The organism is Streptomyces sp. NPDC050560 (genome assembly GCF_044457285.1).
Lineage (GTDB): Bacteria > Actinomycetota > Actinomycetes > Streptomycetales > Streptomycetaceae > Streptomyces.
The window spans coordinates 1-55,583 of record NZ_JBITGT010000020.1 but is presented as its reverse complement, the minus strand read 5'-3'; the positions used below and the strand labels follow the sequence as shown (position 1 = coordinate 55,583).

The 55,583-nt window shown below is 74.3% G+C and carries 51 protein-coding genes (1 of these 51 running past the window's edge); 26 read left to right on the top strand and 25 right to left on the bottom strand.

Annotated features, from left to right (window positions below; genetic code table 11):
• Positions 1–654, bottom strand: the 5' portion of a protein-coding gene (locus ACIBIW_RS33270; protein WP_399341697.1) for a FecCD family ABC transporter permease. Its footprint begins 396 nt before the window's first position; 654 of the gene's 1,050 nt are visible here — the first part of the coding sequence; it begins with the start codon at positions 652–654; the stop codon falls past the left edge of the window.
• 238 nt (positions 655–892) lie between these two features.
• Here ACIBIW_RS33270 and ACIBIW_RS33265 point away from each other — a divergent pair, with 238 nt between their 5' ends.
• The gene (locus ACIBIW_RS33265) at positions 893–1,870 is read left to right on the top strand and encodes an ABC transporter substrate-binding protein (RefSeq protein ID WP_399341696.1); all 978 of its coding nucleotides are present in this window, start codon (positions 893–895) and stop codon (positions 1,868–1,870) included.
• A gap of 62 nt (positions 1,871–1,932) precedes the next feature.
• The gene (locus ACIBIW_RS33260; protein ID WP_399341694.1) at positions 1,933–3,693 is read left to right on the top strand and encodes an alpha/beta fold hydrolase; all 1,761 of its coding nucleotides are present in this window, start codon (positions 1,933–1,935) and stop codon (positions 3,691–3,693) included.
• A 12-nt stretch (positions 3,694–3,705) separates the two neighbouring features.
• Here ACIBIW_RS33260 and ACIBIW_RS33255 read toward each other — a convergent pair whose 3' ends face one another.
• Positions 3,706–4,176 (bottom strand): hemerythrin domain-containing protein, encoded by a 471-nt coding sequence (locus tag ACIBIW_RS33255; RefSeq protein ID WP_399341692.1) that lies wholly within the window; start codon positions 4,174–4,176, stop codon positions 3,706–3,708.
• Between the two features lie 174 nt (positions 4,177–4,350).
• A complete protein-coding gene (locus ACIBIW_RS33250) occupies positions 4,351–5,058 on the bottom strand; it encodes a phosphotransferase (RefSeq protein ID WP_399341690.1) in 708 nt (235 codons plus the stop codon).
• 112 nt (positions 5,059–5,170) lie between these two features.
• Between ACIBIW_RS33250 and cpt the strand changes: the two genes are divergently transcribed.
• The 5 genes from cpt to ACIBIW_RS33225 all read left to right on the top strand — a co-directional run bounded on the left by cpt (position 5,171) and on the right by ACIBIW_RS33225 (position 11,979).
• Positions 5,171–5,704: a chloramphenicol phosphotransferase CPT gene (gene cpt, locus ACIBIW_RS33245; RefSeq protein WP_399341689.1), complete on the top strand. Its 534-nt coding sequence runs from the start codon at positions 5,171–5,173 to the stop codon at positions 5,702–5,704.
• Positions 5,705–6,111: 407 nt separating this feature from the next.
• A complete protein-coding gene (locus ACIBIW_RS33240; protein ID WP_399341687.1) occupies positions 6,112–7,128 on the top strand; it encodes a LacI family DNA-binding transcriptional regulator in 1,017 nt (338 codons plus the stop codon).
• A gap of 158 nt (positions 7,129–7,286) precedes the next feature.
• Positions 7,287–9,152: a glycoside hydrolase family 2 protein gene (locus ACIBIW_RS33235; protein WP_399341685.1), complete on the top strand. Its 1,866-nt coding sequence runs from the start codon at positions 7,287–7,289 to the stop codon at positions 9,150–9,152.
• Positions 9,153–9,379: 227 nt separating this feature from the next.
• A complete protein-coding gene (locus ACIBIW_RS33230) occupies positions 9,380–10,411 on the top strand; it encodes a LacI family DNA-binding transcriptional regulator (protein WP_399341683.1) in 1,032 nt (343 codons plus the stop codon).
• Positions 10,412–10,482: 71 nt separating this feature from the next.
• On the top strand, positions 10,483–11,979 hold the full coding sequence (locus ACIBIW_RS33225) for an MFS transporter (protein ID WP_399341682.1): 1,497 nt from the start codon (positions 10,483–10,485) through the stop codon (positions 11,977–11,979).
• A 7-nt stretch (positions 11,980–11,986) separates the two neighbouring features.
• On the opposite strand, the gene ACIBIW_RS33220 is transcribed toward ACIBIW_RS33225, so the two are convergent.
• A complete protein-coding gene (locus ACIBIW_RS33220) occupies positions 11,987–12,532 on the bottom strand; it encodes a hypothetical protein (protein WP_399341680.1) in 546 nt (181 codons plus the stop codon).
• 148 nt (positions 12,533–12,680) lie between these two features.
• Between ACIBIW_RS33220 and ACIBIW_RS33215 the strand changes: the two genes are divergently transcribed.
• On the top strand, positions 12,681–13,796 hold the full coding sequence (locus ACIBIW_RS33215) for an NADAR family protein (protein WP_399341679.1): 1,116 nt from the start codon (positions 12,681–12,683) through the stop codon (positions 13,794–13,796).
• Between the two features lie 174 nt (positions 13,797–13,970).
• On the opposite strand, the gene pntB is transcribed toward ACIBIW_RS33215, so the two are convergent.
• Positions 13,971–15,428 (bottom strand): Re/Si-specific NAD(P)(+) transhydrogenase subunit beta, encoded by a 1,458-nt coding sequence (gene pntB / locus ACIBIW_RS33210; RefSeq protein WP_399341677.1) that lies wholly within the window; start codon positions 15,426–15,428, stop codon positions 13,971–13,973.
• On the bottom strand, positions 15,425–16,981 hold the full coding sequence (locus ACIBIW_RS33205) for a Re/Si-specific NAD(P)(+) transhydrogenase subunit alpha (RefSeq protein WP_399341676.1): 1,557 nt from the start codon (positions 16,979–16,981) through the stop codon (positions 15,425–15,427). The genes pntB and ACIBIW_RS33205 overlap by 4 nt, the downstream gene beginning before the upstream one ends.
• A gap of 368 nt (positions 16,982–17,349) precedes the next feature.
• On the opposite strand from ACIBIW_RS33205, the gene ACIBIW_RS33200 reads away from it, so the two are divergent.
• Positions 17,350–17,739, top strand: coding sequence for a DUF2267 domain-containing protein (locus ACIBIW_RS33200; protein WP_399341675.1), 390 nt, complete (start codon positions 17,350–17,352; stop codon positions 17,737–17,739).
• Between the two features lie 43 nt (positions 17,740–17,782).
• On the opposite strand, the gene ACIBIW_RS33195 is transcribed toward ACIBIW_RS33200, so the two are convergent.
• From ACIBIW_RS33195 to ACIBIW_RS33175, 5 genes are all read right to left on the bottom strand, one after another.
• Complete coding sequence (locus tag ACIBIW_RS33195; protein WP_399341673.1) at positions 17,783–18,223, bottom strand: response regulator; 441 nt, start codon at positions 18,221–18,223, stop codon at positions 17,783–17,785.
• Entirely contained in the window at positions 18,220–19,902 is a 1,683-nt protein-coding gene (locus ACIBIW_RS33190; protein ID WP_399341671.1) for an ATP-binding protein, read from the bottom strand. The genes ACIBIW_RS33195 and ACIBIW_RS33190 overlap by 4 nt, the downstream gene beginning before the upstream one ends.
• Entirely contained in the window at positions 19,899–21,146 is a 1,248-nt protein-coding gene (locus ACIBIW_RS33185; RefSeq protein ID WP_399341670.1) for a PP2C family protein-serine/threonine phosphatase, read from the bottom strand. The genes ACIBIW_RS33190 and ACIBIW_RS33185 overlap by 4 nt, the downstream gene beginning before the upstream one ends.
• Positions 21,147–21,292: 146 nt before the next feature.
• On the bottom strand, positions 21,293–21,745 hold the full coding sequence (locus ACIBIW_RS33180; RefSeq protein ID WP_399341668.1) for an ATP-binding protein: 453 nt from the start codon (positions 21,743–21,745) through the stop codon (positions 21,293–21,295).
• 233 nt (positions 21,746–21,978) lie between these two features.
• Entirely contained in the window at positions 21,979–23,226 is a 1,248-nt protein-coding gene (locus ACIBIW_RS33175) for a nucleotide disphospho-sugar-binding domain-containing protein (protein ID WP_399341666.1), read from the bottom strand.
• Between the two features lie 267 nt (positions 23,227–23,493).
• On the opposite strand from ACIBIW_RS33175, the gene ACIBIW_RS33170 reads away from it, so the two are divergent.
• The 6 genes from ACIBIW_RS33170 (at position 23,494) to ACIBIW_RS33145 (ending at position 29,115) form a co-directional block, all read left to right on the top strand.
• Positions 23,494–24,486 carry a GlxA family transcriptional regulator gene (locus ACIBIW_RS33170; RefSeq protein ID WP_399341664.1) on the top strand — a complete coding sequence of 331 codons (993 nt, stop codon included), beginning with the start codon at positions 23,494–23,496 and terminating at the stop codon, positions 24,484–24,486.
• A 134-nt stretch (positions 24,487–24,620) separates the two neighbouring features.
• Positions 24,621–25,247, top strand: a complete 627-nt coding sequence (locus ACIBIW_RS33165; RefSeq protein WP_399341663.1) for a DJ-1/PfpI family protein — start codon at positions 24,621–24,623, stop codon at positions 25,245–25,247.
• A gap of 145 nt (positions 25,248–25,392) precedes the next feature.
• On the top strand, positions 25,393–26,622 hold the full coding sequence (locus ACIBIW_RS33160; RefSeq protein WP_399341662.1) for a DUF4032 domain-containing protein: 1,230 nt from the start codon (positions 25,393–25,395) through the stop codon (positions 26,620–26,622).
• Positions 26,623–26,719: 97 nt separating this feature from the next.
• Positions 26,720–27,760 (top strand): Ku protein, encoded by a 1,041-nt coding sequence (locus ACIBIW_RS33155; RefSeq protein WP_399341660.1) that lies wholly within the window; start codon positions 26,720–26,722, stop codon positions 27,758–27,760.
• A 93-nt stretch (positions 27,761–27,853) separates the two neighbouring features.
• Positions 27,854–28,330: a VOC family protein gene (locus ACIBIW_RS33150; protein WP_399341659.1), complete on the top strand. Its 477-nt coding sequence runs from the start codon at positions 27,854–27,856 to the stop codon at positions 28,328–28,330.
• 140 nt (positions 28,331–28,470) lie between these two features.
• A complete protein-coding gene (locus ACIBIW_RS33145; protein ID WP_399341656.1) occupies positions 28,471–29,115 on the top strand; it encodes a phosphoribosyltransferase in 645 nt (214 codons plus the stop codon).
• A gap of 140 nt (positions 29,116–29,255) precedes the next feature.
• Here the strand turns inward: ACIBIW_RS33145 and ACIBIW_RS33140 are convergent, their stop codons facing one another.
• From ACIBIW_RS33140 to ACIBIW_RS33120, 5 genes are all read right to left on the bottom strand, one after another.
• On the bottom strand, positions 29,256–29,732 hold the full coding sequence (locus tag ACIBIW_RS33140; RefSeq protein WP_399341654.1) for a Dps family protein: 477 nt from the start codon (positions 29,730–29,732) through the stop codon (positions 29,256–29,258).
• A 65-nt stretch (positions 29,733–29,797) separates the two neighbouring features.
• Positions 29,798–29,989, bottom strand: a complete 192-nt coding sequence (locus tag ACIBIW_RS33135; RefSeq protein WP_399341653.1) for a hypothetical protein — start codon at positions 29,987–29,989, stop codon at positions 29,798–29,800.
• A gap of 107 nt (positions 29,990–30,096) precedes the next feature.
• The gene (locus ACIBIW_RS33130) at positions 30,097–32,346 is read right to left on the bottom strand and encodes a catalase (RefSeq protein WP_399341651.1); all 2,250 of its coding nucleotides are present in this window, start codon (positions 32,344–32,346) and stop codon (positions 30,097–30,099) included.
• 41 nt (positions 32,347–32,387) lie between these two features.
• Positions 32,388–33,389: an SDR family NAD(P)-dependent oxidoreductase gene (locus ACIBIW_RS33125; protein ID WP_399341649.1), complete on the bottom strand. Its 1,002-nt coding sequence runs from the start codon at positions 33,387–33,389 to the stop codon at positions 32,388–32,390.
• 30 nt (positions 33,390–33,419) lie between these two features.
• Positions 33,420–34,913, bottom strand: a complete 1,494-nt coding sequence (locus tag ACIBIW_RS33120) for an aminotransferase class I/II-fold pyridoxal phosphate-dependent enzyme (RefSeq protein WP_399341647.1) — start codon at positions 34,911–34,913, stop codon at positions 33,420–33,422.
• Positions 34,914–35,126: 213 nt separating this feature from the next.
• On the opposite strand from ACIBIW_RS33120, the gene ACIBIW_RS33115 reads away from it, so the two are divergent.
• The 8 genes from ACIBIW_RS33115 to ACIBIW_RS33080 all read left to right on the top strand — a co-directional run bounded on the left by ACIBIW_RS33115 (position 35,127) and on the right by ACIBIW_RS33080 (position 41,615).
• A complete protein-coding gene (locus ACIBIW_RS33115) occupies positions 35,127–35,933 on the top strand; it encodes a VOC family protein (protein ID WP_399341646.1) in 807 nt (268 codons plus the stop codon).
• 92 nt (positions 35,934–36,025) lie between these two features.
• Complete coding sequence (locus ACIBIW_RS33110) at positions 36,026–36,691, top strand: DNA polymerase ligase N-terminal domain-containing protein (protein ID WP_399341645.1); 666 nt, start codon at positions 36,026–36,028, stop codon at positions 36,689–36,691.
• Positions 36,688–37,704 carry a non-homologous end-joining DNA ligase gene (gene ligD / locus ACIBIW_RS33105; RefSeq protein ID WP_399341643.1) on the top strand — a complete coding sequence of 339 codons (1,017 nt, stop codon included), beginning with the start codon at positions 36,688–36,690 and terminating at the stop codon, positions 37,702–37,704. Before ACIBIW_RS33110 ends, ligD begins: the two co-directional genes overlap by 4 nt.
• Positions 37,705–37,925: 221 nt before the next feature.
• The gene (locus ACIBIW_RS33100; protein WP_399341641.1) at positions 37,926–38,384 is read left to right on the top strand and encodes an RICIN domain-containing protein; all 459 of its coding nucleotides are present in this window, start codon (positions 37,926–37,928) and stop codon (positions 38,382–38,384) included.
• Between the two features lie 184 nt (positions 38,385–38,568).
• The gene (locus ACIBIW_RS33095) at positions 38,569–39,528 is read left to right on the top strand and encodes an LLM class F420-dependent oxidoreductase (RefSeq protein WP_399341639.1); all 960 of its coding nucleotides are present in this window, start codon (positions 38,569–38,571) and stop codon (positions 39,526–39,528) included.
• A gap of 134 nt (positions 39,529–39,662) precedes the next feature.
• Positions 39,663–40,364 (top strand): HemK2/MTQ2 family protein methyltransferase, encoded by a 702-nt coding sequence (locus ACIBIW_RS33090; protein WP_399341637.1) that lies wholly within the window; start codon positions 39,663–39,665, stop codon positions 40,362–40,364.
• Positions 40,348–40,590, top strand: a complete 243-nt coding sequence (locus tag ACIBIW_RS33085) for a CDGSH iron-sulfur domain-containing protein (RefSeq protein WP_399341635.1) — start codon at positions 40,348–40,350, stop codon at positions 40,588–40,590. The genes ACIBIW_RS33090 and ACIBIW_RS33085 overlap by 17 nt, the downstream gene beginning before the upstream one ends.
• On the top strand, positions 40,587–41,615 hold the full coding sequence (locus tag ACIBIW_RS33080) for an iron-containing redox enzyme family protein (protein WP_399341633.1): 1,029 nt from the start codon (positions 40,587–40,589) through the stop codon (positions 41,613–41,615). The genes ACIBIW_RS33085 and ACIBIW_RS33080 overlap by 4 nt, the downstream gene beginning before the upstream one ends.
• Before the next feature lie 39 nt (positions 41,616–41,654).
• Here ACIBIW_RS33080 and ACIBIW_RS33075 read toward each other — a convergent pair whose 3' ends face one another.
• From ACIBIW_RS33075 to fdh, 5 genes are all read right to left on the bottom strand, one after another.
• Positions 41,655–42,455 carry an SDR family NAD(P)-dependent oxidoreductase gene (locus tag ACIBIW_RS33075; RefSeq protein ID WP_399341632.1) on the bottom strand — a complete coding sequence of 267 codons (801 nt, stop codon included), beginning with the start codon at positions 42,453–42,455 and terminating at the stop codon, positions 41,655–41,657.
• A gap of 65 nt (positions 42,456–42,520) precedes the next feature.
• Complete coding sequence (locus tag ACIBIW_RS33070; RefSeq protein WP_399341827.1) at positions 42,521–42,934, bottom strand: hypothetical protein; 414 nt, start codon at positions 42,932–42,934, stop codon at positions 42,521–42,523.
• A gap of 2 nt (positions 42,935–42,936) precedes the next feature.
• Entirely contained in the window at positions 42,937–44,004 is a 1,068-nt protein-coding gene (gene nrfD, locus ACIBIW_RS33065) for an NrfD/PsrC family molybdoenzyme membrane anchor subunit (protein WP_399341629.1), read from the bottom strand.
• Positions 44,001–44,996 carry a 4Fe-4S dicluster domain-containing protein gene (locus tag ACIBIW_RS33060; RefSeq protein WP_399341627.1) on the bottom strand — a complete coding sequence of 332 codons (996 nt, stop codon included), beginning with the start codon at positions 44,994–44,996 and terminating at the stop codon, positions 44,001–44,003. Before ACIBIW_RS33060 ends, nrfD begins: the two co-directional genes overlap by 4 nt.
• Positions 44,993–48,268 (bottom strand): formate dehydrogenase, encoded by a 3,276-nt coding sequence (fdh, locus tag ACIBIW_RS33055; RefSeq protein WP_399341626.1) that lies wholly within the window; start codon positions 48,266–48,268, stop codon positions 44,993–44,995. The genes ACIBIW_RS33060 and fdh overlap by 4 nt, the downstream gene beginning before the upstream one ends.
• A 279-nt stretch (positions 48,269–48,547) precedes the next feature.
• Here fdh and ACIBIW_RS33050 point away from each other — a divergent pair, with 279 nt between their 5' ends.
• Entirely contained in the window at positions 48,548–49,807 is a 1,260-nt protein-coding gene (locus ACIBIW_RS33050) for an aromatic acid exporter family protein (RefSeq protein ID WP_399341624.1), read from the top strand.
• A 37-nt stretch (positions 49,808–49,844) separates the two neighbouring features.
• Here ACIBIW_RS33050 and ACIBIW_RS33045 read toward each other — a convergent pair whose 3' ends face one another.
• The 3 genes from ACIBIW_RS33045 to ACIBIW_RS33035 all read right to left on the bottom strand — a co-directional run bounded on the left by ACIBIW_RS33045 (position 49,845) and on the right by ACIBIW_RS33035 (position 52,173).
• Positions 49,845–51,038: an alcohol dehydrogenase catalytic domain-containing protein gene (locus ACIBIW_RS33045; RefSeq protein ID WP_399341622.1), complete on the bottom strand. Its 1,194-nt coding sequence runs from the start codon at positions 51,036–51,038 to the stop codon at positions 49,845–49,847.
• A gap of 267 nt (positions 51,039–51,305) precedes the next feature.
• On the bottom strand, positions 51,306–51,626 hold the full coding sequence (locus ACIBIW_RS33040) for a hypothetical protein (protein ID WP_399341620.1): 321 nt from the start codon (positions 51,624–51,626) through the stop codon (positions 51,306–51,308).
• Between the two features lie 175 nt (positions 51,627–51,801).
• Complete coding sequence (locus ACIBIW_RS33035; RefSeq protein ID WP_399341618.1) at positions 51,802–52,173, bottom strand: VOC family protein; 372 nt, start codon at positions 52,171–52,173, stop codon at positions 51,802–51,804.
• A 242-nt stretch (positions 52,174–52,415) separates the two neighbouring features.
• Between ACIBIW_RS33035 and ACIBIW_RS33030 the strand changes: the two genes are divergently transcribed.
• Positions 52,416–53,648 (top strand): protein kinase, encoded by a 1,233-nt coding sequence (locus ACIBIW_RS33030; RefSeq protein WP_399341615.1) that lies wholly within the window; start codon positions 52,416–52,418, stop codon positions 53,646–53,648.
• Between the two features lie 139 nt (positions 53,649–53,787).
• On the opposite strand, the gene ACIBIW_RS33025 is transcribed toward ACIBIW_RS33030, so the two are convergent.
• The gene (locus ACIBIW_RS33025) at positions 53,788–54,174 is read right to left on the bottom strand and encodes a DUF6479 family protein (RefSeq protein ID WP_399341613.1); all 387 of its coding nucleotides are present in this window, start codon (positions 54,172–54,174) and stop codon (positions 53,788–53,790) included.
• 205 nt (positions 54,175–54,379) lie between these two features.
• Between ACIBIW_RS33025 and ACIBIW_RS33020 the strand changes: the two genes are divergently transcribed.
• On the top strand, positions 54,380–55,330 hold the full coding sequence (locus ACIBIW_RS33020) for a glutathione S-transferase family protein (RefSeq protein WP_399341611.1): 951 nt from the start codon (positions 54,380–54,382) through the stop codon (positions 55,328–55,330).
• The last annotated feature ends 253 nt before the right edge of the window (positions 55,331–55,583 follow it).

Sequence of the window (55,583 nt, the reverse complement as noted above, 5' to 3'; positions counted from 1 at the left end):
GATCAGCAGCGGGGCCACGGTGAGCAGGAGTTCGGGGCGGCGTTTGGCGAGGGTGCCGACCGACCAGTACCGCATGGAGTCGAGGGTGCTCAGGTTCCAGAGGTTCAGCCCGTTGACGTAGCCGAACAGGGCCGCGTTGACGGCGGTCCCGGCGAGCGCGAGCCGTACCGGGGTGGCCGAGCGGGCGCCGCCGAGCGCGTTGACGGCTGCGGCGGCGACGGCGGAGCCCGCCAGCGCGAACCACAGGTAGCCGTTGAACGAGGTGATGCCGAACACGCTGATGGCGGTGACGACCGCCGCGGACGCGCCCGCGTTCACCCCGAGCAGGCCGGGGTCGGCGAGCGGGTTGCGGGTCAGTGTCTGCATCACACAGCCCGCGAGGCCGAGCGCAGCTCCGACCGCGATGCCGATGAGGGTCCTCGGCAGCCGCAGTTCGCGCACGATGTCGTCGTACCTGGTTCCCGTGGGGTGGAAGAGTGCCGACCAGACGTCGCCGAGCGGGATGCGCTCGGCGCCCACGGCAAGCGACAGCGTGACCGCCGCGGCCAGCAGGACGAGGCCGAGCAACAGGCCCGCGGCGTACGGGGGGCGGCTGCGGCTGTCGGCCGGAGGCCGGGGCCCGGCTGTGCGGCGGATGAGGTTTCCTCTGAGCATACGGTTAGGTTAGGCTAACCTAAAAATACGCTGCTTCGGGTGGTGGGACACCGCGGTGACGGCGGGTGCGTTCGCGCTCGCGTGCTCCGTGACGGCGAGACGCGCTGCGGCCGGATCGGGCCGCAGGTCCCGCCCCCGCCCAGGTCCTCCCGCCCCACCTCCGCCTCTCCCCTGCTTCTCCCCGTTTCTTCGTCGTTCCCCGTTTTCCGGGTCCGTTGCCCCAAGGAGCACCACGCACATGCCCTCCCATGCTTCCGCACGCCGCCTTGTCCTGATGGCCGTCGTCGCCGTGACCGGTCCCCTGCTGCTGAGCGGCTGCGGCGACGACGGCGGTGACGGGGGCGACGCGAAGGCGGCCGCCGCGGCGGCGCGGCAGATCACCGACGCGCAGGGACGCAAGGTCAAGGTCCCCACCGCCCCGAAGAGAGTCGTCACGCTCAGCGAGTCCACCACGGACACCGCCCTCGCCCTCGGTCTTGAGCCGGTCGGCACGACGGCGGGACGCGGCCAGAGCGGCCCCTCCACCTATCTCGCCGACAAGGCGTCCAAGGCACAGGTCGTCGCGACCGTCGCGGAGGCCGACATGGAGAAGGTCGCGGCGCTGCGGCCCGACCTGATCCTGGTCGATGCCTCGGTCGGCGCCCAGAAGACCATCGGGAAGCTTCAGGAGATAGCGCCGACCGTCTTCACCTCGAAGCAGAACGAGAACTGGAAGACGGCGTTCACCGCCACTGCCGACGCCCTCAACAAGAAGCCGGAGGCCGGGAAGTGGCTCAAGGACTTCGACTCCCGGGTCGCGGACGTGAAGGGCCGGCTCGGCGGCAACGAGGGCAAGTCGGTCTCCGTCATCCGCTGGCAGGACGGCGCGCCGTCCGTCGTCGGCAAGGGCGACGGCGTCGTCGGCGCGACGCTGAAGGCGCTCGGCATGGACCGGCCCAAGGACCAGCAGGGCGCGAGCGTCGGCCACAGCGAGCCGGTGTCGCTGGAGAAGCTCGACACCATCGACGGCGACTGGATGTTCTTCGGCACGCTCGGCACCGAGGCCGAGGGCGAGAAGGCGTACGCCGAGGCCGAGAAGGTCACCAACTTCGGCAGGCTGAAGGCGGAGCGGGACAAGCACGTCGTGGTGGTCCAGGGCTCGGCGTGGAACAGCGCCGGGGGCCCGCTCTCCGCGCAGATCATCCTCGACGACATCAAGGAAGCACTGGCCAAGTGACACCGGGCCGCGGTCGACGCGTGTTCCGGCCCGACACCACGCACGGCGGAAGGACGACTCCGATGGCGCAGGGAGCACTGGACGCGGTGGCCGCCACGTTGTACACACCGCTGTACGCCCGGGCGCACGCCGACGAGCTGGCGCCCGAGGCGGGGCTGCACGACCCGGCCGCCGCGGCGTTGCTGGCGGAGGCCGAGGCGCGGGCCGTCGCCGCGGGCACCTCGTTGCCCGGCATCCTGCGCGATCGCGGCAACGGCGGCGGGTCGGTGTGGCGCACCGTCATCTTCGACGGGCTGACCCGCGAGTTCTGCCGGCGCCACCCGGACGCGCTGGTCGTGAGCGCGGGCATCGGCCTGTGCACCCGGCGCCGGCGGCTCACCGCCGCGCCGGGGGACCCGGTCGCGGACACGGTGGAGTGGGTGGGGGTGGACGTTCCCGAGGTGATCGAGTTGCGGCGGCGTGCGATGCCCGACGACGCGACCACCCTGGTCCCCGCCTCCCTGGCCGACCGGTCCTGGGCCGACGGCATCGAGGCGGGCGGGCGGCCGGTCCTGGTCCTGGCCGAGGGCGTGGTGATGTACTTCGACGAACCGGGGCTGGCGGGTTTCCTCGGCGGCGCATATGACCGGTTCGGACCCGGTACCGAGCTGGTGGCCGACTACTTCCACCCGAAGATCGCGCTGTCCGGCAGACACCCCATCGTCAGGGCCACCGGCGCGCAGTTCCGCTCCGGCGCGCGCAACGGGCGGGAGTTCGCGGCCAAGGCCCCCGGCTGGTCGCTGGACGCCGAGTACGAGGTGATGGAGCGCATCTCCGCCGCGCACAGGGCGGCCGCGAGCGCGTTCCGCCTCCTCACACGCGGCTCACGCCCCTACTCGATCGCGCGGCTCACCGCCACCGCGGCAGCCACCCGGCCGGACGGTGCGCCCGGCGCGGCGGGGCACACGCAGGGCGAGCGGGAGTGGGTCGTCCTGCCGGACGGCCGACGGCTGTTCGCGCAGGTGCTGCCCGGCCCCGAGGACTCGCCCGACGGTGCGCCGACGGTGGTGTTCGAGGCCGGGTCGGGGGCGACCCGCTCCTCATGGGCGCGGGTGCAGCCGCCGACGGCGAGGTATGCGCGGGCCGTCGTCTACGACCGTGCGGGCCTGGGACGCAGCGACCCCGACCCGCGGGGCCGCACCATGGCCCGCATGGCGCAGGACCTCGCCGACCTGCTCGACCATGTCGCCGCCGGGTCGGGCCGGTTCGTGCTGGTGGGGCACAGCGCGGGCGGACCGGTCGTACGCCTGGCCGCGTCGCTACGGCCCGAACTCGTCGCCGGGCTGGTGCTGGTCGATCCCACCGACGAGGCCACCGGGCTGCTGTTCGGCCGCACGTTCCGCGTCGGCGAGAAGGTCGTGCTGCGAGTCAATCTGGCGCTCGCGCGGGTCGGTCTGCTCAGGCCGCTCTACCGGGGGCTGCTGCGTGCGATGCCCGCGGACGACGTGCGCGGCGACCTCGCCGCCGAGGGGTTCACCACCGGTCTGGTGCGCACCCAGATCGAACAGTGCCGTACCTACCTCGACGACCTGAAAGCCTTCCGTGCCACCCCTCCCCCGCTCGGGGACATACCGGTGACGGTGGTCTCCGGCGCCAGGACGGGCGCGGGCATGAACAAGCGGGTACGGAGCGCCGCCAACGCCGCGCATGCCGAGCGCGCCGCCGCCTCACCCGGCGGACGCCACGTGGTCGCCCCCGGCTCGGGCCACTACGTCCCCCTCACCGACCCCGGCCTCGTGGTCGCCGAGATCGCCCGTCTGGTGACCGGGGCGGCAGGCGACTAGGTTTCGTCCGGATCACAGCGGGCCGAGCACCTCCTCGGGGGCGGCCGCCAGCTCAAGGGTGTCGAGTACGGTGAGCAGTTGGCGCTCCTCGTAGCGGAAGTGGCTCTCCATGATCGCGGCGATGCCGTCGAGGTGGCCGTCCAACTCGTCCGGCGGTGCGGCCCGTTCGACGGCGGCACGCAGACTGCCCAGCAGATGCGCGATCATCGAGTGGTCCTGCCGCAGGGCGCGGAGCACCGGTCCCAGTTCGGGGTGTGCTGCCTCGACGGCCGGGAACAGGGTGTGCTCCTCGCCCCGGTGGTGACCGTCGAGAGCCGCGCAGAAACCGTGGCAGTACAGCAGCAGTTCACGGGTGGCCGTCACACCGGGGGTGCCATCGGCAAGGGAAGCCCGGGTCACCGACAGCGCGTCCCGCAACTGCCTGTGCACCTTGCGCAGTTCATGGCTCCAGGCAACAAGCCTGGTCGTCTCGCGCTCAGTCACGCGAGAACGAAGGGTACGACGAGTACATCGTCGGCCTCCTTCGATCCGGCGCCTCCATGTCTGACACGGTCTGCCACCGACACGCGACGCTCCCCGCACCCTAGCGCGCCCCCGCACCTGCTCGACACCCCCGCCCTCCCCCGGGCCGCCCGGGGACGACACACACTCCGTCGCTCAGGGCCGGGCGGGTGTCAGCTCACGTACCAACTCCACGGCCCTATCGAGGAGATGTGTCTCGCTCCCGCTCATCGACGGGTCGGCCGCGCGCCTCCTCCTCGCTTCCGTGAGGCTTGCGGAGTCGGTGTCGTCGAGGGCGGTCGAGGGGGCGAGGTGGGTGAGGAGTGAGGCGAGTACCGCCCGGGACTGGGCCGCCAGGGCCGTGTCGCCGACGGCGACCTGCGCCAGGATCAGCGCCGACATCGCGCGATCCAGTCCGGGTGGGCCCTCCTCGGTGTTGCGCCAGTCGATCACCACGGGCCCTTCCGGGGTGCGCATCACGTTGTCCGGGTGCAGGTCGAGGTGGAGGACCCGGTCGGCGGGGTCGGCGCAGGCCCGCGCGGGAACTGCGTGCAGGCGGTGGAGCAGTCCGGCAAGCTCCGCGCCCGTCTCCTCGGCCGTGATCGTGCCGTCGGCCAGCGCCCGGAGCATGGACGGGCCGCGCAGCCGCCGCATCACCAGGTCGGTGCGCGGCGCCGTGCCGTGTCCTGTGCTCTGCGGACTTCGCAGGCGGGGCACCGGATACCCGTGCTCCGCGAGATACGCCATCACGGCGGCCTCGGCGGTGGCGTCGCCCCCGTCGCGGTACCGGCGAAGGACCCACTCGTCGTCGATGGCGAACACGTCCGCGCTGCGGCCGGAGCCGACCAAGTCACCCGTCTGCATGCGGGGACCCTAGGCAAACGAGTCACCCCGGGAAAGGCGTCCGTACGGACCGGCGGGGACACCTACTCCCCCGGAGGGGCGGGTGTGGTCCCGTAGCGTTTAGTGTGGCGCGGTGAGGACTCAGGTGATCGTTGTCAACGGTGGGTCGAGCGCGGGGAAGTCCGGCATCATCAGATGTGTGCAGGCGGTCCTGCCCGATCCCTGGCTGGCCCTCGGGACGGACACGCTGGTCGGGGCGCTGCCGCCGGCCCTGCGCGCGTCCGACGGCGGGATCGCGTTCGCGCCCGACGGAGAGGTCACGGTCGGCGCCGGGTTCCGCACCCTGGAGGCGGCGTGGATCGAGGGTGTCGCCGCGATGGCGCGCGCCGGTGCCAGGATCGTCGTCGACGAGGTCTTCCTCGGCGGGACACGGTCGCAGCGGCGCTGGGAGAAGGCCCTGAGCGGACTGGGAGTGCTGTGGGTCGGCGTCCGATGTGACGCGGCGGTGGCGGCGGACCGCGAGGTGGCACGCGGCGACCGGACCCCCGGAATGGCCGCCTCCCAGGCGGAACTGGTCCACCGGGGTGTGTCCTACGACGTGGAGGTGGACACCACGCACACGGAAGCGATGGACTGCGCACGCTCGATCGCCGCACGGGTCACGTAGCCGACACCGGCACGGCACCGGGCCGCCGGACACGCGGGCGCAGGACGCCTCGCCCACACCCGAGTTGCAGAAACGGCCAGCGCGCGGGGAGATGTCCCGGCGGGCGCTGTCCCGGGTGACCACGCGTTCGTCGACCACGCCGCCCGGCGCGTCGAGGAGGTTGAAGGCGACGGTGCCGCCGCGGCCGTCGCTCACCCCGAGTCCCGGGCGGTGGCCGGTACGGGCGGCTCCCTGGCGGCAGGGGGAACGGGTCCAAGGTCATACAGCGCTGTAAAGTCGGAAGGCGGCCAGCTCTCCTGCTGTGGTTTTCGGCCGTCCTTTGCGGTGGCCTGGGCCCGGTAGGGTCGGCCGGGTGGCGGGCGGGGCTGCCTCTGCCCCGTGGAGAGCACGTCAGCCGAGGAGGCGAAGTGCCCAGTGTGCGTCTGAGTGATGTGGCGAAGTACGCCGGTGTCTCGACGAAGACGGTCTCGAACGTCGTCCACGGGTACGTGCACGTGCGCGAGAGCACCAGGGCCAGGGTCCAGCGCGCGATCGACGAGCTGGGCTACCGCCCCAACGTACGGGGCCGCATCCTCGCCACGGGGCGGACGAAGATGCTCGCCCTGGCCTTCCCCGACCTGCGGATTCCCTACTTCGCCGAGCTGGCCCACGTGATCTCGCGGGCCGCGGGCGAGCGCGGCTACCGGCTGCTCCTTGAGGAGTCCGGCGGGGCGCCGGAGGTGGAGCGGGCGATCCTGTCGGCGGAAGAGGCCGGCATCGTCGACGGGGTGCTCTTCCAGCCGGTGTGGCTGACGTCCACCGAGATCGCGCAGCACCGCGGGGACGTGCCGGTGGTGCTGCTGGGCGAGAACCCGGCGCCGCTGGGCGTCGACCACGTCCGTATCGACAACATCGCGGCGGCGGCGCAGGCGGTACGGCACCTGGCCGCGCTCGGGCGCAGCCGCATCGCCTACCTGTGCCACGCCCCCTCCCCCGGCGCGACCTCCAGGCTGCGGCTGGTCGGCTACCAGCAGGGGCTTGAGGCCAGCGGGCTGCCTGTCGACCCCGCCCTGGTCGTCACCGGGGACGTGGCCGACGCGCGCTCGGCCGCCGCCGCGCTCGCCGGGGCGCTGGACGCGGGCATGGCGCCCGACGCGGTCTTCTGCCGGGACGACCTGGCCGCGCTCGGGGCGCTGCGCACGCTGTCCGAGCGCGGCATCCGGGTGCCCGAGGACGTCGCCGTCACCGGGTGGGACGACAGCACGGTGACGGCGTCGATGTGGCCGAGCCTCACCACGATCCGCGCCGACGGCGAGCAGTTGGCGCGGCGCGCGCTCGACCTGCTGATCGAGCGGGTGGACGGTTACGACGGCCTGGGGCGCCACGAGATCGTCGACCACTCCCTGGTGGTCAGGGAGAGCGCGCCCGCACCGAAGGACGAGTGACCGCGGCCGGTGCGGAGCGGGTTGCCGCGGCACCTATTTACAGCGCTGTAAGGAAATGTTGAGATGGTTTCGCGGCGCGTTGGTCCCGTTCCGTGCCACCCGTGTCATCCGTGCCGCCCGTGGCATCTGCGTCCCCGGCCCGAGGAGATTGCCAAGCCATGCCCGATGTGCGTCACACGGCCGCAGCCTCGGCTGCCGCGCCGGAGGTCCCGCGGCCCGAGTACCCCCGCCCCAGCTTCGTCCGCGAGAACTGGCTCAACCTCAACGGGGTGTGGCAGTTCGCCCGTGACCCTGGCGACAGCGGTCTCGAACGCGGTTTGGTCGGGGCGGAGTTGGAGGGGCGCATCGTGGTGCCGTTCTGCCCCGAGTCGGAGCTGTCGGGGATCGGCGACACGGACTTCCACCACGCGGTCTGGTACCGGCGCACGGTGCGGGTGCCGAAGGAGTGGGCGGGGCGGCGTCCTGTGCTGCACTTCGGGGCCGTCGACCACGATGCCACCGTGTGGGTCAACGGGCGTGAAGTGGCCCGGCACAGCGGCGGGTTCACCCCGTTCAGCGCCGACCTCGGCGGGGTGGCCGGGGCGGGCGAGGACGCCGTCGTCGTCGTGCGGGCCAGGGACTCGGCGGACGGTCCGCAGGCCAGGGGCAAGCAGTCGACGCGCTACGAGAACCACAGTTGTGTCTACACCCGTACCACCGGCATCTGGCAGACGGTGTGGATGGAGCCGGTCGCCGAGACGCACCTCCAGCGGCCCCGGATCACCCCCGATCTGGCCGCCGGGTGCTTCCACGTCGAACTCCCGCTGTCCGGGCCCCGGGTGGGCCACCGGGTGCGCGCCGAGCTGCGGGACGCCGGGGGCGTCGCCGCCGAGTCCTCCGTGACGGCGGATCTTGACCTCGCGCCGCGCCTCGTCCTGGCGCTCCCCGAGGAGCGGCGCAGGCCGTGGTCGCCGCGGGACCCGCACCTGTACGAGCTGGTGGTGGAGGTGACCGGGCCCGAAGGCGGCGTGGTGGACAGGGCGGTGTGCACCGCGGGCCTGCGGTCCGTCGGCCTCGACGGGAAGCGGGTGCTACTCAACGGCCGGCCGGTGTTCCAGCGGCTCGTCCTCGACCAGGGCTGGTACCCGGACGGGCTGATGACCGCGCCGGACGACGCCGCGCTGGTCCGTGACATCGAGCTGTCGATGGCGGCCGGCTTCAACGGCGCCCGGCTGCACCAGAAGGTGTTCGAGGAGCGCTTCCTGCACCACGCGGACCGCCTGGGCTACCTGGTGTGGGGCGAGTTCGGCGACTGGGGCGCCAGTACGGGGCCGGTGGGCACCGACAACCAGCAGCCGACCGCGGGCTTCGTCGCCCAGTGGCTGGAGGCGGTGGTGCGGGACTACTCCCATCCGTCGGTCGTCGGCTGGTGCCCGCTGAACGAGACCAGGCAGGAGCTGACCGACAGGACCAGCGTCCTCGACGACGTCACCCGGGCGATGTTCCTCGCCACCAAGGCGGCCGACACGTCCCGGCCCGTGCTCGACGCGTCCGGCTACGCCCACCGGGTGCCGGAGAGCGACATCTACGACTCGCACTGCTACGAGCAGGACCCGCGGGAGTTCCGACGGCTGATGGCCGGGCTCGCCGAGGACGCGCCGCTGGTCAACCCGCGTGACGGCCGGTCGGATGCCGTGTGGTCGCTGCCGTACCGGGGGCAGCCGTACTTCTGTAGCGAGTTCGGCGGGATCTGGTGGAACCCGGACGACGCGCGGGCCGTCGGCGCGGACCGGCTGGTGTCCTGGGGGTACGGGCAGCGCCCGCGCGACGAGGAGGACTTCCACCGGCGATTCGCCGGGCTCACGGGGGTGCTGCTCGGCGACCCCGGCATGTTCGGCTACTGCTACACCCAGCTCACCGACGTCTTCCAGGAGCAGAACGGCATCTACCGCTTCGACCGCTCCGCCAAGCTCGACGTCGCCCGCGTCCGCGCGGCACAACTGCGGCCCGCCGCGTTCGAGGAAGGCGCGGACCCCGACCGCTGAGACCGCCCCCGGGTGTGTCCGCGGAGGTACGCGCCGCGGCCGCACGCCACCACTTTGCGGACACGCCCCGGGGTGGCGGTACGATCGGGGCGCCTTTTTGGCGGGGTTCGCCGGGAGTCCGGCGGGGTGGCGCGGGGCCGGGGCGCGGGATGCCGGAAGGCGGCCGCCGCGCCGTCACGGGTGGTCGACCGGCGCCAGGGCGTCCGGCAGAGGAGAGGACAAGCGCCGTGGGCGTCAACCTCAAGGACGTCGCTCAGCGCGCCGGTGTGTCCGTGAAGACGGTGTCCAACGTCGTCAACAACTTCCCCCATGTGACGCCCGCGACGCGGGCGCGGGTGCAGCGGGCCATCGACGACCTGGGCTACCGGCCGAACATGACGGCCCGTCACCTGCGCAAGGGGCGCACCGGCATCATCGCCCTGGCCATCCCGGAGTTGGGCAACCCCTACTTCGCGGAGGTCGCGGGCGATGTCATCGACGCGGCGGCGCGGCACCAGTACACGGTGCTGCTCGACCACACCGTGGGCTCGCGCGAGCAGGAGATCCTGGTGTCACAGGGCTTCAGGTCGCACGTCATCGACGGGCTGATCCTCAGTCCGATCCGGCTGGAGGCGGAGGACCTGGCGGCGCGCCGCACGGGGCCGCCGATGGTGCTCATCGGGGAGCGCGAGTACGACGCCCCGTACGACCACATCGCGATCGACAACGTGGCGGCGGCGCGGGCGGCCGTGCGGCATCTGCTGCGCCTCGGGCGACGCAGGATCGCGTTCCTCGGCGCGCGGCACGACAGTGTGCGCCAGCCCGCGCACCTGCGGCTGCGGGGGTGGCGGGAGGAGCTGACGGCGTTCGGGCTGCGGCCCTCGCAGTCGCTGGTGGCGGCGACGGACGGGTACGGACGGGAGGACGGGGCCGCGGCGATGGGGCGGCTGCTCGACTCGGGCGAGCGCCCCGACGCGGTGTTCGCGTACAACGACATGGTGGCGGTGGGCGCGATGCGGACGCTGTCGGAGCGGGGTCTCTCGGTGCCGGGGGACGTGGCGGTGGTGGGGTTCGACGACATCGAGGAGGGCCGGTACGGGCCGGTGTCGCTGACCACGGTCAGGCCGGACAAGCCCGCGATAGCGCGGCTCGCGGTGGAGTGCCTGCTGGAGCGGATCGCCGGGGCGGGGACGGGCGGCCCCGCCGCGGCGCGGCGGATCTCGCCGGGGCACGAGCTGGTGGTACGGGAGTCGACGGCGGGCCGCGCGGGCGGCGCCTGAGGGGCCGCGGTCCCGGCGGCGCGCGGGCGTCGCAGCGGTGTGGGGCCGTGCCGCTCTGGGAGCATGCGGATATGGACGACGACAGGAGACCGGGGGAGATTCGGCTCGCCTCGGCGACCGGGCGCTGGGTGATCACGGCGACGGTGCTCGGCTCCAGCATGGCGCTGCTGGACTCGACGGTGGTCAACGTGGCGCTGCCCCGGATCGGGCGGGCGCTGGACGCGGACACCGCGGAGTTGCAGTGGACCGTCAACGCGTACATGCTGGCGCTCGCGGGGCTGATCCTGCTGGGCGGGGCGCTCGGCGACCGTCTTGGCCGGCGGCGGGTGTTCGTGCTGGGGGTGGTGTGGTTCGCGGTGGGCTCGCTGCTGTGCGGGCTCGCGCCGAGCGCGCTGGTGCTGGTGGCGGCGCGGGCGTTGCAGGGGGTGGGTGGCGCGCTGCTGACGCCGGGGTCGCTGGCGCTGATCCAGGGCGGTTTCCACCCCGACGACCGGGCGCGTGCGGTGGGTCTGTGGTCGGGGTTCGGCGGGGTGGGCGCCGCGGTGGGGCCGTTCGTCGGCGGGTGGCTGGTGGACGGGCCCGGCTGGCGGTGGGTGTTCCTGCTGAACGTGCCGCTCGCGCTGGTGTGTGTGCCGATCGCGCTGCGCCATGTGCCCGAGTCCCGCGACCCCTCGGCGCACGGCCGCTTCGACGTGCTGGGGGCGGCGCTCGGCGCGGCGGCGCTGACGCTGGTGACGTACGCGCTGATCGCGTCGGCGTGGTGGGCGGGGGCCGCGGGCCTGCTGACGGGGGTGGCGTTCGTGCTGACGGAGCGTCGGCGGTCCTTCCCGATACTGCCGCTCTCGCTGTTCTCGTCGCGCCTGTTCACCGCGGTGAACCTGGTGACGGCGTGTGTCTACGCGGCGTTCGGCGGGTTCTTCTTCCTGGTGGCCCTCCAGCTCCAGGTGGTGTCCGGGTACTCGCCGCTGGGGGCGGGGGTGGCGATGCTGCCGACGACGGTGCTGATGCTGCTCTTCTCGGCCCGTTCCGGGCAGTTGGGCGAGCGGATCGGGCCGCGGATTCCGCTGACGGTGGGGCCGCTGTGCTGTGCGGCCGGGATGCTGCTGATGCTGCGGGTGGGCCGGGACGCGTCGTACCTGGTGGACGTGGTGCCCGCGCTGCTGGTGATGGGGCTCGGGATGGTGACCCTGGTGGCGCCGCTGACGGCGACGGTGCTCGGCTCGGTGGACACCGGGCAGGCGGGCATCGCGAGCGGCGTCAACAACGCGGTGGCGCGGGCGGCGGGGCTGCTCGCGGTGGCGGCGCTGCCGATGCTGGCGGGGATGGGGCCGCGCGCGTACCGCTCGGCCGACGAGTTCGGCGGGGTGTTCAGACGGGCGATGCCGATGTGTGCGGGGGTGCTGGTGGTGGGGGCGCTGATCGCGGTGTGGTGGGTGCGCAGGCCGGTGGCGGCGGACCGGGCGCGTCCCGAGTGCAGTGTGTCGTGTGCGGTGGGGGCGCCACCGCTTGAGGGGCATGGGCGGCGGCCGGGCCCCGCGGGGGCGGAGGAGGTCGGCGGGGCGGGGTGAGTGCGCGTCAGTTCCCGTGCGGGTCAAGGGAGTTGGCGAAGTCGATGAGGGCGGCGAAGTCGTGGTCGCGCAGTCCGACGCGAGGGCTGACGTGGTGCAGCAGAGCGGGTGCGCGGTGGTGGGCGGCGACGTGCGCGCGGTCGCCGGGGCTCTGCTCGTCGTCGACCCAGGCGAAGGGGCGGCCGTCGGCGTACGCCACCAGGGCCCGGGTCTTCCAGTGGACGCCGTCCGCGGTGCGGGCGAGGAGGTCGTCGCCGAAGTCGACGTACGGCAGCGGTGGCAGGCCGAGCACGGGGCCGATCCAGGTGTTGGCGGCGGCCATCCACGTGGTGGCCCAGCACAGGTCGTAGCCGCAGGCCAGCAGGGCCTCGCCGTGCCGGGGGTTGAGCCGGACCCGCAGGGTGCGTGCGGTGAGTCGGGGGCCCGGGAGGCGGGCGGTGGGCACCCGCAGGGTGGTGTAGCCGGGAGGCCGGCGGGTGGGGCGGGCCGCGTACGGGTTGAGGGGGCCGTCCACGTCGAGGAAGAGGAGGGGGCGGGGGCGGGTTGGCTGCACATGTCCCATGATGCCGGTCGGGGGCGCGGGGTGTCCCGGGATCGGGCGAGGCCGTCGTGGAAGGGGGTGTGCCCGGGGTGTGCGGCCGCGGGGAAAGCAGCCGGGAAAGGGGGTGGGGAGGGGCGGTGGGGGGCGGCACAATGGCGGGATGATCGGCAACCGGAGCACACACCGCATGGCGGACGGCGTCCGCGTCCCCGGGACCTGGCGCCACGGCTTCATCTGCAACGGCGGGTCGTACTTCCTCACCGACCTGTTCATCTACGCCGACGGGCTCGTCGACTGCTGGGGGCTCGTCACCGTCGAGGAGTTCGAGGAGAAGCTGCGGTCGGGCTGGGTGGCCACCGAACTGCCGGAGGGCGCGCGGGTGTCGGCGCACGATCTGGCCTCGTGGCGGTTCGGCGACCCGCACACCTGGCTGACGCCGGAGCTGTGGGTGGCGGAGGTGCGCGACACCATCGACGAGTTGAACGGCCGCCCGGACTCGACCGGCCGCTGCCTGGCCGCGCTCGACGTGTTCCTCGCGGACCGCACCGAGGAGAACCGCGCCGCGGCGCGCGCCGCCTATCTGGCGATCCCGCAGACGCAGCGGATGTACGCGCTCGGGGACATGGACCTCAAGGACTGGCCGCTCCAGGTGGTGGTGGCGGGTCCTGGCGGCGTCCCGGAGAGCTGGTCGGACGAGCCGGTGTCCGAGGAGGACTACGCCGAGGCGCTGGCCTACTTCGAGGAGCACGAGCGGACGGCGGCGGAGGTGGCCGCGCGGGTGCCGGCGGACGGGCCCGCCGCGTCGCACGCGCCCGCGCTCCACCTCTACCAGTCCTTTCCGCGGCGGCGGTTGGACGATCCCGGGACGCAGGGGCTGCGCAACGACTATCCGGCGCCGGTCGTCGTCGACGGTGCCACCCATGCGTCCGTCACCCACGCCTACTGGGCGCTCTCGGTGGCGGACGACTCGGCGCGCGAGGCCATCGCCCATGCGGAAACCGCCTTCGCGGCACGGGAGTTGGCGTCGGCGGCGGAGCGGCGGCCGGGCTGGGAGGGGGCGCGTACGGCGGTGCTGGCCTCCCTGCTGCGGGCGAAGTACGCACAGCACCAGGACCTGGCGGAGATCCTGGTGGGGACGGGGGACGCCACCCTGGTCTACGACGAGTTCGAGTCGGCGTACTGGGGCGACGCGGGCGGCAGGGGCCGCAACTGGGCGGGGCGCCTCCTGGAACTCGTCAGGTCCGAACTGCTGGCGGCGCGTGCGGGCATCGGCTAGCCGCACCCCGGCCCTGGCACCCCGGCCGGTGGTTTCTCCCGGTCGGGGTGCGGGTGGCGGGCCGTCGGGCGGCGGTGTGTGCCGTGCGGTGCGCGGCGGGACGGAGGTCCGGGGCGGGGACGACGCGCTCCGCGGGAAGTCGGTGGGCCATGGGCCCGGTCCTGCGGGGCGGGTTCAGTCCCGGGCGGCCAGGGGGCGGGAGGCCGCGGAGGCGGTCGGCGCGGGGCCGAGGGCGCGCAGGATGTCCTCGGTGCGCTCCCTGGCGTCGCCGAAGAGCATGCGGGTGTTCTCGCGGAAGAACAGCGGGTTCTGCACGCCCGCGTAGCCGGTGGCCATGGACCGTTTGAACACGATCACCCGCTCCGCGTCCCAGACGTGCAGCACCGGCATCCCCGCGATGGGGCTCGCCGGGTCCTCGGCGGCCGAGGGGTTGACGGTGTCGTTGGCGCCGATGACGAGGACGACCGAGGTGGCGGCGAGGTCGTCGTTGATCTCGTCCATCTCCAGCACGATGTCGTACGGCACCTTGGCCTCGGCGAGCAGCACGTTCATATGGCCCGGCAGGCGGCCCGCGACCGGGTGGATGCCGAAGCGGACGTCGACGCCGCGCTCCCGCAGGGCGCGGGTCAGCTCCGCGACCGGGTACTGGGCCTGGGCGACCGCCATGCCGTAGCCGGGGGTGATGACGACGGAGGTGGCGTCGCGCAGCAGGGCGGCGGTGTCCTCGGCGCTGATCTCCTGGTGTTCGCCCTGGTCGCCGCCGGTGGCCGCGGGCGCCTCGATACCGAAGCCGCCCGCGATGACGGACAGGAAGGAACGGTTCATCGCCTGGCACATGATGTACGAGAGATAGGCGCCCGAGGAGCCGACGAGGGCGCCGGTGACGATGAGCAGGTTGTTGTCGAGGAGGAAGCCGGAGGCCGCCGCGGCCCAGCCGGAGTAGCTGTTGAGCATGGACACCACCACGGGCATGTCCCCGCCGCCGATGGAGGCGACCAGGTGCACCCCGAGGGCGAGCGCCACCGCGGACAGGGCGATCAGCAGGCCGAGCCCGGGGCGGGCGACGAAGAGCGCGGCGAGCACCACGAAGGCGACGAGGGCGGCCACGTTGAGGAGGTTCCTGCCGGGCAGCATCAGCGGGTGGGAGCTGATCTTCCCGGCGAGCTTGAGGCAGGCGACGACGGAGCCGGTGAAGGTGACGGCGCCGATGAACACCCCGACGGCGACCTCGCCGTGGTGGATGCCGAGCAGCGCGTGGCCCACCTCGGTCTGGGCGGCGCCCTTCGCCTCGACGCCGTAGTAGCCGTTCCAGCCGACGAGGGCGGCGGCGAGCCCGACGAAGCTGTGCAGGATCGCGATGAGTTCGGGGATGCCGGTCATCTCGACGATACGGGCCCGCCACAGGCCGAGGGCGGCGCCGACGACCATGGCGACGGCGAGCAGGGCCGCGCCCGCGGCGTCGATACTGCGGGCGGCGACGCCGATGGTGGCGGCGAGCGCGATGGCCATCCCGGCGACGCCGAAGACGACGCCGGAGCGGGAGGTGCGGTGCTGGGAGAGGCCGGCCAGGCTGAGGATGAACAGCAGCGCGGCGACGATGTAGGCGGCCTGGGCCGCGGTGTCCGCGCTCATCCGCGGTCCTCCCTGGAGAACATGCCCAGCATGCGCCGGGTGACGGCGAAGCCGCCGAAGACGTTGACGCTCGCGAGCAGGACGGCGACGGCCGCGAGGGTGGTGACGACGGTGTCGCCGTGCCCGATCTGTAGCAGGGCGCCGACCACGACGATGCCGGAGATGGCGTTGGTGACGGACATCAGCGGGGTGTGCAGGGCGTGGTGGACCTTGCCGATGACGTAGTAGCCGATGACGACGGCGAGCACGAACACGGTGATGTTGCCGGTGAGCTGGGCGGGCGAGTAGGCGGCGAGGAGGAACAGGGCGGCGGCGCCGAGCGCGGTGAGGGCGTGGCGCCTCGGGGCGGGTCCCCACCGTCCCGGCGGCGGCGCGGGGGTCGGTTCGGCCGCGGGTGGCGGGGGCGCGGCGGGGGCGGCGGAGACCTGGACGGGCGGGGGCGGCCAGGTGACGCTTCCGGCATGGGTGGCGGTCATGGCCCGCTGGACGGTGTCGTCGAGGTCGAGGACGGGGGTGCCGTCCTTGCCGGGGGTGAGCAGCCGGACGAGCTGGGCGGCGTTGGAGCCGTAGAGCTGGGACGCCTGGGCGGGCAGCCGCCGGGAGAGGTCGGTGTAGCCGATGATGGTGACGTCGTTCGCGGTGACGATGGCCCTGCCCGGGACGGTGCCCTCGACGTTGCCGCCCTGGGCCGCGGCCATGTCGACGATGACGCTGCCGGGCCGCATCAGCGCCACCTGGTCGGCGGTGAGCAGACGGGGCGCGGGGCGGCCGGGGACGAGGGCGGTGGTGATGACGATGTCCACGTCGGCGGCCTGCCGGGTGTACAGCTCCGCGGCCCTGCGGTCGTACTCCTCGGAGGTGGCGCGGGCGTAGCCGTCGGTGCCCGTCTCGTGTGCGGCGTCCACGTCGAGGAACTCGCCGCCCAGGGAGCGCACCTGCTCGGCGACCTCGGGGCGTGGGTCGGTGGCGCGGACGACGGCGCCGAGGCTGGAGGCGGCGCCGATCGCGGCGAGCCCCGCGACCCCGGCCCCGGCGACGAGGACCTTGGCGGGCGGCACCTTGCCCGCGGCGGTGACCTGCCCGGTGAAGAAGCGGCCGAAGACATGGGCGGCCTCGATGACGGCGCGGTAGCCGCCGATGTTGGCCATGGAGCTGAGGACGTCGAGGGACTGGGCGCGGGAGATGCGGGGGACGGCGTCCAGGGCGAGTGCGGTGACGGAGCGCCCGGCGAGCCTGGCGAGGAGTTCGGGGCTGCGGGCGGGGGCGAGGAGGGCGACCAGGGCGGCGCCCTCGGCGAGCCGGTCGGTCTCGTCGTCCGACGGCGGGTTGATCTTCAGGACGATCCGGGCGTTCCAGGGGTCGCCGAGCCGGGCCCCCGCCTCGGTGTAGGCGGCGTCGGAGAAGCCGGAGGCGGTGCCCGCGCCCGGTTCGACGACGATCTCGTAGCCGAGCCCGGCGAGTTGGCGCACGGTGGCGGGGGTCGCGGCGACCCGGGTCTCCCCGGCCGTGGACTCGGCGGCGACACCGATGAGCCGGGGTGCTGGTGGGGTCATGTCCACCTCTCTCGTGACGGCGTTTCGGATATGGCTCCGATCGTGTCCCACCGGGCCCCGGTGGGCCAGATGCCGCCGGGGCGAGGAGGCGCAAAGTACCGGTACGGCGGGCGCGTTCGGGACGGGGCGCCGGGCGTGTCGGCCCGATTCGCAGGCCGGGGGCGGCGCGCCGGGGGCGCGGGGGCGTGCCGGGGGGCGCGGCTACGAGCGGCCGGGCGGAGCCGGGGCACGGACGGGTGACGCTGTTCACCCTGGCGCATATTGCCCGATTACGCTGCCGGAAGCCGGGTAGCCGAGCTGGCGCGACATGTGTCCGGGCGTCCCCGCCCGATACCGGCACGGTGTACGAGGCCAGGACAGGAGACGCCATGGATGGGCCGTTGGAAGCGCTGCTCGACCAGGTCAGAGCGGGCGGCGCGGGCACGTCGCGGCAGGACGCGGCGCGGGTGGCGCAGCGGGTGCTCGGGGTGCTCGGCGCCCACCTGGACGGCGGTGCCCGTGCCGACCTCGCCCTGGTGCTGCCGTATCCGTGTGGGCTGATTCTGGCCGACGCGCCCCCCGCGGACGAGCCGCTGGCGACGGAGGACTTCATCCGGGAGGCGGCGGGCGACGTCAGCGACCCGGTGGCGGCGCGGCGCGCGGTCACCGCGGTGCTGGCGGCGGTCGCCGACGTCACGGACGACGCGCTGCTGCGGCGGATGCTGGCGGGGCTGCCGCCGGGGCACGCGGTGCTCTTCGGGCGGATGGAGCCCGCCTGACGCCCCGCCGGGCGGCGCCGAAACGCTCCTGCGGAGCACTGGACTAGGTGCGTGGCAGCCGTACGACGGTGACGAAGAACTCGTCGATCTGCCGGACCGCCGCGATGAACTGATCGAGATCGACCGGTTTGGTCACATATGCATTGGCGTGGAGGCGGTAGCTGCGCAGGATGTCCTCTTCGGCGGAGGACGTGGTGAGGACCACGACCGGGATGTGGGAGAGGTCGGGGTCGGACTTGATGCGCTCCAGGACCTGGCGCCCGTCGTACTTCGGCAGGTTCAGGTCGAGGAGGATGAGGTCGGGGGTGGGGGCGTCGGTGAAGGGCTCCCTGCGGTAGAGGAAGTCGAGCGCCTCCTGCCCGTCGCGGGCGACGTGGAGGCTGTTGCGGATCTTGTTGTCCTCGAACGCCTCGCGGGTCATCAGCTCGTCGCCCGGGTCGTCCTCGACGAGCAGGACCTCGATGGGTTCGCCTTGCGTGGTCACGGGGTGGCTCCCTGGGGTGCGGGCGTTTCTTCGGTGGGCGGGGCGCCGGGGGGCGTCCGGTCTTCTGCGGTGTCGGCGGCGGGGAGGGTGAAGACGATCCTGGTGCCCTCGGTGACGGTGTCGTCGAGGCGGATGAGACCGCCGTGCTGTTCGACGATCTTGCGGCAGAGGGCGAGGCCGATGCCGGTGCCGTCGAACTCGTCGCGGCCGTGCAGCCGCTGGAAGATCACGAAGACCTTCTCGGCGAACTCGGGCGCGATCCCGATGCCGGTGTCGGTGACGCCGAGCCGCCACTGGTCGCCGTCCCGTTCGCAGTCGATCGTGATGCGGCAGGGGGTGTCGGGGCGGCGGAACTTGACGGCATTGCCGACGAGGTTCTGCCAGAGCATGGCGAGGGTGGTGGGGTCGCCGGTGACCCGGGGCAGCTCGGGGGGGCGTACCACCTCGGCGTCGGCGTCCTCGATGCTCGCCTCCAGGTTGGCCAGGGCGCGGTCGAGGACGTCGTCGAGGGCGACCCGGGCCTGTTCGTCGCCGACCCGGCCGACGCGGGAGAACGTCAGCAGGTCGTTGATGAGCACCTGCATGCGGCGGGCGCCGTCGACGGCGAAGGCGATGTACTGGGTGGCCCGCTCGTCGAGCCGGCCGCCGTAGCGCTTCTCCAGGAGCTGGCAGAAGGAGGCGACCTTGCGCAGCGGCTCCTGGAGGTCGTGGGAGGCGACGTAGGCGAACTGCTCCAGTTCCGCGTTGGACCGCTTCAGCTCGGTGGTCTGGTGGGCGAGGAGGTCCTCGCGCGCCTTGGACTCGACGAGTTCGGCGACGACGCGGCGGCGCATCTCCTCGACGGCGTACGCCATCTGCTGGAGGTCGCGCGGGCCCTCGGCATGGATGGTGCGCGCGAAGTCGCCGCCGCTGACGGCGGAGGAGGCGGTCTCCAGCATCCGCAGCGGGCGGCCGACGATGCGGTGCAGCAGCAGTGCGAGCGCGATGCTGCCGACGAGGGCCGCGAGCAGCATGCCGCCGAAGGCGATGGTGCGCAGCTCCCTGGTGTCGCCCACGGAGGCGCGGGTGGTGTCGCGGACCGCGTCGAGGTCGCGCTCGGTGGCGTCGAAGAGCTTGCGGGTGCGGTCGAAGTGGTCCTTGCTGGCGTCCAGTTCGGTGGGCGAGACCCGCTGGCCCGGGGCCGCGGCGATCAGCGGCTCGGCCTGCTGGGTGCGCCAGTTCTCGGCGGAGGCGACGATGCGGTCGAGGTCGTCGACGAGCCGGTCGCGGTCGCCGATGAGGCGGCGCAGCCTTCCGTCGAGGCGGTTCTGCTCCACCTGCCCCGCGGAGTACGGCTCCAGGTAGTCGGGGTCGCGGCTGAGGACGTAGCCCCGTACCCCCGTCTCCTGGTCCACGAGGGCGGTCTCCATCTGGAAGAAGACGGACCTGGCGGGGAGGATGCGGTTGGAGAGGGTGTCCGTCTGGCTGTCGGTGTGGGCCTGGAGGACGGCGCCGACGACGGCGAGGACGATCAGCAGGGTGGTGTTGACGGCGAGGACGAGCTGTGTCCAGCCCTGGGCGGAGAGCCGTCCGACGGGGCGTGGCCGCGCGGGGGCGTCCGTGGGGGGCGTGTCCCCGGGGGGTGGTGGGTCCGCCTGGGGGGCCGCGGGGTCCGGGGGTGGCGGTGGGGGGCCGGTCATCGGGGTCCTGTCCAGGCTATGTCGAGGACGGCGACGTCGTCGGCGAGTCCTCCGTAGGGGGCGGTCAGCTCGATGACGTCGTCGACGACGGCGTCCACGAACGCGCGGCTGCGCAGGCCGAGGTGGCCGCGGGCCAGGGCGAGCAGGCCCTCCTCGCCGAGTCGGTTGCGGGGTGCGGTGACGCCCTCGAAGAGGCCGTCGGTGAAGACGGTGACGGCCTCGACGCCCGCGGTGGCGAGTGCGGTCTCCGGCCAGCTCGCCTGGCCCGCGAGGAGCCCGAGGGCGGGGCCCGCAGGGGGCTCGTAGAGGCGCAGCCCCTCCCGGTGGCGCAGGAGGAGGCCGGGGTGGCCCGCTCTGATCACGGTCAGCTCCTCGCGGGCGGGGCCGAGCCGCAGGGTGGTGAGGGTGGCGAAGACGACGTCCGCGGCGCGCTCGGCGGTCAGGATCTCTTCGAGGAGCCTGATCTGCGCGGTGCCGACGCATCCGGAGAGCACCGCGGCGCGCCAGGCCACCCGCAGGCACACGCCGAGGGCGGCCTCGGCGGCGCCGTGTCCCGAGACGTCGCCTATGACCGCGTGCAGGGTGCCGTCGGCGGTCTGGACGACGTCGTAGAAGTCGCCGCCGAGAAGGGCGTGGTCGCGCCCGGGGCTGTAGCGGGAGGCGATGACGCAGCCGTCGTCGCGCAGCAGCGGGGTGGGCAGCAGGCCGCGTTCGAGGCGGGCGTTCTCCTGTGCGCGCAGCCGGCCCACCTGGAGTTCCGCGCCCGCGCGCTCGACCTGCTTGCGCTGGAGGGCGTAGCGGATGGCGCGGCCGAGCTGTTCCGCGTCGAGGCGGTCCTTGGCGAGGAAGTCCTGGGCGCCCGCGGCGACGGCGGAGAGCCCGGCCTCGCTCTCGGTGAGCCCGGTCAGGACGACGATGGCGGCGTCGGGCGAGATGTCGAGCACCTGCCGGACGGCGACCAGGCCCTGGGTGTCGGGCAGGTGGAGGTCGAGCAGCACGCAGACGGCTCCGACGCGGCCCGCGAGGTACGCCTTCGCCTCGGTGAGGGTCTTCCGCCAGACGACGTCGTAGGGCATGCCGCTGTCGGAGAGCACCTCCGACACCAGGAGGGCGTCGCCCGCGTCGTCCTCGACTAGCAGCAACTCGCCCCCGTGGTCCACTCCGGGCACCGCCCACGGGGCGGCGGACCGCCCGGCGTCGTGCGGTGAAGCGGCGGCGCCGTGCTGTACCGGCCGATCGGCCACGCCCGTCCTCCCCTGGTCATGGGCTGGCGAAGACCGCCTGCTCGCGGGGAATCATAATGACTGAGGGGCCCGTTTCGGCTCGCGGTGCCCTCAGGAGGGGCAACACTGCCCGATTCGTGATGATCGGGCAGCTCCGGGACCGGCCGTCAGCGCCCGAAGGACAGGACGGCCCGTACCCGCTTCCCGACCGGGATGCGCTCCACGCTGACCTCGTCGGCGACGACGTGCACGATCTCCAGGCCGTGGCCGCCGATCCTGCCGGGGTCGGCCGGGTAGCGGTGGGGCAGGGTGGCGCTGCTGTCGTAGACGGTGACGGTCACGGACTCGTCGGTGCCCTCGAGTTCGAGGACGTAGGGGCCGTGGCTGTGGACGTCGGCGTTGGTGACGAGTTCGCTGACGATGAGGAGGATGTCGCCGCGGGCGCGGTCGTCGAGGACGGCGCACCACTCCGCGGCCAGTTGCTCGACGAACATCCCGGCGAAGCCCCGGGCGTCGGCGATACAGCCGGGCTCGCCCGTGTACTGGGTGGTGCGGCGCAGGGGGTCGACGGGCACGTCGTAGGGCGCCGTCGAGGCTGCTCCGTCCCCGTACTCACTCATGCGCATCACTCTCGCGTCTCCCGGACGACGCCTGCCCGGGCATGGGACCCTACTGCATTTCTCCCTACCCCGTTCGGCGCACCGTAGCCCTCAGCTCTCCCGGGCGTCGCCCCGGGTGCCCCGCCCGAAAGGGTTTCGGCCCCGAAGGGCGGGGCGTACGGGGCGCGTGCGCGGGCCGCTGTCACTCCCGCGAGTGAACGGCGGCTGTGCCACGGCACGGTGCGGGCCGGGGGTCAGGGGGCGAGGCGTTCGAGGGCGGTGAGCACCGGCGCGACGCCGTCCTCGTCGGCGAGACGGGCGGCGAGGGCGCGGGCCCTGCGGGTGTACGAGGCGTCGGCGGTGGCGGTGCGCAGCGCGTCGGCGAGCGGCCCGAGGGTGAGGTCGCGCAGCGGGACGACGGCGGGGGCGACGCCGAGCGCCGCGAGCCGCGCGGCCCAGAATCCGGCGTCGAACTGGACGGGCAGCGGCACGGAGGGCACCCCGGCGCGCAGGGCCGCGGCGGTGGTTCCCGCGCCCGCGTGGTGGACGACGGCGGCCATCCTGGGGAAAGCGGCGGAGTGCGGGAGTTCGCCGACGGTCAGCATGTCGGGCCCGTCGGCGCGCAGTCCGCTCCAGCCGCGCTGGAAGACGCCGCGCAGGCCCGCGGCGCGCAGGGCGGCGGCGATGGTGGCGCTGAGCCTGCGGGGGTGCGGGACGGTGGCGCTGCCGAAGCCGACGAAGACGGGCGGCGGGCCCGCGTCGAGGAAGGCCGTGAGCCGTTCGGGCAGCGGGGGCCCGGGCGGGTCGTGCGGCCACCAGTACCCCGCGACGCCGAGCCCGGGGCGCCAGTCGCGGGGGCGGGGAACGACGAGCGGGCTGAAGCCGTGCTGCACCGGCCAGTCGCCCGCCTCGCGGGCCCTGCGGGCGTCGCGGGCGGCCAGCGGGTGGAGCCCGAGGCGGGCCCGCAGGGTGCGGTTGGCCCCGGCGAAGATCTGGTCGACGGCGACGTTCAGGGCGCGCCCCGCGAGCAGGTTGCCCGCAGGGCCGAGGGAGCGGGAGGCGACGACGGCGGGGGCGAACTCCCGGGTGGCGGCCAGCGGCTGGAGGAAGACCCCCATGCTGGGGCGGCGCAGGCCCTCGGCGATGGTGTGGCCGAGCGGCGCGAGGGAGGCCGAGAGCAGCAGCACGTCGGCGGCGTCGGCGGCCGCGACGAGTTCGTGCGTCAACTGGCCGACGAGGGAGCGGGCGAGGGCGACGAGCCTGAGGAGCTTTCCGGTACCGGTGGTGCTGCGGTGCAGCGCCCTGCCGCGCCCGGTGGCGAGTTCCGCGCGCGGGTCGACGGGCAGGGCGTGGAAGCGGAGCCCGGCCGCGGCGGCCAAGGGGGCGAAGGTGGCGTGGGTGACAAGGGTGACGTCGTGGCCCGCCCGGGCCAGCCCGTGTCCGAGTCCCGTGTAAGGGGCCACGTCGCCCCTCGATCCCGCCGTCATCACCGCCACACGCATGGGCGCCAGTATGGCCGGGGGCGAGCGGGGCCGGGGGCCGGGGGCGAGTGCCCGGGGATGGGCGGGGAGCGGGGGCGGACCGGTGGGCGTCGAAACTTACCGAAATCAAACCGATACGGAGAGTGTTCGCGCGGGGGCGGGGGGTGCGGCGGGGTGCGGGCGCGGAGGCGGGGGGCGTGGGATGCGGCGGCGGTCACGGGGATGTTGGCAGGATTCGTCAGAAGGCTGTCATTGCCGCCATCGCGGCGGGCGGCCCAGAATCGTGGTGTGACCAGCCGACGCATCGTCTTCGCTGTCTTTCCCGACTTCCAGATCCTCGATCTGACGGGCCCCATGGAGGTGTTCGCCCAGGCCGACCGCCGCCTCGGCGCCGTCCAGGACCAGCGGGGGTACGTGCTGGACCAGGTGGCGGCGGTGCCCGGGCCCGTCCGCGCCACCTGCGGCCTCGCGGTGTCCCCCGCCGTCGCGCCGGGTGACGTCGCGGCGGGCGGGCCGGTGGACACCCTCGTCGCCGTGGGCGGGCCGGGGGTGCGCGGGGCATGCGAGGACGACCGGTTCGTCGGCTGGTTCCGGGAGGCCGCGACGGGGGCGCGGCGGGTGGCGTCGGTGTGCAGCGGGGCGTTCCTGCTGGCGCGTGCGGGGCTGTTGGACGGGCGGCGCGCGGTGACGCACTGGTCGGTGTGCGAGCTGCTGGCCGAGCGGTACCCGCTGGTGGCGGTCGACCCCGACCCGATCTTCGTCAGGGACGGCCCGGTGTGGACCTCCGCGGGGGTCACGGCGGGCATCGACCTCGCGCTCGCCCTGGTCGAGGACGACCACGGCCCCGAGTTGGCCAGGGCGATCGCGCGGCGTCTCGTGATGTTCGTGCAGCGGCCGGGCGGCCAGGCGCAGTTCAGCGCGCAGCTCGCCGCGCAGCGGCCGGTGCGGGCGCCGCTGCGGGGCGTGCAGGACTGGATCGCGGACCATCTCGACGGCGACCTGTCGGTGGCGGCGCTCGCGGCGCGGGCCGGGATGAGCGAGCGCAACTTCGCGCGGGTGTTCCGGGCGGAGACCGGCAGCACGCCCGCCGCCTATGTGGAGTCGGCCCGGGTGGAGGCGGCGCGGCGGCTGCTGGAGACGACCGGCATCCCGGTGGACGGGGTGGCGCGGGCGTGCGGCTTCGGCACACCGGAGACGCTGCACCGCAGCTTCCGGCGGACGCTGAAGGTGCCGCCCGGCGAGTACCGGAGGCGGTTCGCCTCCGTGGGGGCCGTGGGCTGACACGGCGCACGCCCCGCCGTGGGGCGGGCATGGCGCAGGTCCGGGGCGGCACCTCCGCTGGGCCCGCGGTCCCCCGCGGGCGCGCCCCGGAGGTTTCCTTCTTCTTATCGAGGACGACGAGAGGCTGAGCAGTCATGCGTGTTGTCATTCCGGTCTTCGACGGGTTCACGGCGCTGGACGCGGTGGGCCCCTACGAGCTGCTGCGGATGGTCCCCGGCGCCGAGGTGGTGTGGGCCGCCGAGCGGCGAGGCCCCGTGGCAGACCACGCGCGCGGCCTTGAGCTGGTCGCGGAGGCGGCGTTCGACGAGGTCGACGCGGCGGACGTGCTGGTGGTGCCCGGCGGCCCCGGTGCGCGCTCCAGGACCGGCGACGAGCGGCTGACGGGCTGGCTGCGGCGGGTGCACGGGACCACCACGTGGACCACGTCGGTGTGCACGGGCTCGCTGCTGCTGGGCGCCGCCGGCCTGCTCGAAGGACTGACGGCGACCACGCACTGGAGCGCGGTGCCTGACCTGGAGGCGTTCGGGGCGTCGTACACCGCGGAGCGCGTGGTGGTGCACGAGGACGAGCGGATCATCACCTCGGCCGGGGTGTCCTCCGGTATCGACATGGCGATGGTGCTCTCCGACCGGCTCGCGGGCCCCGTCGTGGCGCAGACGGTCCAGCTCTTCGTCGAGTACGACCCGCAGCCGCCGTTCGACTCCGGCTCCTGGGCGAAGGCGCCTGAGGAGGTCCGGGAGCGGGCCCGCTCGTTCCGGTAGCGGAGGGGGCGGTCCGCCGGGTGCCGGGTTCACCCGTGCGGCGCAGGCGCGGGCATAATTCTCCGCGACGCCCCGGGCAATGGTGCCGCGCGGACAGAACCGGGCCGGCCCGCGGCCCGTACCGGCCCGAAGGACGCGAAACGGCATGGCTTTGCAGATCAGCGCCACCAACCCGGAGCATCCGACCCTGCTGCTCGACCTGCCCTGGCAGCTTCCGCTGGCCGAGTGGCCCGAGCGCCATCTGGTGCCGCTGCCGCGGGGCATCTCCCGGCATGTGGTGCGCTACGCGCGCGCCGGGGACGAGGTGGTGGCCGTCAAGGAGCTGGCGGAGCGGCCCGCGCTGCGCGAGTACGAGCTGCTGCGCGGCCTCGACAGGATCGGGATACCGGCCGTCGACCCGCTCGCCGTGGTCACGGGCCGCACCGACGGCGACGGGGAGCCGCTGGAGCCGGTGCTGATCACCCGGCATCTGCGGGGCTCCCAGCCGTACCGCTCGATGTTCGAGACGACGATGCGCCCCGGCACCGTGCACCGGCTGATGGACGCGCTCGCGGTGCTGCTGGTGCGGCTGCACCTGGCGGGTTTCGCCTGGGGCGACTGCTCGCTGTCGAACACCCTGTTCCGGCGGGACGCGGGGGCGTACGCCGCGTATCTGGTGGACGCCGAGACCGGCGAGTTCCAGCCGTCGCTGAGCGCGGGGCAGCGGGGGTACGACATCGAACTGGCCACGATGAACATCAGCGGGGAGATGCTGGACCTGGAGGCGGCGGGCGCGCTGCACCCCTCGCTCGACCCGATCGCGTTCGGCACCGAGGTCGGGCAGCGGTACGAGGAGCTGTGGGACGAGCTGACCAGGACGTCGGTGTACCCGGCGGGCAAGCGGCACCACATCGAGCGGCGGATACGGCGGCTGAACGACCTCGGCTTCGACGTCGCCGAGATGCAGATCGCGCACAACAGCAACGGCGACACGGTGACGTTCGTGCCGAAGGTCGTCGACGCGGGCCACCACCAGCGCCAGTTGCTGCGGCTGACCGGGCTCGACGCCGAGGAGAACCAGGCCCGCAGGCTGCTGGGCGACCTGGAGTCCTGGATGGCGACGCAGGAGGACTACGAGCCGGACGACCCGCTCGGCGCCCGGCCCGAGGTGCTGGCGCACCGCTGGGTGCGCGAGGTGTTCCGGCCGACGGTGCGCACGGTGTCCACGGAGATCAGGCGGGCGATGGACCCGGCGGAGCTGTACCACGAGCTGCTCGAACACCGCTGGTACCTGTCCCAGCGCGCCCAGCACGACGTGGGGCTCGACGCCGCGGCGCAGGACTATCTGCGCACCATCGCGCCGCAGCGGCTGCGGGAGGCCGAGGCCGGGGAGTGACGGGGCCCCCGGCCGCCCCCGGCGGGCGTGGGCGGGGCCCGGGATGCGGTGCGGGTCCTGCGGGGGTGCCATGGAGGGTGGAGGAGGTGGCATCCGCATGGCACGTCCTGTCTGGACCGGGACCCTGGCCTTCGGCCTGGTGTCGCTGCCCGTGGGCCTGTACACCGCGACCGACAGCCACACCATCCGCTTCCACCAGATGCAGCGCGGCACCTCCGACAGGGTGCGCAACAGGCGGGTGAACGAGCGGACGGGCAAGGAGGTCGCGCCCGACGACATCGTCAAGGGCTACGACGCGGGCGACGCGTACGTGGTCGTCGAGCCCGAGGAGCTGAGGGACGTGGCGCCCGGCAGGTCCCAGGCGCTTGAGGTGTCCGGGTTCGTCGACCTGGACGAGATCCCGCCCGTCTTCTTCGACCGCACCTACTACCTCGGCCCCCGCGGCAACGCGCACGACAAGGTGTACGCGCTGCTGGTGACGGCGCTCGACAGGACCGGCAGGGCGGCCATGGCCACGTTCGTGATGCGCAGCAAGGAGTACCTGGTCGCCGTGCAGGCGGAGGACGGCGTGCTGGCGCTGCACACCCTGCACTGGGCCGACGAGGTCCGCGACCCGCGCCGGGTGGTGGAGGGCCTGCCCGAGGAGGCCGGATACAGCGAGGGGGAACTGGACACCGCACGCCGGCTCATCGACACGCTGAGCATGCAGTGGCGGCCGGAGGACTTCCACGACACCTTCCAGGAGCGGGTGGCGGAGCTGGTGCGGGCCAAGCAGGCGGGCGAGCCGGTGGCGAAGGCCGAGGCGCCCGCGGAGCCGACCAACGTGGTGGACCTGATGGACGCGCTGCGGGCCAGCGTGGACCGGGCGAAGGGCCCGGGCGGCGGCGGTCCTGGCGGGCACGGGGGCCGCGGCGCCCGCCGCCCGGGCGCGGGGCGCGGGCGCGGCGGCAGGGGCTCCTCGGGGGGCGGGCGGCGCGGCGGCGGGTCCGGGGCGCGCCGGGAGCCGCTGGAGGACATGACCAAGGCCGAGCTGTACCGGCGGGCCGCGGACGCGGGCGTCGAGGGCCGGTCAGGGATGAACCGGCGGGAGCTGATCGAGGCGCTGGGCGGCGGCCGACAGCGGCGCACGGCGTCCTGAGGCAGCCCGCGCGCGGCACACCGATGAGTTGCGCCCGGCGCGGCGGTCTCCCCTCCACCACAGCACGGCGGTACCTGAGGCGAGGAGAGCGCCATGCCCCGGATCAACCCGAATCTCTGGTTCGACACCCAGGCGGAAGAGGCCGCCGAGTTCTACGTGTCCGTCTTCCCGAACTCGTCGGTCACCCGTGTCTCGTACTACGGCGAGGCGGGGCCAGGCCCCGCGGGCACGGTGCTGACCGTGGACTTCGCACTCGACGGGCAGCGGTTCACCGCCATCAACGGCGGCCCCGAGTTCACCTTCGACGAGGCGGTGTCGCTGCTGGTCGACTGCGCCGACCAGGCCGAGGTCGACTACTACTGGGAGCGGCTGCTCGAAGGCGGCGGCAAGGAGAGCCAGTGCGGCTGGCTGAAGGACAAGTACGGGCTGTCGTGGCAGGTGGTGCCCGCCGAGCTGGAGGAGCTGGTCGCGTCCGACGACCCGGCACGCGCCGACCGCGTCATGCGGGCCATGTTCGGCATGGGCAGGCTGGACCTCGCCGCCCTGCGGGCCGCCGCCCACGGGGGGTGAGCCGCCGTCGCGCGGGAACCCGGTGGAGGGCGCCGTGGCGGCGCCCGGGTCCCGGGACGGCGCGGGGGCGGCTGGGATGCGCGCTCCCCCGCGGGTCACCAGACTGGGACGAGCACGGTACGCACCCAGGGAGCGACCCCATGCGATTCGCAGACCGCAGACAGGCCGGGCTCGACCTCGCCGACTGGTTCCAGGAGTGGCCGCAGACGAGCCTGCTCACCGACCCCATCGTCCTGGCGAGGCCGCGCGGCGGTGTACTGGTCGGCGCCGAGCTGGCGCGGGCGCTGCGGGCCCCCCTCGACGTCCTGCCGATCCTCAAGATCGGGATGCCGGGGCGGTGGCAGACTCCGGTGGGCGCGCTCGCGGACGGCGACGACCCGGTCTACGACCGGCAGGCGCTCGATGTGCTGGGCCTCGGCGACGAGGAGCTTGCGCCCGAGGTCGCCCGGGTCCGTGACGAGGTGCGGCGGCGGGAGCGGGTGTTCCGTGAGGACCGCCCCGCGCCGCGGCTCGCCGACAGGACGGTGATCCTCGTCGACGACGGGCTCGCCACCGGGTCCACCGCCCGCGCCGCGGCCCGGCACCTGCGCAAGAAGGGCCCGGAGCGGCTGATCCTCGCGGTGCCGGTGGGCAGCCCCGACACCGCGCAGACCCTGCGGGACGAGGCCGACGACGTGGTGTGTGTGCACCTGCCGGAGCACTTCAGGTCGGTCGCCCAGTGGTACGACGACTTCTCGCAGGTCAGCGACGATGAGGTGGTGGCCGTGCTGCGGTCCTTCGACTGAGCGGGCCGGGCCACCGCCGCCACCACTGCCCCGACCATCGCGCAACCGCTGCCCCGGCCGCCTTCACGGTGGCCGGGGCAGCGGCGTGCCGCCGTCCCGGCGGGCGGTGGCGGGACGGCGGCACGGGGCGTGGCGGCGGGTCAGGTCTGCTGCTGCTCCGCCTGGAACATCCAGTGGTGCATCTCCAGCTTCGCCGCGAGGCCGATGAAGATGTCCTGGGTGACCAGGTCCGTCTTCTCGGTCAGGTCGATGCGCTCGCGCAGCCGCTTGACGGCGTCGGCGAGGGCGCGCACCAGCAGGTCGACGACCTGGGTGTCCTTCTGCCAGCCGTCGTCGGACGAGGTGAGCCCCGAGGTGTCGGCCACGGTCCTGGCGCGGCCGTCGGGTGACACCCCGATCGCGGCGGCGCGCTCGGCGACCGTGTCGGCGTAGGAGCGTGCGGTGCTGACCACCTCGTCGAGCTGGAGGTGGATCGAGCGGAAGCGGGGGCCCACGATGTTCCAGTGCGCCTGCTTCGCGAGCAGCGACAGGTCGAGCAGGTCCGCGAGTGCGGACTGGAGTGCCTTACCTGTCTCCCTGCGCGCCTGGTCGGGCAGCGGGCTCTGAATGGCAGCCATGTTGTCGTCCCCTTCGTCGTGCCTGGGATACGTGGGTCGCGGGTGGCCTGGCGCGGCGGCGGGAGTCAGTCCTCGCCGCGCACCACGTTCCACTCCGGGTCGCGTTCGTCGGGTGGCGCTGCCTCGCCGCGGCGCGGCAGCGGGGAGACGCAGGTGCGCACTCCCCCGGCCCTGCGGCGCCGCACGGCGAGTGTCGACCGCGGACGCCCGGCCAGGTCGGGCCTCGACCAGGTCCCGGCGCGCTCTGCGGTGTCCATCAATACTCAGCCTCCTCAGCGTGTACGCGGGTCGGGTACCTCGCCGGGCGGCGTCCATGCCCCCGCGGCGCGCCTTTCCTGGAGCGCCGCCGGGGGGGCGGGGCGGGTCAGGCGGCGAAGCGCTGCCAGACCCGGTGGCCGGCGACGAGTTCGACGACCGGGGCCAGGACCTCCTCGGCGCTCTCGCCGACGATGACGCCCGCGGCGCCCTCGGGGACTCCTGCCTCGCGCAGCGCGTCGCCCGCGCCGTCCCAGCCGCCGATGGCCTTGCCGTGGCGGTACGCCTCGCCGAGGAGCAGCAGGGCGCGCGGGTCGGTGGCGCCGCCTCCGGGGGCCGCGGCCTCGGCGTCGCGGGCCCCGAAGGCGTCGGCGGCAGGACCCGGTGCCCCGGCGAGCAGCAGCGCGTCGAACTCGACGGAGCGTGCGGTGCCGAAGGTGCGCTGCACGGTGACGGGGCCGCCGTCGCCGTCGAGCACGCCGCCGGAGGGGGCGATGACGAGGGGCACCATGTCCTGGTCGAGGACCGCGGAGCGCAGCGCGTCGAGCACGGCGAGGTCGCCGCCGGGCCCCGCGACGATCCCGATGACCCTGCCGTCGGTGGGCCAGGCGCCCCCGACCTGGGAGAGGGCCGGCGAGGGTGCGACGTCGGCGAGGGGCTCCCCGGGCTCGGGTGCGGGCAGTCCGAGGCCCTTGGCGACCGCCGCGCACAGCTCGGGGTCGATCTGGGCGAGTACCCGCAGCCCGCGCTCCTTGACGGCCTGCTCGAAGCACTTGCCCAGCTCGAAGGTGTAGGCGAGGACGATGTGCTCCTGCTCGACGCGGCTCATGCTGCGCCAGAAGCGGCGGGGCTGGCTGAAGTGGTCGTCGAAGGTGGCGGCGGCGTCGCGCACCTTGCGGCCCGCGGGGACCTCCCGCGGCACCTCCACGTACGCGGCCGGGTCGGTGGGGGCGCTGTCGGCGCCGCCGGCGAGGAAGGGGCAGCCGCCGTCGAGGGAGTTGGGCCGGTACGGTGCGACGCCGCGGTGCACGGCGGTCTGGTGCATGCCGTCGCGGAGCATGTCGTTGACGGGGGCGTGCGGGCGGTTGACGGGGATCTGGGCGAAGTTGGGGCCGCCGAGCCGGGTGATCTGGGTGTCGAGGTAGGAGAAGAGCCGCCCGGCGAGCAGCGGGTCGTCGGTGACGTCGATGCCGGGGACGAGGTGGCCGGGGTGGAAGGCGACCTGTTCGGTCTCGGCGAAGTAGTTCGACGGGTTGGCGTCGAGGGTGAGCAGCCCGATCGGCTGTACCGGGGCCAGCTCCTCGGGGACGAGGTTCGTCGGGTCGAGCAGGTCGATGCCCTCGAACATCTGGTCCTCGGTGTCGGGGAAGGTCTGGATGCCGAACTCCCACTGCGGGTAGGCGCCCGCCTCGATGGCGTCGGCGAGGTCCCTGCGGTGGAAGTCGGGGTCGACACCGCTGGTGATCTGCGCCTCCTCCCACACCATGGAGTGCACCCCGAGGCGCGGCTTCCAGTGGAACTTGACGAGGGTGGTGGCGCCTTCGGCGTTCACGAGCCGGAAGGTGTGGATGCCGAAGCCCTCCATCATCCGCAGGGAGCGGGGGATGCCGCGGTCGGACATGTTCCAGAGGGTGTGGTGGGTGGCCTCGGTGTGCAGGGTGACGAAGTCCCAGAAGGTGTCGTGGGCGCTCTGCGCCTGGGGGATCTCCCGGTCGGGGTGCGGTTTTCCGGCGTGGATGACGTCGGGGAACTTGATGGCGTCCTGGATGAAGAACACCGGGATGTTGTTGCCGACGAGGTCGAAGACGCCCTCGTCGGTGTAGAACTTCGTGGCGAAGCCGCGGGTGTCGCGGACGGTGTCCGCGGAGCCCCGGGAGCCCAGGACGGTGGAGAAGCGCACGAAGACCGGTGTCTCGACGTCCTTGCCGAGGAAGGCGGCCTTGGTGACGGGGGCGGCGGTGCCGTAGCCGCGGAAGACGCCGTGTGCGGCGGCCCCGCGCGCGTGCACCACGCGCTCCGGTATCCGCTCGTGGTCGAAGTGGGTGACCTTCTCGCGCAGATGGTGGTCCTGGAGCAGGACGGGGCCGCGCGGCCCGGCCTTCAGCGAGTGGTCGGTCTCGTAGAGCCGGTTTCCCTGAGCGGTCGTCAGATAGTCGCCGCCCTGGGCGACTTGATCCTGGTCGGCGCCGGTGGGGCGGCCCGTGGGGCTGACGGTGGCGGGTCCCGACTGGTCGGACTTCGGCGGCAGCGGGGGGCGGGGCGCGGTGGGTTCCTGCGCCGCCGGGGACTCGGGGGCCGGTTTGCCCGGTATGCCGTTCTCGGTGTCCTCGGCCTTGTTGCGGGGGGCGTTCTCGCTCATGGCTGCTCCAGGCTCTCGGGGGTGGGTGGCGTCGGTGCGCCTCACCGGTGCTGTGGCCGGGGTGCGGCTGGGCGCTCGTTGTAGGCGGTGGCGGCGCGGTCGCCGAGGGCGCTGCCCCAGGCCCGCAGCCGGGCGGCGACGGGGTGGGCGGGCGGCGGTGTGTCGCGGCCCTTGCGCAGCCCGCCCGCGGTGCCGGTCGGCGCCGGAAGCAGCCGGTCGGCCACGGCGGTGAGCCGGGTGGTGGCGGCGGGCGCGATGCCGTGCAGGACGGCGGCGGCCTTGGCGGCGGGGGTGAGGACGATCCGGGTGCGGCGGCGCTCGACGGCGGCGACGATACGCTCCGCCGCACGCGCCGCGTCCATGGACACCAGCGGGGCTCCGGCGAGCGCGGAGAACCAGCCGAACTCCCGGCCCGCGTCGCCGCCGAACTCGGCCTGGAGGTGGGAGCCGGTCCGCATCAGTCCCGGGTGCACGGCGGTGACGGAGACGCCGTCCTTGGCCAGTTCCGCGTGGAGCCCCTCGGCGAGGGCGCCGACGGCGGACTTGGCGCAGGCGTACGGCAGCAGGTGCGGCGGCGCCACGATCCCGCCGACCGAGCCGATCAGGCCGAGCCGTCCGCCCGCGGGGCTCTCCCGCAGGTAGGGCAGTGCTTCGAGGGAGGTGTGCAGGGCGCCGCGGAAGATGCCGTCCATGGCCCGCTCGAACTCGGCGGCGCCGATGTCGCGTACCGGGGCGACCTGGATGATGCCCGCGCAGGCCAGCACGGTGTCGATGCCGCCCCGCCCGTGCGCGGCGGTGCGCATCATGTCGCGCACGGCGGCCCGGTCGGCGACGTCGCAGACGGCGGTGCGGATGCCGTGGCGGCCGCGGGCCCGCAGCAGGTCGGCGGCGCGGTCGAGTTCGTCCGGGTCGCGGGCGGCGAGGGTGACGGTGCTGCCGCGGGCGGCGAGCCGGTCGGCCATCAGCAGGCCGAGGCCGCGCGAGCCGCCGGTGACGACGGAGGTGAGGCCCTGGAGGGGCGCCGGGGTGTGTGACGGTGCCACGCGGTTCTCCTTCGGTCGTGCCCTCTTGGGCTAGGCCGTGACGCGCACGGTGTCGAGGTCCGGGTCGTGGGGGTCGGGCAGGTGCATGCCCGCGTCGACGCCGGTGCGCAGGTAGCGCAGTACGGGCTCGGTCAGGCGCTCGCCCGGCAGCACGGTGGGGATGCCGGGCGGGTAGGGGGTGATCGTCTCGGCCGCGACACGGCCCGCGGCGGCCGCGAAGGGCACGTCCTCGACGGGTCCGAAGTAGGCGTCGCGGGGTGAGCAGGTCTGGGCGAGCCGCAGTTCGGCGGGGTCCGGGACCGCCACGGGGGCGGGCGGCTCGAACCGGGCCGCTTGCGCGGACAGGTCCTGGAGGGCCGTGAGCAGCGTCTCCGTGGTCTCCCGGTCGTCGGCGTGGGTGAGCTGGGCGGTGATGCGGCGGTGGTCGCAGACGTGGATGTCGACGCCGTGCCGCGCGCGCAGCCAGTCGGCCGCCTGGTAGCCGCTGAGGGGCAGCGCGGCGAGGTCGATGACGACGGGCAGCGGGTCGAAGTCGTGCGCGAGACCGGGGCCGCAGAAGTCGGCGCGGTCGTTGACGTGCAGCCCCTCGATCGCCTCGATGTCCGCGCGCACCCGGGCCGCGAGGTCGAGCGCAGCGCCCAGCAGCTCACGGCCGTGCTGCACCATCTGGCGCCGCCAGCCGTCGAGGCCCGCATACAGCAGCACGGAGGGGCTTGTGGTGCCGAGCAGGCCGGCGCGGGAGCCGAGCACCTCGGGCGCGATCAGTTCGCCGCCGAGGTGGAAGACGGAGCCCTGTTCGAGGCCGCTGCCCATCTTGTGGATGCTGGTGACGCAGACGTCGGCGCCCGCGTCCATGGCCCACACCGGCAGGTCCGGGTGGAACGGCAGGTGCGCGCCCCACGCCTCGTCGACGACGAGCGGCAGCCCGCGCCGGTGGCAGACCTCGGCGACGGCCCGCAGGTCCGCACCGGCGCCGTACGGGGTGGGGCTGGTGACCAGGGCGCCCCTGGCGTCCGGGTGCGCCAGGAAGGCGTCGTCGAACGCGGCGGGCGACGGCGGGTGCGCCAGATGCCGGCGGGCGTCCCACTGCGGCTCGACCCACACCGGGCGCACCCCGGAGAGGATCAGCCCCGAGATCACCGACTTGTGGGCGTCCCTGCCGATCAGCAGCTCCTCGTCGGGGCCCGCGACGGCGAGCATGGCCGCCTTCACGGAGAGCGAGCTGCCGCAGGTGGAGAAGAAGGTGTGGCGGGCGTGGACGGCGTCCGCCATCAGGTCCTCGGCGCGCTCCAGCACCCGGCCGTGCTCGCGCCGCTCGTCCAGGCCGCCCATGGCGAGCACGTCCCCGGCGAAGGCGGCGTCGCCGAGCACCGCGCGGACCCGCGGGTCGGCGCCGCGCGCCTGCTTGTGTCCCGGCGGCGTGAAGGCCGCCTCGCCGCGCTCCCGGTAGCGCTCCAGCGCCTCAAGCACCGGGGCGCCGGCGTGGTCGAGGTCGTGGGCCGGGGCGCGGCCGGGGGCGCTCATGCAGCCGCCCGTGCCGCGTCGCCGTGGGTGCCGCCGCGTGGACGCATGCCGATCCGTTCCCTCCGTAGCGCGCCGGAACTCCGCGGCGGGGCGCGCCGCGGACGGGGCACCGGGTTCCCTCGGGGGCGGGTTTCTCACCTCCCGCGTGAAACTCCCGCGCCGGGGCGGTGATATCCCGGGCTGTCCGCTCCAGGGGCGGGACACTCTGCGGTGATGAACACGCACAGGGCAGGATCAGCGACAGCGGACGGAACCACCTCCACCGAGTCCGTCCTCGGGGCGCCGTGCTGGGTGAGCCTCACCACCCCCGATCTCGTCGCGGCGCAGGAGTTCTACGCGGCGGTGTTCGGATGGCGCTTCCACCGGGCGAAGTGGGGCGACGAGTTCCGGGTGGCGGTCTCGGGCGGTGTCCCGGTGGCCGGGCTCGGCTCGCCGCAGGGGGCGCCGGTGGCGTGGACCCCGTACTTCGCCGTGCGCAGCGCGGACGAGACGGCGGCCAGGATCAGGGAGCGCACCGGCACCATCGCGGTCGGCCCGCTGCCGCTGGCCACCGGGCGCGGGGCGCTCGCCTCCGACCGGGAGGGCGCGGTCTTCGGGATCTGGGAGGGGCGGCTGCTGCGGCACTGGGAGGCGTGGCGGACGCACGCCGGGGTGTGGATGGGCCTGCGGACCCAGGACGCGTTCGCCGCGGCGATCTTCTACGGCGAGGTGCTCCAGTGGGCGGGCGCGCACCCCGACGCCTGCACGGTGGAGTACGTGGCCGACGAGGTGGTGCTGCGCAGCGGCGGGCACCCGGTGGCGCGGCTGTGGTCGGGCGCCTCGCCCGCCGCGTCCGACCCGCTCGACCGGCCGCGCTGGCAGGTCCACTTCCGGGTGGACGACGTGGCGGAGTGCGCGGCGCGGGCCACCCGGCACGGCGGCACGGTGCTGGCGCCCGGCGGCGCGGAGGGCGGCCCGGCCGGGCAGGGCGCGACGCTGCGCGACCCGACCGGGGGGATCTTCACCGTCGACGGGCGGTGACGGCACCGCGGGGCCGCGGGCGTGTGGTCATACGGCGTTCCCGGGGTACTCGGGGCCGCGTCCGGACGCCCGTACGGCGGAGGGAGGCCGAGATGAGCGGCGAGGACAGGCTGCGCACGTACCGCGGCAAGCGCCGCTTCGACCGGACGGGCGAGCCGAGCGGCACGCGCTCCCGCTCCGCCGCCGGGAGCGGAGAGCCGCTGTTCGTGGTGCAGATCCACGACGCGACCACCCTCCACTTCGACTTCAGGCTTGAGGTGGACGGGGTGCTGAAGTCCTGGTCGGTGCCGAAGGGCCCGTCCCTCGACCCGCACGACAAGCGGCTCGCGATGCCGACGGAGGACCATCCGCTCGCCTACCGCACCTTCGAGGGGGTGATCCCGAAGGGCGAGTACGGCGGCGGCACCGTCATCGTCTGGGACCAGGGCACCTATCTGCCGGTCGGCCACGACCGCAGGGGCCGCCCGGTGCCCTTCGCCGAGTCCCTGCGGCACGGCCACGCCCGCTTCGAGCTGCGGGGCGCGAAGCTCCGCGGCGGCTTCGCGCTCAGCCGCTTCAGGAGCGGCGGCGACGGCGAGCGCGAGGCGTGGCTGCTGGTGAAGACGGGCAGCGCCAGGGCCGAGCGGGACCGGCCCGGCACCCCGGACCCGCACCGGGCGCGCTCCGCCCGCAGCGGCCGTACCCTGCGCCAGGTCGCCGACGACCCCGACGACGTGTGGGAGTCCGACCGGCCGGCGAAGCGGGGCGCGCGGCGGTGAGCGGGCCCTTCGACCGGCTGTCCGAGGAGCGGCTGCGGGCGCTGCGCACCGCGCGGCCTGGCGTCGAGATCGCCGCCTCGCCGATGCTGGCGACGCTCAGCGACCGGCGGGCGTTCTCCGACTCCTGGATCTTCGAGCGGAAGCTCGACGGGGTACGGGTGCTCGCGGTGCGCGAGGGCGGCCGGGTGCGGCTGCTGTCGCGCACCGGGCGGCGCCTCGACGACACCTACCCCGAGGTGGCGGCGGCGTTCGCCGCGCAGGACTGCGAGGACTTCACCGTGGACGGGGAGGTCGTGGCGTTCTCCGGGGGCCGCACCGACTTCGGCAGGCTCCAGCAGCGGATGGGGCTCACCAGGCCCCGGGACGTGGCGGCGAGCGACGTCGCCGTGACGCACTACCTCTTCGACCTGCTCAGGCTCGACGGCGTCGACACCAGGGGCCTGCCGCTGCGCACCCGCAAGTCGCTGCTGCGGCGGGCGCTGACGTACGGCGGCCCGCTGCGGTTCACCACCCACCGCAACTCCGGGGGCCAGGAACTGCTCGCCGACGCCTGCGCCCGCGGCTGGGAGGGGCTGATCGCGAAGCGCGCGGACGGCCGCTACCGGTCGGGCAGGTCGCCGCAGTGGCTGAAGCTGAAGTGCGCGCGCGGCCAGGAGTTCGTGGTCGCCGGGTTCACCGAGCCGTCCGGCAGCAGGGCCGGCTTCGGGGCGCTGCTGCTCGGCTACTACGACGCCCCGGGCAGCGGGCGGCTGCGGTACGCGGGCAAGGTCGGCACCGGCTACGACCGCGCCACGCTGGCCCGGCTGCGGCGCCGTCTCGACGGCCTTGAGCAGTCCGCGTCGCCGTTCGCCACCCGGGTGGCGGAGCGCGCCCCGCACTGGACCCGCCCGGAACTCGTGGTCCAGGTCTCGTTCGGCGAGTGGACCCGCGACGGCATGCTGCGCCATCCGCGTTTCGAGGGGCTGCGCGACGACAAGAGGCCGGCCGACGTGGTGCGGGAGGAGCCCGCCTGACCCCGGCGGGGCGGCGGGCGGCGCCGGGTGTTCACGGCGGCGCCCGCGGTCGGCCGCCCGGCGCGGGCCCGGTTCGCGTAAGGTTCCCTCAGCCGGTGGCGCTCTCGGCACGCCGGCCGCACCACGGCCACGGCATGCCCGCCCGGCGCGCGCCGGGCGCGGCCCGACCCCCGGGCGCGGCGCCCGCGGGCCTTCCGTTCCGGGACAGGGAGAGGCGTGCCATGGACGAGCGGGTACCCGACGGCGTCTACCTGCTGGTGAACGCGGGCTCCGGCAAGGTCCTCGACGTTCCCGGCGGCGGCCGTGACAACGGCGTCAGCGTGGAGCAGTGGGAGCGCCTCGGCCCGCGGGGCAGCCGCGGCCAGCAGTGGTCGCTCTGCTACGACGCGGACCACGGGGCGTATGTCGTGCGGCGGCCCGACGTGGGCAAGTACCTCGACGTCTGCGGCGGCAGCCTGGAGAACGGAGCGAGCGTGCAGGTGTGGGAGTACACCAGCAGCGACGCCCAGCGGTGGCTGCTGCGGCCGGACGCGCGGACCGGCCGGTACGCGGTCGTGAACGTGGGCTCGGGACGGGTCCTCGACGTCGCGGACGGCAGCCGCGCGGACGGTGCGAACGTGCAGCAGTGGGACGACCGGGGCGCGGCCGGCCAGCGGTGGGAGTTCGTCCCCGTCGGCTGAGCCCCCGCCGCGCGCACCGCCTTTCTCCCCACCACCGCTCCCCCACCACCACTCCTGCGCCGCCGTGTGCCATGCGGCCGCTTTCCGTGCGCCCGGCGGCGGTTAGCACCGGGTCTGCCGGTTACCCGCACTCCACCGCACGGGCACCGTGGGACGCGGGCGCCGCCCCGAGAAGGAGGAATCCATGACGGAGTTCGGCTACTTCCTGTCGAGCGAGGAGCACGGCCCGCAGGCGCTCATCGAGCAGGCGAGGATGGCGGAGCAGGCGGGCTTCACCTCGCTGTGGATCTCGGACCACTTCCACCCGTGGACCGCGGAGCAGGGCCAGAGCCCGTTCGTGTGGTCGGTGATCGGCGCGCTCTCCGAGGCCGTGTCGCTGCCCGTGCAGACCGCCGTGACCTGCCCGACCCGGCGCATCCACCCCGTGGTGACCGCGCAGGCCGCGGCGACGTCGTCGGTGATGCTGGACGGCCGCTTCCGGCTCGGTGTCGGCAGCGGCGAGGCGCTGAACGAGAGCGTGCTCGGGGACGAGTGGCCCGAGGCGGCAGTGCGCCTCGAAATGCTGGAGGAGGCGGTGCAGATCATGCGCAGGCTCTTCCGCGGCGAGCAGGTCAGCCACCGCGGGCGGCACTTCACCGTGCAGAACGCCCGGCTGTACACGCTCCCCGGGGAGCCGGTGCCGATCGACGTGTCCGCGTTCGGGCCGCAGGCCGCCGAGATCGCGGGCCGCATCGGGGACGGCTTCATCACGATGGCGCCGGTGCCCGAGGCCATCGAGCGGTTCCGGCGCAGCGGGGGCGGCACCAAGCCGGTGGCGGCCGGGCTCAAGGTGTGCTGGGCACTGGACCGCGACGAGGCGGTGCAGACCGCGCACCGGCTGTGGGCCAGCGAGCAACTGCCGGGCGAGCTGTCCCAGATCCTGCCGACGCCCCGCCATATCGAGCAGGCGAACGAGCTGGTCACACCGGAGCGGGTGGCGGAGCACATCACCTGCGGCTCGGACGCCGACGCCCACGCGGCGGCGCTACGGGAGTACGTCGACGCCGGTTTCGACACGGTGTACGTCAACCAGATCGGCCCCGACCAGCAGGGCTTCTTCGACTTCTACCGCACGAAGGTGCTGCCGCAGCTCAACGGGGCCTGAGCCGGGCGGCCCCGCGGGGCGCACCCACGGACCCGGCCCGCGGGGCGGTTCGCGACCGGGCCGCGTAACCTCCGCCCGACGGGTACTCGTACGCCTCGACAGCACCGTGAGACAGCCTCCGAGGGGAGACCCGTATGCCGGTGACGACCGCGGCCGAGCAGGCCGGCCCGCCGGGGCCCCTGCTGGCGGTGCCCGGTGTGTACCGGCCGGGGGCCGACACCCTGCTCCTCGTCAGGGCGCTGTGCCGGGAGGGTTTCGCGCCGGGGGCCGCCGTCCTCGACCTCGGGACCGGCAGCGGCGCGCTCGCCTTGTGCGCGGCGCGGCTCGGGGGCAGGGTGACGGCCGTCGACGCGGCCCTGCCCGCCGTGCTGGCGGCGCGGCTCAACGCGCGGCGGCTGCGGCAGCCGGTGCGGGTGCGGCGCGGTGACCTGTTCGCGCCCGTCGTCGGGGACTCGTTCGACCTGGTGGTCAGCAATCCGCCGTATGTGCCGTCCCCGGGCGCCGGGGTGCCGCGCCGCGGCGCGGCGCGGGCCTGGGACGCGGGCGGCGACGGCCGGGCGCTGGTGGACCGGGTCTGCGCGGGCGCGCCCGCGGCGCTGCGGCCGGGCGGGGTGCTGTTGATGGTGCACTCGGGCCTGTGCGACACCGGGCGCACCCTGCGGCTGCTCGCGGAGGGCGGGCTGCGGGCCGAGGTGAGCGACCGCGCCGAGATCCCGTTCGGTCCTGTGCTGCGCTCCCGGCTCGACTGGCTCGCCGGGCGCGGCCTGGTACGGCGCCGCAGCGGCGCCGGGGCACCGTGGGAGGAGTTGGTGGTCGTCCGTGCCGAACGCCCCTGACCGTGAGCCCCGCCGCATCGCCTTCGAACCCGGGGGTCCGATGCTGGTGGAGGGGCCCGTGGAGATCGCCCTCGACGACGGCGCCACCGCCAGGTCGGACCGGTTCGTGGTGGCGGTGTGCCGGTGCGGGCGCAGCGGCATCTACCCGTGGTGCGACACCAGCCACCGCCGCCGCCCCCGCCGCACCGCCGCGCCCACGGACGGCGCGGGGGGTGGGCGCGGATGAGCGCACCGCCGCAGGCGGGTCCTTCGCTGCCCGCCGCCAGGGGCGCGGTGTCGGCCGCGCTGCTCGACGCGCTGCGCTCCCCCGCGTCCGCGCCGCCCGGCGCCCGCGCCGCCGCCGGGCTCGACCCGTACGGCGACGACCTCCAACTCGCCCTGTACACGCTGTACGAGCTGCACTACCGGGGTTTCGCGGGGGTGGCGGACGAGCGCGAGTGGGACCCGGCGCTGCTCGCGCTGCGGCGCGGCCTCGAAGAGCGCTTCGAGGCGGCGCTGCGCCGGGACACGCCCCGCACCGGGCTCGCCGAGGCCCTGGACGGGCTCCTGGTGGAGGACTCCGTACAGAGCGGAGCGGAGGCGGAGTCCGATGTCAGCCGCTTCCTGCGGCGGCGGGGCGAGCTGTGGCAGCTTCGGGAGTACGCGGCCGTACGGTCGCTGTACCACCTCAAGGAGGCCGATCCGCACGCCTGGGTGATCCCCCGGCTGCGAGGGCGCGCCAAGGCGGCGATGGTGGCGGTGGAGTACGACGAGTTCGGCGCGGGCCGCGCCGACCGGGTCCACGCGGCGCTGTTCGCCGCGCTGATGGACGACCTGGGGGTGGACACCGCCTACGGCCGCCATGTGGACGCGGCGCCCGCGGAAGCCCTCGCGACCGTGAACCTGATGTCGCTGCTCGGGCTGCACCGGGCGCTGCGCGGGGCGCTCGTGGGGCACTTCGCCACCGTGGAGATCACGTCGTCGCCCGCGTCGGAGCGGCTGGCCCACGCCATGCGGCGCACGGGCGCGGGGCCTGCCGCCGAGCACTTCTACACCGAGCATGTGGAGGCAGACGCCGTACACGAGCAGGTGGTGCGGCGTGAGGTGATCGGGGGTCTGCTCGATCTGGAGCCCGCCCTTGCGCCCGAGGTGGCCTTCGGTGTGCACGCGACCGTGCTCCTCGACGGGCGGCTCGGGGCCCGGCTGACCGACGCCTGGCGTGCGGGACGGTCGGCGCTGCGGGAGCCCTCGCTGCGGGAGCACTCGGACTGAGCGGCGGTGCGCCGGGCGCGCCCCGGCGGCCCCCGGAGGTCAGTCCCCGGCGGAGCCCGGCTCCGCCATCCTGCCGTGGAGGCGGGACTTGGCGCGGTCCGGCAGGCCCTTGTTGGCCAGCTCCTGGGCCTTGGTGCCCGGGGAGCCCGCGACCACCCGGGGCCTGCCCGCCATCATCGCCTCGAAGCCCTGGCGCGCCACGAGGCCCGGGTCGTCCTTGTCGCCGCTGCCGAGGCGGGTGTCGAGCATGTCGGCGCGCTCGAAGAACTCGGTGTCGGTGGCGCCCGGCATCAGCGAGGTGACGGTCACCCCCGTGCCCTCCAGCTCGGTCATGAGGGCTTCGGCGAAGGACTGCACGAACGACTTGGAGGCGTTGTAGACGGCCTGGTAGGCGCCGGGCATGGTGGCGGCGAGCGACGAGGTGAAGAGCACCCTGCCGGTGCCGCGCTCCACCATCGCGGGCAGCAGGTTCTTGGCGAGCGCCACCGTGGAGGTGACGTTGAGGTCGATGATGCGCTCCTCGTCGGCGAGGTCGGTGTGGACGAAGGAACCGCCCTGCCCCACCCCGGCGTTGAGCGCGGCGGCGGCGACCGGGCGGGCGCCCGCGAAGAGCGCCGCGGTGAGGCGGTCGAGGCCGCGCCGGGTGGCGAGGTCGGCCCGGACGGTGAGGACGTCGGCGCCGTGCGCGCGTACCTCGTCGCCCGCGTCCTCGATGCGGTAGTCCTCGGCGGCGACGACCAGGTCGAAGCCGTGGTCGGCGAACTCCTTGGCCAGTTCGCGGCCGATGCCGCTGGAAGCGCCGGTGACGACGGCCAGTGGCTTGCCTTGCAGATCGGTCATGGCGGCCATCCCTTCGCATGGGCGGGGCGTCTCGCGGGGGCGGGGCGTCTCGCGGGGGCGGGGCGTCAGCGCACGTGCCCGCCGGTGCCCTCGCCCCGGTCGTCCCGTGCGGTCCTGTTGTCGAGGCGCAGTTGCACCTCGTTCTCCTGGTCGCCCGCCGCCATGCCGACCACCCGGACGGCGAAGGCGTCGCAGAGGGTGGCGCGCAGGGTGTCCACCGCGCGGTAGCCGCCCTGGACATCGGCGGTGACCGGCGCCGCGAGCCGTGCGGGCGCGGCGCGCCGCCCGGTGCGGGCGGTGTCGAAGGTGGCCGCCCACACCGTCGGTCCTGGGCCCGGGGTGCCCTGGGGCACGTCGTCGGGGGCCCGGTCGGAGGCGAAGGAGGCGCGCAGCGCCGCGAAGACGGCGTGCGCGTCGTCCGGGGCGCAGCCGCTCAGCTCCACCTGGACATGGGTGGGGGCCGTGTCGTCCTTGAGCACGGTCAATCGCTCCCTTCCTGGGGGTGTGTCGTGTGGTGGTCGCCGTCGCTGCGGGCCGCCTCGCGCCGCGCCGCCTCCCGCTGCGGGCCGACGGTGTAGACGGGGTCGTCGGCGGAGGCGATGCCCGCGGCGAACACCCCGAAGCGGGTGCAGACGGAGCCCGCGAGCAGGGCGAGGCCGCAGGCCGCCGCGGCGCCCCTGCGCCCGCCGAGTACGGCGGCGCCCGCGGCGCCGACGGTGGTGAGGGCCCTGGCGCAGCGCAGCAAAGTCCCGGCCCTGCCCTGCTGCCAGGTCTCGGCGACCATGCCGAGGCGGTGCTCCGCGCTCCGGGTGACACCGTGCTCCGCCGCGGCGGCGAGGACGGCGGCGCAGCGGGCGGGGGCGTTCTCCGCCGCGGGGCCCGCGAGGAGCGCCATGCCGCTCGCGGCGGCGGTCCCCGACGCGGCGAAGAGGTACGGCAGTTCGCGGTGGGCGCCGTGCCAGGCGGGCACCGCCGTGTCGGCGGCGAGCACCCCGGTGTAGGAGGCGACGGCGGGCCCGAGGAGGGCGGCGCCCGCGGTTGCGGCGGCGCCGACGCGCGGCAGCAGCCCGGTGACGGCGCTCACGGCCGCGGCGCCCGCGGCGGGGCCGTAGCCGCTGAGCAGCCAGGAGCCCACGCTCATCGGGGAGGTGGGCTTGAGGACGCGGAGCATGTGGGCGAACCTGGCGGGCCGCCCGAGGTCGTGCACCAGGGCGGCGGCCGACAGGGACACCGACGCCAGCGACGACACTTTGAGGGCGGTGGCGGTGGTGCGGCGCCCGGTGAGGTGGGCGCCGGCGGCGAGCACGGAGCCCGCGCCCGCGAGGCCGCCGAGGAAGAAATAACCGGCGATGTCGGTGGCGGCCCAGGAGGGTGCCTTGATGACGGGCCGCCCGTAGTAGGAGCCGAACTCGGCGCGCGGCACCATGGGTTGCTCGCCGCGGCGGCGCCCGCGGCGCTTGCCGGGGCCGCCGCGCAGCACCCCGGGGGCGGCGTCGCGTCCTGGCCTCGCGCCCTCGATGCCGTGCCGGGTGACGTCGGAACCGCTCATCGTGCGCTCCTCCCGGCGAGCCCGCGGGCGAGGGCGGGCAGGGCGTGGGCGGCGGCGCAGCCGCCGAGCAGGGCGAGCGCGGCGGCGCCCGCGTGCCGCCACATGGCGGGCAGGTCCCGGGTGGTGACGACGGGGTCGGGCGGCAGTCCGTACACCTCGGGCTCGTCGAGCAGCAGGAAGAAGGCGCCGTCGCCGCCCACGCCGTCCTCGGGGTCGTGGCCGTAGAGGCGGGCGTCGCCGACCCCGGCGTCGTGGAGCTGCGAGACCCGGCGGGCGGCGCGTTCGCGCAGCTCGTCGAGGGGGCCGAACTGGATGGAGTCGGTGGGGCACGCCTTGGCGCACGCCGGTTCCTGGCCCGCGCCGAGCCGGTCGTAGCAGAGGGTGCACTTGAAGGCGCGGCCGTCGTGCTCGCGCTGCTCGATGACGCCGTAGGGGCAGGCGGGGACGCAGTAGCCGCAGCCGTTGCAGATGTCCTCCTGGACGACGACGGTGCCGAACTCGGTGCGAAAGAGCGAGCCCGTGGGGCACACGTCGAGGCAGGCGGCGTGGGTGCAGTGCTTGCACACGTCGGACGACATCAGCCAGCGCACCCCGCCGTCCCGCTCCCCCGCCGCGCCGCCGGACGCGTCCTGACCCGCCGCGTCCCGGCCGCCGCCGGTGCCGGTCTCGACGAGGGGCAGTTCGGTACGGCCGTCGGGCGACGGCGGGCCCTGTTCGATGAAGGCGACGTGCCGCCAGGTGGAGGCGCCGAGGCCGAGGGAGTTGTCGTAGGACATCCCGCTGAGCGAGAGCCCGTCCTCGGGGACGGCGTTCCACTCCTTGCAGGCCACCTCGCACGCCTTGCAGCCGATGCAGACGGAGGTGTCGGTGAAGAAGCCGACCCGGGGCGGCGCGTCGCGATGGCCCGCGTCGCCCGCGGGGTCGGGCTCCGGGCCGCTGAAGAGGTGGCGGGCCGCGTCGAAGACGTCGGTGGTGCCTGGCGCGTCGGTCATGTGCGGGCCTCCGTGCCGGTGTCGGCGGTGATGCCCGCGCGCGCCCGGTACTCGGCGACGAGCCGGGGCAGGTCGGCGCCGCGTGGGCGGCGGCCAGGGACGATGTCGGCGGTGAGGGCCTTGTCCTCCTGGATATGGGCGTTGGGGTCGAGGGCGATGGCGACGAGTTCGTTGGCCGCGTCGCCGGTGACGACCCCGTTGGGGCCCCAGTGGAAGGGCAGCCCGATCTGGTGGACGGTGCGCCCGTGTACGGTCAGCGGTGTGATCCGTCGGGTGACCAGGACGCGGGCCTCGACCGCGCCCCGGGCGGTGACGACGGTGGCCCAGCCGCCGTGGGTGAGCCCGCGCTCCGCGGCGAGGGCGGGCGAGACCTCGCAGAAGAACTCGGGCTGGAGTTCGGCGAGATAGGGCGACCAGCGGCTCATGCCGCCCGCGGTGAAGTGCTCGGTGAGCCGGTGGGTGGTGACGATGTACGGGAAGACGTCCGCGCCCGGCTCGTCGCCGCTCGGGTGGTAGCGGTTGCCCTCGCGGGGGCGCAGGCCGCGTGCCGGGGAGCGCGGTGTGCCCGGGTGGAGGGCGCTGCCGAACGGGGAGTCCTGGGGCTCGTAGTGGGTGGGCAGCGGGCCGTCCTCCAGACCGGCGGGGGCGAAGAGCCAGCCCTTGCCGTCGGCCTGCATGATGAACGGGTCGTCGCCGCGCAGCGCGTCGGGGCCGCGCGCGTCGTCGGGCGGCACGTACCCCGGTGGGCGGTCGGCGATGAAGTCGGGGATGTCGTGGCCGCCCCAGTGGCCCTCCTCCGGCTGCCACCACACGTACGCCTTCCGCTCGCTCCAGGGGGTGCCGTCGGGGGCGGCGGAGGCGCGGTTGTAGAGGATGCGGCGGTTGGCGGGCCAGGCCCACGCCCACTCGGGGGCGACCCAGCTCTGCTCGGTGTGGGGCTTCCTGCGGGCCGCCCTGTTGACGCCGTCGGCGTAGACGCCGCAGTAGATCCAGCAGCCGCAGCGGGTGGAGCCGTCGTCCCTGAGCCGGGTGTAGGAGTCGAGCGGCGCGCCGTCGGGGCCGTGGCCGTTGATCTCGGCGAGCACGGCGTCGGCCACCGGCTCCGCGAGGGGGCCCTCGACCGGGTAGTCCCAGGTGAGGTCCTGGACGGGGCGGTCCATGGGGTCGGTGGAGCGGGCCAGCCGCTCCTTGACACGGCGGCCGAGGTGGTACATGAACCAGAGGTCGCTGCGGGCGTCGCCGTCGGGCTCCACGGCGGCGTGGTGCCACTGCACCCAGCGGTTGGTGTTGGTGAAGGAGCCGGACTTCTCGGTGTGGGCGGCGGCGGGGAAGAAGAAGACCTCGGTGCCGATGTCCTCGGTCCTCAGCTCCCCGGTCTCGATCTCGGGCCCGTCCTTCCACCAGGTGGCGGACTCGATGAGGGAGAAGTCGCGGACGACGAGCCACTCCAGGCGGGACATGCCGAGGCGTTGCAGCCGGGTGTCGGCGGAGCCGACGGCGGGGTTCTCGCCCATCAGGAAGTAGCCCTTGCAGCGGCCGTCGAGCTGTTCGAGAACGGTGTCGTAGGTGGAGTGGGAGCCGGTGAGGCGCGGCAGGTGGTCGAAGCAGTAGTCGTTGTCCGCGGTGGCCGCGTCGCCGTAGTACGCCTTGAGGAGGCTGACGAAGTAGGCCCGCATGTCGCCCCAGAAGCCCTTCTCCGTGCGGCTCGCGGTGATGAACGTGTCCAGGGTCTGGTGGGCGTGGGCGTGCGGCATGGGGAGGTAGCCGGGCAGCAGGTTGAAGAGGGTGGGGATGTCGCTTGAGCCCTGGATGGAGGCGTGGCCGCGCAGGGCCTGGATGCCGCCGCCGGTGCGGCCGATGTTGCCGAGGAGCAGTTGGAGGACGCTGGCGGCGCGGATGTACTGCGAGCCGACGGAGTGCTGGGTCCAGCCGACGGCGTAGCAGAAGGCGCTGGTGCGCTCCCGCCCGGAGTGGGAGGTGAGCGCGTCGCAGACCTTGAGGAAGGTGGCGCGGGGGATGCCGCAGGTGCGTTCGACGAACTCGGGGGTGTAGCGGGCGTAGTGCCGCCTGAGGATCTGGTAGACGCAGCGCGGGTGCGTCAGGGTGGGGTCGGTCGGCGGGTTGGGGTGGGCGGGGTGGCCGCCGGAGCCGCTGGTCTCGGCGGCGCCCGCGGTGCCGGTCCTGGCCCGGGAGTTTGCCGCCTCGTCCGCGCGCTCCTCGTAGAGCTGGTCGACGTCGCCGGTCGGCTGCTGGACGCGGGAGTTCTCGTACTGCCAGCTCCGCGGGTCGTAGCTGTGGCTCTCCTCCCGGAAGCCGGAGAAGACGCCGTCGAGGTCCTCGGTGTCGCGGTAGTCCTCGCCGACGAGGGTGGCCGCGTTGGTGTACGCGAGGACGTACTCGCGGAAGTCCTTGCCCTCGGTCAGCACGTGGTTGACGATGCCGCCGAGGAAAGCGATGTCGGTGCCGGCGCGGATGGGCACATGGAGGTCGGCGAGGGCGCTGGTGCGGGTGAAGCGGGGGTCGACGTGGATGACGGTGGCGCCGCGCGCCTTGGCCTCCATCACCCACTGGAAGCCGACCGGGTGGGCCTCGGCGTAGTTGGACCCCTGGATGACGATGCAGTCGGAGTTCTGGAGGTCCTGCATGAAGGTGGTGGCGCCGCCGCGGCCGAAGCTGGTGCCGAGGCCGGCGACGGTGGCGCTGTGGCAGACCCGGGCCTGGTTCTCCACCTGGACCACGCCGAGCCCGGTCAGCAGCTTCTTGATGAGGTAGTTCTCCTCGTTGTCGAGGGTGGCGCCGCCGAGGCTGGCGATGCCGAGGGTGCGCGCGGTGCGCAGGCCCTCGTGCTCCCACTCCCAGGTGCGGCGCCTGGTCTCGACGACCCGGTCGGCGACCATGTCCATCGCGGTCTCCAGGTCGAGCGGTTCCCACTCGGTGCCGCCCGGCCTGCGGTGAAGGACCTGGTGGCGGCGGGAGTCGCCGGTGGTGAGCTGGAGGGTGGCGGAGCCCTTGGGGCACAGCCGGCCGCGGCTGACGGGCGAGTCGGGGTCGCCCTCGATCTGGACGACGCGGTCGTCCTTCACGTACACCTGCTGGGCGCAGCCCACGGCGCAGTAGGGGCAGATGGAGCCGACCACCCGGTCGGCGGAGTGGGTGCGCGGCCGCAGCCGCCTGGTGTGGCCCGACATCGCGGCGTCGCCGCGGCCCAGCGGGTCGCGGCCGGTGAACTGCCGGTAGACGGGCCACTCCCGCAGCCTCTTGCCAACGCCCATCCTGGTTCCTTCCGCGCACCGGCGCGCCCCGCGCTGGTCGGGGCGCGCCCTCGTCAGGTCCTCGGACCGCACCGGACCCGGTGCGGGCGTGGACTGCGGGTACCACGCCGTCCGGCCGCGAAACCGGGGGCCGGGGCGCGGGGCGCCGCCGGCCGCGCGGATGGCAGCCGTCGGGGGCGCGGCCGACAATGGGCCCGTGGCCGTGGGCCCGGTGCCGCCCCGCGCCCCGCCCGTACGGCCCACTGGTGTCCCGTGACGCGGAAGGGGAACTGGCGGAGCATGCGCCCGGTGACCACTCTCCTCGCCCCGTACACGGACGCCTCCTGGGTGAAGGCGCTGCGCAACCCGGTGGCGGTGCAGCGGCTGCGGGCGACCGCGGCGGCGACCATCGCGTACGTCATCGCCCTCCAGCTCAGCCGGGAGCCCGCGCCGCTCACCGCGCCGCTGACGGCCCTGCTGGTGGTGCAGGTGACCCTGTACGCCACCCTGAAGACGGGTGTGCGGCGCATCAACGCGGTGGTGGTCGGCGTGGTCATCGCCATCGGCTTCAGCGCCCTCGTGGGGCTGAGCTGGTGGAGCCTCGGGCTGATCATCCTGGCGGCGCTGACCATCGGCCGGTACGTACGGGTGAACGAGTTCGTGCCCGAGGTGGCGATCAGCGCGATGCTGGTGCTCGGGGTCACCCAGGTGGCGTCGAGCGCCTGGGACCGGGTGCTGGAGACCCTGATCGGGGCGCTGACCGGGCTCGTGTTCAACCTGGTCCTCGCGCCGCCGCTGTGGGTGGAGACGGCCGGCGACTCCGTCCAGGACCTGGCCCGCAGGATGCGCAGGCTGCTGCTGCGCCTCGGCGACCAGCTCGACGAGTTCACGCCGGTGTCGCACGCGGCGGCCAGGCTGCACGAGGCGCGCGAACTCGACCACGACATCTCCGAGGTGGACGCCTCGCTCCGGCAGGCGGAGGACAGCCTGCGGCTCAACCCCCGGGTGCGGGAGGGCAGGCTGCACCGGGTGGTGCTGCGCACCGGCCTCGACACCCTGGAGATCTGCACCGTGGTGGTGCGGGTGATGGCCCGTACGCTGACCGATCTCGCCAAGGAGCGGGAGGAGGAGCGGCTGCTCGATCCCAAGGTGTCGCTCGCGGTGCGGGAGCTGCTGGGGTACGTGGCGGACGCGATGGTCAGCTTCGCGGTGCTGGTCACCACCCGTACCAGCGATGCCGCGGAGCGGTCGGAGTCGCGGCTGCGCTCGGAGCTTGCCGCGGCGGAGACCGCGCGGGAGTCCGCGGCCCGGCTGCTGCTCGAAGTGGTGCGCGGCGACCCCCGGCAGTGGCAGCTCTACGGGGCGCTGCTGACCGAGGTGGACCGCATCCTGGCCGAGCTGGACATGGAGCACCGCTCGCAGCGGCTGATGGAGGAGCTGGACCGCAGCGCGCAGTTGCTGCACGAGCGCTATCCGCGGCTGATGGCGCTGCGCCGCGGGGCGCGCCGCGCGGTGCCCCGCGTGCCGAGGCCGCCCGGGGCGCGCCGCGGGGCCCGGTGAGCGCCGGGGCCCGGCGGGGAGCGGCCTTTGGGGTTGCTCAGGGCCGGATGAGGAACTTCACGGCGCCGTCCCGCTTGTGCTGGAACGTGTCGTAGGCGGCGGGCGCCTCGCCCAGGGGAATGTGGTGGGTGGCGAAGTCGTCGACGCCGAGGGGGTCCTCGTCGGTCAGCAGCGGCATGATCTCGTCGCTCCAGGTGCGCACGTTGGCCTGGCCCATACGGAGCTGGATCTGCTTGTCGAACATGGTCAGCAGCGGCAGCGGGGAGGCCGAGCCGCCGTAGACGCCGCTCACGGAGATCGTGCCGCCGCGGCGCACGAGCGCGATGGCGAGCCGGAGCGCGGCCAGCCGGTCGACGCCGCCGGTCTTCTCGGTGAGCCGCGTGGACCAGGACTTCGGCAGCAGCCCCGCGGCCTGCTGGGCGGTGCGGCCGACGGGGCTGCCGTGGGCCTCGGTGCCGACCGCGTCGATGACGGCGTCGGGGCCCCGGCCGCCGGTCCTGTCCCGGACGGCGTCCACGAGGTCCTGCTGCCTGTCGAACGCGGTGAGGTCGTGGACGTCCACGCCGCGGGCGCGGGCCCGCTCAAGGCGCTCGGGCACCAGGTCGACACCGATGACGGTGTCGGCGCCGAGGTGCCGTGCGACCCGGCAGGCCATGTCGCCGATGGGGCCGAGCCCGAGGACCACGACGCTGCCGCCCCGGGGCACGTCCGCGTAGCGCACGGCCTGCCAGGCGGTGGGCAGCACGTCGGAGAGGTAGACGAACCGGTCGTCCGCGGGCCCCTCGGGGACCTTGATCGGCCCGTACTGCGCCTGCGGCACCCTCAGGTACTCGGCCTGGGCGCCCGGCACGCTGCCGTACAGCGAGGTGTAGCCGAACAGCGGGGCGCCCATGTCCTGCTCCCTGACCTGGGTGGTCTCGCACTGCGTGGGCAGGCCCTCGCGGCACATGTAACAGGTGCCGCAGGCGATCTGGAAGGGCACCACCACCCGGTCGCCCGGGGAGAGCCCGGAGACCTCGGAGCCGGTCTCCTCCACCACGCCCATCGGCTCGTGCCCGAGGATGTCGCCCTCGGTCATGAACGGGGTAAGGACCTCGTACAGGTGCAGGTCGGAGCCGCACAGGCCGCTCGACGTGATCCTGATGACCGCGTCGGTGGGCTCTTGGACCGCGGGATCGGGCACGGTCTCCACCCGGACGTCGCGCCTGCCCTGCCAGGTGACCGCCTTCATTGCCGCCGTCCTTCCGTCGGGTGCTGCCGGTTCCCCTAGGTCGTGTCTTCAAAAGCCCGTCTGGTCGGGCCGGCCCGGCACGCACTCCCCCAGCCTTCGGCCGGGAGGTGCCCCCACGCCGCGTTGTCGTCGGTCGCCGACGCGCCGCGTCGACTCCCTCCTCCGCCTTGCGATGGGGGCACCTCCCACGCCCTTCGGGCAGTGGGGGAGCACCGGACCACCCCGACCCCGCCCTCCAGGCGGACGACGCTCTTTTGAAGACACTCCCTAGTCGGGGGGCTCCCGGTAGGCGTCGTCCTCGGTGCCCCGGGGCTCCTGGCCGCCCGGGCCTTCCTCTGCATCCGGGCCGTCCCGGTCACCCCCGCCGTCCCGGGTGTCGCCGGTCTTCTCGGCCTTGGTCCCTTCGGTCTTGGTCCCTTCGGCCTTCGTGCGGACCCGGCCGCTGCCGTCGCTGGTCTTCTCGCTCACCCGGCGTTTCAGCGCGTCGAGGTCCAGCCTGTCCTCGCCTCCGGTGTACTGCTGGTCCTGCATGTCCCTCGGCACGGGCCGGGGCCGCTGCGAGGGCCGGGGCGTCTCGCGGGCCGCCACGTTGGGGCCTCCCTCTCCGCTCGCGGTCTCTTCGGAAGTCGCTTCCGCACCTTGTCGGCTTGTCGCTTTCGCGCTTTGTCGATGTTCTTTGTTGTTCTTCTTTCCTGGTCGCTCGGTCCTCTCCTCGGGGGTGGGTGCGGTGTCCGCCCGCCGCTCAGGGCCCGGCCGCTCCGGGTCAGCTCCAGCAGAGGCAGAAGGGATGGCCCGCCGGGTCCGCGTAGACCCGGAAGCGGCGCCTGCCGCCGTCGTCGTCCAGGTCGAGCGGGGTGGCCCCGAGGCCGAGCACCGCTTCCTGGGCGGCTTCGATGTCCGGCACGTCGAAGTCGAGGTGGAGCTGCTGTGAGTTGCGGTCGGCGCGCGGCCACTCCGGCGGCTTCAGGTCCTCGGCGCGCTGGAAGGCGATCCGCTCGCCGCCCGGGAGCCGCAGGTCGTACCAGTCGTCGTCGTTCTTGCTGACCTCGCCGCCGAGCACGCCCGCGTAGAACGCGGCGAGCGCGGACGGGTCGGGACAGTCGACGGCGACGAGGGTGTACGTCGCTACAGCCATGGGGTCGGCTCCTCTCATCCGGACGCGGGTACCGTGCCGGGCCCGAGTGCGGCCCCCGGCCGCGTTCCGGGTGCGCGGGCGGGGCTCATGGCGCCGGGTTCTGCCCGGGTACCCGGGGCCGTGTGGCTGTAACGGGCCGGCCCGCCGCCGGGCGGCGCCCGCCCCCGGCTCAGGAGCGGGCGTCTGACCACGGCTATCGTGGGGCGACCGGCGGCAGGGGGTCGCGGGACACGTGGAGAGACATGAGCGACAGCGCCGCGGTGGTACGGCTGACGGTGGTGAAGGGACCCGCAGCGGGGACGGAGTACCGCTTCGAGACGCGTGCCACCTGTGTGATCGGCCGGGCGTCCGACTGCCGCCCGCGGCTGCCGAGGACCGACAAGCGCGCGGCCCGTTACCACTGCCTGCTCGACGTCAACCCGCCCGCGCTGCGGCTGCGCGGCCTCGGCACCGCCGCCACCCGCGTCAACGGCGAGGAGATCGCCGCCTTCCCGGGCCACGCGGGCGGCGCCCCGGCGGGGCGGGACCTGGTGGACGGGGACGAGATCCGGCTGGGAGAGACCCTGCTGCGGATCGGCGTCGAACCCCGCGCCGCCGCGCCCCGGGGCGGTCCCGAGGGTGAGGTGTCGCTGCCGCCCGGTTACGAGGCGCTGCGGGAGCTGTCCAGGGCGCCGGGCCGTGTGGTGCGGCTCGCCAGGCGGCTGCCGGGCGATGACCTCGTCGACCTGGTGACGCTGCGCGCCGCGGGCCCCGGCGGCGACGGCGACGCGTTCCTGCGGGCGGTGCAGCGGCTGCGCGGGCTGCGGCACGAGCGGATCGCGCGCCTGTACGACGGCGGTGCCCGCGACGACGGCAGCGGCTACTGGCTGGCGTACGAGCACTGCGGGGGCGGCACCCTGGAGGAACTGCTCACGGCGCACGGGGGCACGCTGCCCCCGGCGCGTGCCGTGGCCGTCGCCGTCGGGCTCCTTGACGGGCTCGCGTACGCGCACGGCGGGCCCGGGGCCCCGCTGCTGCACGGCGCGGTGGCACCGTCGAACGTCCTGGTCACCGCCACGGCCGAGGGGACGGGCGGCAGTCCGGTGGTGAAGCTCGGCCGCTTCGGGGTGGACGGCGCGTTCGACCGGGCGGGCCTCGCGGGCCTCACCCGGGCCGGTGCGACGACCGCCACCGCGGCGTATCTGCCGCGCACCCGGCTCACCGGCCACCCGGAGCCAGGACCCGAGGCCGATGTGTGGGGCGCCGCGGCGGTGCTGTGCCGGATGCTCACCGGGGCAGCCCCGCGCGACTTCCCCGCGGGCACCGACCCGCTGCTCGTGCTGCTGCGGGACGCGGCGCTGCCGGTGCGGCAGCGGGCGCCGTCCCTGCCGCAGGGCCTCGCCCGGGTGGTGGACGCGGCGCTGATCGACACCCCGGGCATCGTCACCCGGCAGGCCACGGCGCTGGGCCGGGCCCTCGCGGACGTGGACGTCTGAGGGTGCCGCGCCCCGGGGCCGCGGTCTCGGCGGCCCCTCGCCCGGGGTCGTGCGCCCCGGGGAGAGTGAGCGCGGCGGCGGACGGCCCGCCAGAGGCCGGTGGCGTTCCGGTGCCGGGCGTCCGCGGCGCCGCGGGGTGTCAGCGCCTGCCGCCGGGCCCCCCGCTGCCGAAGGAGCCGCTGGAGCCCGGGCTCCACTTGCGGGGGCGCTGGCTGTCGCTGCGCCTGCTGCCCGAGTTGCCGAAGCCCGGGATGGTGTGCGGGGTCAGCCGGTCGCGGTCCTCGCGCGGGGACAGCTCCTCGGGCTCGCGCCGCTCGCTCTCCTCCTCGACCGGGCCGCCGTCGGGCAGGTGCGGCTGCTCGTCGGCGCGCGGCCTCGGCCGCTCGCGCTCCATGCTGCGCTGGCCCCAGAGGAAGGCCCACAGCAGCACGCCCGCGATGATCAGCGCGCCCACGAAGGCGCCGACCCCGACCAGCACGTCGGAGAACGCCAGAACGGTCTGCGTGCTCTGCTCACTCATGCTCATGCGTCGCCGGGTACCCGCACCGGGCGTATCGAGACACCCGGCCTCGCCCCGGGGCCCGCACACCCGCCGCCCGCCGGGTTCCGCCGCCCGGACAGGCGCACAGGACGCACGTACGATCGTCGGTGGAGAGGCCGTCCGCGCCGCCCCGCGGACCACGGGCGGCCCCGCGCACACCCTGCCCGCCGCGGCACGGAAGGAGTACGCGATGAGCACCTCCACCACCCCCGGGGGCAACGAGGCGTACGGGAGGAAGCCCTTCAAGCGCTCCCGCAGCCACTTCGCGGACCGCATCACGGCCGACGGCGCCGACGGCTGGCCGGTGGAGCCGGGGCGCTACCGGCTCGTGGTCAGCAAGGCGTGCCCCTGGGCGAGCCGCGCCCTGGTGTCACGGCGGCTGCTCGGCCTTGAGGACGCGCTCTCGCTGGCCGTCGCCGACCCGCTCCAGGACGACCGGAGCTGGCGCTTCACCCTCGACCCCGGCGGCCGCGACCCGGTGCTCGGCATCCGCTACCTCAGCGAGGCGTACGACGCGAGGGAGACCGGCTATCCGGGCGGGGTCAGCGTGCCCGCGATCGTCGACGTCCCCAGCGGAAAACTCGTCACCAACGACTTCCAGCAGATCACGCTCGACTTCGCCACCGAGTGGACCGCACTGCACCGGCCGGGCGCGCCCGACCTGTACCCGGTGCCGCTGCGCGCGGAGATCGACCGCGTGATGGACGGGATCTACCGCGACGTCAACAACGGCGTGTACCGCTGTGGCTTCGCCACCGGGCAGCGCGAGTACGAGGAGGCGTGCACGGCGCTCTTCCGGCGGCTGCGCGGGGTCTCCGAGCGGCTGGCGGGGCAGCGCTACCTCGTCGGGGACGGCATCACGGAGGCCGACATCAGGCTCTTCACGACGCTGGTCCGCTTCGACGTCGTCTACCACACGCACTTCAAGTGCAACCAGTGGAAGATCGCCGAGGACCCGGTCCTGTGGGCGTACGCCCGCGACCTCTACCAGACGCCGGGCTTCGGCGACACGGTGGACTTCGACCACATCAAGCAGCACTACTACCGGGTGCACACCGGCATCAACCCGACGGGCATCGTCGCCATGGGCCCCGACCCGGCCCTGTGGGAGACCCCGCACGGGCGGGAGGCGCTGGCCTAGGTCGTGTCGTTTGGATCTTCGTGGACCAGGGTGCGGCGTCAGATGCGGTGCTTCGCAAGGCGGAGGGTCGTCCGCGTACTGGGCGTACGTGGGCGTGCCCGACAACGCGGCGAGGTGCCGTAGCTGGCGTCGCACCCCCGCGAAGATCCGAACGACACGGCCTAGGTGTATTGATCATGAGCGTTGTTAACGCTGGCGGGGCTTGATCATGGCGAAGACCTCCGGTGTGGTGGAGGTGTCGAGTCTTCACCGC

Coding starts and splice junctions, on each gene's coding strand:
- ACIBIW_RS33265 (WP_399341696.1), top strand. CDS start 893: ATGCCCTCCCATGCTTCCGCACGCCGCCTTGTCCTGATGGCCGTCGTC.
- ACIBIW_RS33260 (WP_399341694.1), top strand. CDS start 1,933: ATGGCGCAGGGAGCACTGGACGCGGTGGCCGCCACGTTGTACACACCG.
- ACIBIW_RS33250 (WP_399341690.1), bottom strand. CDS start 5,058: ATGCAGACGGGTGACTTGGTCGGCTCCGGCCGCAGCGCGGACGTGTTC.
- ACIBIW_RS33235 (WP_399341685.1), top strand. CDS start 7,287: ATGCCCGATGTGCGTCACACGGCCGCAGCCTCGGCTGCCGCGCCGGAG.
- ACIBIW_RS33225 (WP_399341682.1), top strand. CDS start 10,483: ATGGACGACGACAGGAGACCGGGGGAGATTCGGCTCGCCTCGGCGACC.
- ACIBIW_RS33215 (WP_399341679.1), top strand. CDS start 12,681: ATGATCGGCAACCGGAGCACACACCGCATGGCGGACGGCGTCCGCGTC.
- pntB (WP_399341677.1), bottom strand. CDS start 15,428: ATGAGCGCGGACACCGCGGCCCAGGCCGCCTACATCGTCGCCGCGCTG.
- ACIBIW_RS33205 (WP_399341676.1), bottom strand. CDS start 16,981: ATGACCCCACCAGCACCCCGGCTCATCGGTGTCGCCGCCGAGTCCACG.
- ACIBIW_RS33200 (WP_399341675.1), top strand. CDS start 17,350: ATGGATGGGCCGTTGGAAGCGCTGCTCGACCAGGTCAGAGCGGGCGGC.
- ACIBIW_RS33190 (WP_399341671.1), bottom strand. CDS start 19,902: ATGACCGGCCCCCCACCGCCACCCCCGGACCCCGCGGCCCCCCAGGCG.
- ACIBIW_RS33180 (WP_399341668.1), bottom strand. CDS start 21,745: ATGAGTGAGTACGGGGACGGAGCAGCCTCGACGGCGCCCTACGACGTG.
- ACIBIW_RS33175 (WP_399341666.1), bottom strand. CDS start 23,226: ATGCGTGTGGCGGTGATGACGGCGGGATCGAGGGGCGACGTGGCCCCT.
- ACIBIW_RS33165 (WP_399341663.1), top strand. CDS start 24,621: ATGCGTGTTGTCATTCCGGTCTTCGACGGGTTCACGGCGCTGGACGCG.
- ACIBIW_RS33160 (WP_399341662.1), top strand. CDS start 25,393: ATGGCTTTGCAGATCAGCGCCACCAACCCGGAGCATCCGACCCTGCTG.
- ACIBIW_RS33155 (WP_399341660.1), top strand. CDS start 26,720: ATGGCACGTCCTGTCTGGACCGGGACCCTGGCCTTCGGCCTGGTGTCG.
- ACIBIW_RS33150 (WP_399341659.1), top strand. CDS start 27,854: ATGCCCCGGATCAACCCGAATCTCTGGTTCGACACCCAGGCGGAAGAG.
- ACIBIW_RS33145 (WP_399341656.1), top strand. CDS start 28,471: ATGCGATTCGCAGACCGCAGACAGGCCGGGCTCGACCTCGCCGACTGG.
- ACIBIW_RS33140 (WP_399341654.1), bottom strand. CDS start 29,732: ATGGCTGCCATTCAGAGCCCGCTGCCCGACCAGGCGCGCAGGGAGACA.
- ACIBIW_RS33135 (WP_399341653.1), bottom strand. CDS start 29,989: ATGGACACCGCAGAGCGCGCCGGGACCTGGTCGAGGCCCGACCTGGCC.
- ACIBIW_RS33130 (WP_399341651.1), bottom strand. CDS start 32,346: ATGAGCGAGAACGCCCCCCGCAACAAGGCCGAGGACACCGAGAACGGC.
- ACIBIW_RS33120 (WP_399341647.1), bottom strand. CDS start 34,913: ATGAGCGCCCCCGGCCGCGCCCCGGCCCACGACCTCGACCACGCCGGC.
- ACIBIW_RS33115 (WP_399341646.1), top strand. CDS start 35,127: ATGAACACGCACAGGGCAGGATCAGCGACAGCGGACGGAACCACCTCC.
- ACIBIW_RS33110 (WP_399341645.1), top strand. CDS start 36,026: ATGAGCGGCGAGGACAGGCTGCGCACGTACCGCGGCAAGCGCCGCTTC.
- ACIBIW_RS33100 (WP_399341641.1), top strand. CDS start 37,926: ATGGACGAGCGGGTACCCGACGGCGTCTACCTGCTGGTGAACGCGGGC.
- ACIBIW_RS33095 (WP_399341639.1), top strand. CDS start 38,569: ATGACGGAGTTCGGCTACTTCCTGTCGAGCGAGGAGCACGGCCCGCAG.
- ACIBIW_RS33090 (WP_399341637.1), top strand. CDS start 39,663: ATGCCGGTGACGACCGCGGCCGAGCAGGCCGGCCCGCCGGGGCCCCTG.
- ACIBIW_RS33080 (WP_399341633.1), top strand. CDS start 40,587: ATGAGCGCACCGCCGCAGGCGGGTCCTTCGCTGCCCGCCGCCAGGGGC.
- ACIBIW_RS33075 (WP_399341632.1), bottom strand. CDS start 42,455: ATGACCGATCTGCAAGGCAAGCCACTGGCCGTCGTCACCGGCGCTTCC.
- nrfD (WP_399341629.1), bottom strand. CDS start 44,004: ATGAGCGGTTCCGACGTCACCCGGCACGGCATCGAGGGCGCGAGGCCA.
- ACIBIW_RS33060 (WP_399341627.1), bottom strand. CDS start 44,996: ATGACCGACGCGCCAGGCACCACCGACGTCTTCGACGCGGCCCGCCAC.
- fdh (WP_399341626.1), bottom strand. CDS start 48,268: ATGGGCGTTGGCAAGAGGCTGCGGGAGTGGCCCGTCTACCGGCAGTTC.
- ACIBIW_RS33050 (WP_399341624.1), top strand. CDS start 48,548: ATGCGCCCGGTGACCACTCTCCTCGCCCCGTACACGGACGCCTCCTGG.
- ACIBIW_RS33045 (WP_399341622.1), bottom strand. CDS start 51,038: ATGAAGGCGGTCACCTGGCAGGGCAGGCGCGACGTCCGGGTGGAGACC.
- ACIBIW_RS33035 (WP_399341618.1), bottom strand. CDS start 52,173: ATGGCTGTAGCGACGTACACCCTCGTCGCCGTCGACTGTCCCGACCCG.
- ACIBIW_RS33030 (WP_399341615.1), top strand. CDS start 52,416: ATGAGCGACAGCGCCGCGGTGGTACGGCTGACGGTGGTGAAGGGACCC.
- ACIBIW_RS33025 (WP_399341613.1), bottom strand. CDS start 54,174: ATGAGCATGAGTGAGCAGAGCACGCAGACCGTTCTGGCGTTCTCCGAC.
- ACIBIW_RS33020 (WP_399341611.1), top strand. CDS start 54,380: ATGAGCACCTCCACCACCCCCGGGGGCAACGAGGCGTACGGGAGGAAG.